The following is a 46,841-nucleotide window of genomic DNA, read 5'->3' as shown; positions in this document are numbered from 1 at the left end:
GGGAAAGATGATCTTCGTCATATTATTGATGACAGCATCTCTGTAAAACAAGCGAGAATTGGATTGCCGCGCGGAACCGTCGACGGGGATGCGGCTCTTCGTGGCCATACTCTTGCTGCCATATTTGAGTTTCCGTCAACCCGGACCCGGGTGTCATTTGATATGGCGATGCGCCAGCTTGGTGGCGATACGATTGTTCTGAATAGTACAGACATGCAGTTAGGACGCGGTGAAACCATTGCTGATACAGCGCGGGTATTGTCTCGCTATGTGGACGCCATTATGATTCGAACAGATGATCATGGAAAGCTTGAAGAGCTGGCAGAATATGCCACGGTTCCTGTGATCAATGGTCTGACCAATGATAGTCATCCTTGTCAACTTATGGCGGATGTGATGACGTTTGAGGAACATCTTGGGTCCATTAAAGATAAAATTGTCACCTGGAGTGGTGATGGCAACAATATGGTAACGTCGTGGATTCATGCTGCAGGACAGTTTGGTTTTGAATTTAGGGTGGCGTGCCCTGCGAATTTATCACCCGACCCCCGAGCCCTTGATTGGGCGAAAGAAGTGGGCGCGAATGTTCATGTAACACAGGACGCACGGGAGGCTGCGGCAGGCGCTCATTGTATTGTCGCTGATACCTGGGTTTCGATGGGTGACGATGCCGCCAACCGACATAATGCCCTGGCTCCCTTTCGAGTGGACGAGGCAATGATGTCTGAGGCTGCTGACGATGCCATATTTATGCACTGCCTGCCTGCTCATCGGGAAGAAGAAGCCACAACCGCTGTTATGGATGGCCCGCAATCCGTGATTTTCGATGAAGCGGAAAACCGTCTGCATGCGCAAAAAGCGGTTTTGCGCTGGTGCCTCGGCACCTCTTAATCAAATTTCACTTTTGAGAAAGGTTCCAGATGCCTGACGAGCTGGATCAGAAAATACTGACGGATAATGTTATTCAGCCCTTTCAGATGGCGAAGGCGGGTGTGCGCGGTCGGCTTGTGCGGCTGGGTGATGCCATTGACAGTATCCTCAATCGGCATGCTTATCCGGATAGTGTCGCGGCGTTTTTAGGGGAAGGATTGGTTTTGGCCGCTATGCTTGGTGGCGCCCTAAAATTTGAAGGTATTTTTACCGTCCAAACCAAAGGCGATGGGGCAATCACAATGATCGCCGCCGATATGACGACGCCTGGTAGTTTGCGAGGCTATGCCGGTTTTGATGAGGATAAGCTTGCGCTTGCCGAAGCGTCTGAAAGCGACGGGGATCGGGTGGAACGATTCTTGGGGAAAGGCTATGTTGCTTTTACTATTGACGCAGGCGTTGAACGTAATCGGTATCAGGGGATCGTCGATCTTGAAGGAGATAGTCTCGCAAAATGTATGGAGAACTATTTCGATAAATCTGAACAGTTGGATACGCTCCTTCGCATCGCGATCGACAAAGTCGATGGAAAATGGCGGGCGGGTGGATTGATGATCCAACGGCTGCCAGATGAAAGTTCCCTTGATTTCGTGAAGGACGAAGAAGAAGAAAATTGGCGAAACGCACAAGCTCTGGCCGCCACGGTTACGCCGGGTGAGTTGATCAATCCGATCCTCAAAGGCTCCGAGCTCCTTTACAACTTGTACCATGAAGATGGTGTGTGGCTATATGATCCGCAAGAACTGCTGGATCAATGCAGTTGCAGCGCGGGCCGTGTCCTGACAACTTTGAAGTCGTTCGGCGAAACTGATTTGAGTGATATGGCCGATGATGGTGTCATTACTGCTGATTGTCAGTTCTGCAACAGCAAGTATGAAATTAGTCTGGAAGAATTGAAAAACTGATTTGCATTTTATCTGAAAAAATCAGAGGGTTGATGTTACATTTTGGGCGGTAATAATGTATCCTATTCAACTCTTAGTACAGGTGAGGATAAAATGGTCGGTATGCGTCACGTAATCACAGCTTTGACTCTGATGGTAACGGTTATTCTCGTTGGGTGTGTAAAAGCGCCGCCGGTTCCCACCTATCCCGAGATTACCTTCCAGCACCTCAATCCCATTATGCTGAATGTGAGCGAGATAAAAATCGTCAACGAATTCAGACCGACGTTGAAAGCTCCAAATGTGGAGCATGAGTTGCCGGTGAAAATAGATCAATCTGTCCGAAATTGGGTTCGGGATCGATTGCGGGCATCGGGGAATAGTGGCGCAGTCGCCACCGTTACGATCAAGGATGCCAGTGCCGTCGAGGAGATTCTTGAAAAGCCAGTTGGCATCAAAAGTGTGGTGACTAAAAATCAGTCCGAACTTTATAAATTTCACGTCCTTGTGGAGGTAAAAGTCAGCGAGATTTCTGGTGCATCCGGCTTTGTTACGGCGGAAGCGGCGCGATCCAAGTCTGTTCCCGAAGGGATTACTCTCAATCAGCGAGAGCAGACATATTACGTTCAGGTCGAGGCTTTGATGCAGGGATTTGATGTGGAAATGGAAAAGAATATCCGTAGTTTTCTAGGAAACTATATCCGTTAGAAGATCTTCGAACGGCGGTATTTTCCTCCCGTACCATACTTAACCGTATGTCATTTTGATTTAAATTGTGATGGCGCTCACTTGAGTTGCGATGCATGATTTGCTATTATTTTTCTTTAGATCAAACGATTGACCTAATTATTATGAACAAAGAACATACATCTGCGGCAACCAGAATGATTGAAACAGCCGGTCCGCTATTCGCGGATCAGCCGTTTGATGCTGTTTCAACGCGCCAAATAGCCAAGGCCGCGGGGGTCAACCTGTCGGCAATTTCTTACTATTTTGAAAATAAGGAAGGTCTGTACCGGGCAGTTTTCGAAAAGATTATTGAAGACCTCAAACCCATTCGAGTTGGTTTTGGTCTTTATCTGAGTACGAACATGCAAGCCGCAGGTGATGATCGTCAGGCGCTGGCCAGTATCGTCATAAAGTTTGTGAACGATCTTCTGGACAGTGTGATGTCGCCTGAAAACCCGCGATGGCGCATGCGGTTGATTATACGGGAAATGCAAGCGCCAACGGAGTGCTTTGACCTGGTCCTCGAGGGGCATATCAATGTCATGCATGATTTGTTGGGAATGCTTGTTGCCAAAATTTCAGGAGAGCCTGAATCGAACCCCTCCGTAAAATTGACCACTCATTCCATCCTCATCATGTGCTTGCAATATGCGCTGAATGAGCCGTTGGTCACCGCCCGAATGGGTTGGAAAAAGATGGGGACCTCTGAAATTGATATTATTAAATCCTCGGTGACAAAATTGGTTCTTAGAACACTTGATCTTGGCGAATATGCCCCCGAAATGCGGGCGAGGTAACGGGTATATGCACATTTTCAAAACGGGACTGAAGGTACTCATCCCGCTCCTTATTCTGGGTCTTGGCGCTATAATTTTTGCCTATTTGGTGAAGACGAAACCGGTGATTGAACCGGAAGTTGCGGGAGAAAGAATTTGGCCGGTTGAAACGCTGGCCGCCCAACATAAAGATCAGTCGATAAATTTGTTGTTGTTCGGGACCTTGGTCGCCGCAAGAGATGTCGAATTGCGCTCGCTTGTTGGCGGTGAAGTCATTGAAGTCAGTCCGAATTTCCGGGAAGGCGGCATACTGAAGCAAGGCGAATTGCTGATCGCCGTTGATCCTTTTGATTTCCAAGCGAGTTTGGACGAAAACCAGGCCGGATTACTTGAAGCGAAATCCCGGCTGAATGAGTTGGTTGCGACGAAAAAATCGGAAAAAACAGCGCTCGTTCGCGATAGCGAAGTCTTGGAACGTGAAATTCGCAATGTCGTGAGATCTAATAGCCTGTCTAAGCGCGGAAATATCTCGGAGAAAGCCTTGGATGACGCGGAGTCCGCGCTGACGCGGCAGAAACAAACTGTTGAATTGCGTCAAGCCCAGTTGGATATCCTCGAAGCCCGCATCGGCCAGCAACAGGCTGTAATAGACCGTCTTGGCGTTGGCGTTCGCCGGGCTGAGAGAGACCTCACGAATACGAAATTACGAGCGCCCTTTCGCGGCTATCTGGCCGAAGTAAATGCAGAATACGGTAAAAACATTGATGCCAAAGACAAGGTTGCACGACTTATTGATGCGTCGCAACTTGAGGCGCGGTTTTTGCTGTCTGACAGTCAATACGGGTTACTGTTGGCCAATACGGCCGGCATTATCGGCCGCCCGATCACGGTGCGCTGGTCCTCCGGTGATACGGAAGTCTCGTATGTCGGTAAGGTTTCTCGATTAAGCTCTGAAATCAGTTTCAGTTCGGGGGGTGTCGAGGTCTACGCGGTGCTCGAGGGGGATGACAATCTTGATCTCCTGCGGCCCGGTGCATTTGTTGAAGTAATCTTGAAGGGCAATACTTACGACGATGTCATCAAGGTACCGGAATATAGTGTCTTCAACGATGATACGGTATATGTGGCAAAAGAGGGAAAAATTGAGCCCCGGGAAATTGTTGTGATCGCGAAGAACGGTGGTGACTATTTTATCCGCGGGGATCTGCTTGATGAAGAGCTTATTATCATAACGCGGTTCCCGGAAATCGGCCCCAACCTCAGGGTTGAGGTGCGATAATGGATTTACCCGGGCTCGTCAGGATATTTGTCCGCCACAGAAACGCTGCCAATTTGCTGATGATCATGATGATTGTCGTCGGAGTTGCGTCAATTTTTCGCCTCAACACGCAGTTTTTTCCAGATTTTGGCACGGAAGTCATTACGGCGACAATTGTTTGGCCAGGGGCGAGTGCCGATGATGTCGATACCAATATAACCACGGCAATCTTGCCGGAAGTTCGGTTTTTAAGCGGCGTAAAACGGGTAACGTCCTATTCCGTGGAAGGCAGCAGTACGGTTGTTGTGGAGTTCGAGCCGGGCGGCGACATGCAGGCGGCCCTTTCAGAAGTCGAACAAGGCATCACGCAGATTACGACGTTTCCAGAAACCTCGGAAACACCGATTGTCAAACGGGTCATCATTTATGATCCCATTGCACGGCTGTCGGTTTCCGGTCCGTATTCAGAAGCCGCGTTAAAACAAATTGCAAAAACCATGCGGGATGATCTTTTGGACCTCGGCATTGACAAGATTACCTTGTTTGGGGCGCGAGACGAAGAAATCTGGGTGGATGTAAACCGCCGTGAATTGCGGCGTATGAATATGTCTCTAAATGATGTTGCACAAGTCATTCAGTCGAATTCAAAAGATGTTCCCTTGGGTACGATCGCCGGTGGTTTTGAACGCCAACTGCGATCTTTGGAGCAAAAAAATGATGCCAAGTCGGTTGGCGAGCTGGAAATAAAATCTCTGGAAAATGGCCAGAAAATCTATTTACGCGATATCGCGGATGTTCAAGACCAGTTTACGGAAAAAGGGAAAACCGGGCTGCAAAAAGGTGGAACCCAGGCCGTCGAAATACAAATTCAACGGGCCCAGTCGACCGATGCCTTGCAAGCGGCAAAAATCGTCGATGATTATTTCACTCAAGAAAAGGATCGCTGGCCGGCAGATTTGCAGATTAAGAAATATGATGTTCAGGCAGGTTTGATTGAAGATCGGATCCGTTTGTTGATTACCAACGGGGCGAGCGGGTTGATATTGGTCCTGATCGTTCTGTTTGTCTTTTTGAACGTGCGGGTCGCTTTTTGGGTTGCTGCCGGTATTCCGGTAGCGATTTTTGCGACGGCAGGCGTCATGGTGGTGACCGGTCAATCCATAAACATGATCAGCTTGTTCGCGATCATAATGTCGCTCGGGATTATCGTGGATGACGCTATTGTCGTCGGCGAGCATGCATCGTATTTACGCTCTACTGGATTAAGTGCGGCCGATGCGGCGGAAAAAGGGGCGCTGCGGATGTTGGCGCCCGTTTTTGCTTCCAGTTTGACAACGATTGCGGCGTTTCTACCGATCTTTATGATCGGCGACATCATTGGTCAAATCATTGGTGCCATTCCGGCGGTTGTCGTCTCTGTTCTTGTTGCGAGCCTGATCGAGTGTTTTCTTATTCTGCCGGGGCATATGAAACAAGCCCTGCAGTATCAGGCAGGCAAAGACAGCCGGATGCGGCAATGGTTTGACGCAAAGTTTCATTATTTTCAAACCCATCTATTTAAACGTATCGTCAGTCTGGCTGTTGGTTGGCGATACGCCACTTTGGCGGCGGCGGTGGCAATGTTGATTATTTCCGTTGGATTCATGATGGGCGGCCGGCTTGCCTTTAACTTCTTCCCGACACCTGAAGCAGATGTCATCAATGCAAATGTGGTGTTTGCGCCTGGCATATCCAGAGACAGAACGGAAGCTATGGTCGCGGAATTGGACCGCGCATTATATGCAACTGAAGATACCTTAACGGACGGAAATGGCGGGCTGGTTGAAAATGCCATGGGGAAAATTGGTGTCAGTATTGGTGACGCCTTTAGCTCTGTCGCCGGGGATAATCGTGGTGGCATGACCGTAGAGCTTGTCTCGGCAGATTTTAGAGACATTCGGACGGCCGATTTTATTAAAGCCTGGCGCGAAGAAATTCGTGAGCTACCGGGATTACAGAGAATTGCCTTGACGGAGCGGGTCGGGGGCCCTCCGGGCCGGGAACTCGACATTCGCCTGAAGGGTGACAATGTAGATGGGCTAAAGGCCGCCTCTTTGGAAGTGAAATCGTTGTTGGCCAAGTATCGCGGGATCTCTGATATAGAAGACGATTTGCCCATTGGAAAACAGGAAATCATTCTAGAACTAACTCCCAGAGGCCGGGCACTCGGATTTACGACGGAAGATATCTCTTCGCAGGTCCGCGCCGGCTTTGAGGGGATAATTGCCAAGAGATTTGCTCGGGGGGATGAAGAAGTTACGGTAAGGGTGCAACTGCCGCGAGATCAGGTTTCGGTCAGTGCCCTGCAAAATTTTTATGTTAAGAGCCCCGGCGGTTTTGACGTTCCGTTATCTGAAGTCGTTGCAGAAAGAAGCCAGGTCGGATTTGCCCGTATCAAAAGAGAAGACGGTGTACGCGAAGTTGCGGTAACGGCTGAAGTAGATGAGAATACGACGTCTTCCGATCAGGTTTTGGACGTCATTGCGGCTGACGGACTGGAAGCGATCGCGCAAAAATATAGCTTAAAATATCGGTTTGCCGGCAAATCAGAGGAACAAGCAGACACTCTGGCCGATATGAAATTTGGCGCCATGATTGGACTGTCTGCGATCTATCTGGTGCTGGCCTGGGTGTTCTCGTCTTATTGGCGCCCGATTGTTGTCATGGCAATCATTCCCTTTGGTGTCGTTGGCGCAATATTTGGACATTATCTATTGGGCTTTAATCTGACCATTTTGTCGTTGATTGCGCTGCTCGGTCTTTCAGGAATACTGGTCAATAATTCGATCATTCTTGTCAGTATCATTGATGAGAGATTGAAAAATGGCGAACATTATAAGGATGCAGTGGTCAATGGTACCTGTGATCGATTGCGTGCCGTCCTATTGACGTCCCTCACGACAATTGGCGGGCTAACACCCTTATTGTTTGAAACCAGTCTGCAGGCCCAGTTCCTTATTCCAATGGCCATTACGTTGGTCTTCGGGTTGATGGCGTCGACGGTTCTGGTGTTGTTCGTCGTCCCATCACTCCTCATTATTCAACAGGATTTCGGTCGTATTTTTGGATGGCTTAAAAAGCTGTATTTTCCGGGCTCTAGCGCTGCCAGAAGCGACCAGAGAAGAGAACAAGAACCGTAAACAGCTCTAACCGTCCAAGCAGCATACCTAATGCCATGAGCCATTTTGCGGTATCGGGCAGGGTCTTGAACGATCCGGATGGCCCGACAATTTCTCCCAAGCCTGGCCCAACATTCGCTATAGATGTTCCGGCACTGGAAATGGCCGTTATGAAATCCAGTCCGGTCAGGCTTAAGCAAACCGTTAAAATCGCGAAAGTGAGCAGGAAAAGAAAAATGTAGCTCATGACAGCGCTTATGGCATCTTCAGCCAATGGCCGGCCATTATACCGCGGTTTGAAGATACCGTTGGGCCGGATCAATTGCATGAGTTGGCAGCGAACGGTTTCGATAAGTATTTGATAGCGAAATACTTTGATCCCGCAAGACGTGGACCCTGCGCAGCCACCAATAAACATAAAGAAGAAAAAGGCGGTAACGGCAAAGCCACCCCACGCATTATAATCCGTCGTCGCATAGCCTGTCCCGGTGATTACCGAGGTTACATTAAAGGTGGCATAGCGTAACGCGAGCCAAAATCCCAAATTTTCTTCGGTCATTTGCCACAGCACCATGGCTAATATTCCGATTAAAAGAATACTGAGAAACCAGCGAATTTGGCTGTCTTTGAGAAAGCTGCCCGGCTTTCCTTGTATCAGATGCATATACATCAGGAAGGGTAGCGCACCCATGATCATAAAGACGACGATTATGCTTTCAATAAGCGGGCTGTTGAAATAACCAATCGATCCGTCAGAGGTTGAAAACCCGGCGGTTGAAATGGTTGTCATGGTATGTGCAATTGCTTCAAAAACCGTCATGCCGGCAGCCCAAAGGCTGATTGCGCAAATGATGCTCAAGGCCAAATAGATGAAGGCAATCATTTTAACGATTTCAGTAAGCCGCGGCATGGCTTTTTCCGCCGAGACATCAGACGCTTCCATTCGAAAGAGCTGCATACCACCAATGCTGAGGAGCGGGAGAATGGCGATCGCCATCACGATGATGCCAATTCCACCAAGCCACTGCAGCAATGCGCGCCATAAAAGAATGCCGGGCGGGGCATTATCTAGCCCTGTCAAAATTGTCGATCCGGTGGTTGTCAGACCGGACATGGCCTCGAAAAAAGCGTCTGTATAAGAAATATCCAGCTCGCTGAATGTAAGCGGCAGCGCCGCAAAAGCCGGTATGGCAATCCAGGCGACCGTTGTGAGGATAAAAGCCTGCCGGATTCCAAACTCTCCCCCGGCACCACGGTTGGAAAGAAACAAACCGCCTCCGACGAAAAGAGCGACGGCGGCAGCGGCAAAGAAAACTTGCCAATCTCGATTTCCGACAGCTAGATCCACGACAACGGGGATCAGCATCGCAAGTCCTAAAATGACCAGCAAAAGTCCAATACTGGACAGGATAATGCGTATATTAATCACGGCGACTAAGGATTAGCTTTTACCTACAAAGGCGAGGAGTTCACGGCGTGTAATATCTGACTTTCGGAAAATTCCGAGCATGGTGCTGGTCACCATTGTCACGCCATCTTTATGGACACCTCTTGTCGTCATGCATTGATGTGCGCTTTCAATAATGACGGCAACACCTTTTGGGTTCAAAGTGCGGTCAATTGTTTCCGCGATCTGACGGGTCAGTTTTTCTTGAATTTGCAAGCGCTTGCTGTAGGCGTCCACCACCCGCGCCAATTTTGAGATGCCGACAACACGTTCGTTGGGCATGTACGCTACATGTGCAACCCCGATTATTGGAACCATATGATGTTCGCAGTAACTTTCGACACGAATGTCCTTAAGCACAACCATTTCATCATAGCCGTTTACTTCTTCAAAGGTACGCGCCAAATAGGCATCCGGATCTTCGTCGTATCCTGCAAAAAACTCGCGGTAAGACCGGGCGACGCGATCTGGTGTGCCGACTAAACCTTCGCGGTCAGGATCGTCTCCCGCCCAGCGAATGAGTGTCCGGATTGCTTCTTCAACTTCTTCCTTCTCAGGCTTTTCATCCTGTGATGCGGTAGGCTTGTAATGCTCATTCATTTTTTAACGCCGTCCTCATGCTCAGTGAACGCTGTAATTTAGTGGAGCGGAGAGGATTCATGCGGGCTGTCCAGCGAAAACGCCGGAATATCTACAGCGAACATGGTTCCTTCGTCAGATTCCATTTCATAGGACCCTACCATAATACCTGATGGCGTTGGAAGGGGGGTCCCGCTGGTGTATTCGTATGATTGTCCTGGGGCAAGAATTGGTTGTTCCCCGACAACACCTTCGCCGTCCACAACTTCCGTATTTCCCTCAGCGTCGGTAATTTTCCAGTGTCTGTTTCGAAGTGTAACAGTGCATATGCCGTTGTTTTCTATGCAAACTTTATACGCCCACACAAAAAAACCATCTTCGGGAACGGATCGATCAACCAGGTAAATGGGGACGACCGAAACCGCGATGTCCTTTGTTGTTTTAATATATGCGTTCGTTTTGTCCATGTGACACCCCTTGTCCGATTCCTAGGGCAATTCTTTGGTTTCAGCAACAATAAGTATGAATATTGCGACATCATACAAATTTGTCCAGTAATTCGAGTAGACAAGGGGCTTTAATAGGGCCTTTAAGTGCTTTGCTTACTTAGCGCATACCCAAGATCATCAATCAGGTCATCAACATCTTCAAGACCAACAGACAACCTAAGCAAGCTGTCCGTTATGCCAAGTTCTGATTTCGTCTCGTCATCAACACTGGAATGGGTGGTGGTCGAGGGATGCGTAATCAAGGACTTCGCATCACCGAGATTGTTGCTGATATCGATGATTGACAACCGATTGAGAACATCAAACGTTGCTTGTTGATCACCGTCAACCTCAACACTGATTAATGTGCTGCCACGTGACATCTGTAGTTTTGCCAGGGAGGATTGCGGATGATCCTCGCGTCCCGGATAAATAACGCGTTTTACACCAGGGTGATCGCCGAGAAAATCAGCTATTTTTTCTGCGTTGTCGCATTGACGTTCAACGCGCAATTCAAGGGTTTCAAGTCCCTTCAGCATATTCCAGGCATTAAAAGGACTGAGTGCCGGTCCCGTGTGTTTTAGGAATGGCGCCAAGGTGTCTTCTACAAATTCTTCTGAAGCAAGGACAATACCGCCCAGGCAACGCCCTTGTCCGTCGATATGTTTTGTCGCGGAATAGACAACGATATCAGCGCCTAATTCCAGCGGCTTTTGCAAAATTGGCGTGGCAAAAACATTATCGATAATGACCTTGGCACCGACAGAATGTGCAATATCCGAAACGGCAGCAATGTCGACAAGGTCAAGGGTTGGGTTGGACGGGGTTTCAAAGAAAACGCATGTCGTTTTATCGGTGACGGCATTCTTCCATTGATCAATATCGGTGCCGTCAACTAACGTCACGTCAATGCCAAAGCGCGGCAGGATATTCTCGACAATGTAGAGACAAGATCCAAACAGGGCTTTCGCTGCGACAACATGATCGCCGGTTTTCAATTGCGATAGTAACGCGGCATTGACGGCTGCCATACCACTTGCTGTGCCCCGTGCTGCTTCTGCGCCCTCTAGAAGAATCATGCGTTCTTCAAACATGGTGATCGTCGGGTTGGCGTAACGGGAGTAAATGTACCCATCATTTTCACCTTTAAACCGCCCAGCAGCTTGTTCGGCGCTGTCATAGACGAAGCCAGAATTCATGAAGATGGCTTCTGACGTTTCGTTGAAAAGAGATCTCTTTGTTCCGCCGCGCACAAGCTTTGTCGCTGTTCGGGCGTTCTCTATGCGATGTTTTCGCGTATCGCTCTGGTTTGTCATTTTGTCCTCGAGGCATAAAAAAACCCCGACCACCAGTCAGGGTTCCTACGAGCCCAGACCTTTTAGCGTTTCTTTTTACGTGGCCGCAAGCCGGTCGGCACAAATCACCACGGGTTGATCATTATCCCCATGGACACCCGCTGTCAATAGGGCGAAAACATTAATTAATAGATGATTTCGAACCGGGAATTGGCTAGTTTGGGCAAACGCGGGCGTAGCTCAATGGCAGAGCAGAAGCTTCCCAAGCTTACGACGAGGGTTCGATTCTCTTCGCCCGCTCCAAAACTTCCCCATAGATATAGTCTGTTTATTAGGCCGCTGTTTTTTTGGCAGGTCTTGACTCTCGCCATGTATCTGTTGTTCGACTTCGTCTTTTTTTGTATTTTAACTCGCCCATTTTGACTTATGTGGTGCTGTCCTCAGCGTGATCTGGGAAACGTGAAATGCTGGAAGGAGGTATTCCTCCTCCCAGCTTCGGTGAAATTACTGGTTCATTTCATTTTCGATCGAATCGAGCTGTTTGAGAGCTTTTTGCGCTAGATCGAGCGAATTTTGTTGGACACTCTTCACCTCTACATTTTGTGTCCTTGTATCATCTGCAATCAGTTTTTTGAGTGTTTCGATCTTTTCATTGGTCATCGCCAGGGCCATTGTAAGATACGCGCTGGTTTTCTGTTGCTTTTCATTAAAAGCCTGTTGGACCGTCTGGTTTTCATCGACAGAATCTAGAAGCGATTCTAGTCCTAAGGTTCGGTGCATATTGAGGACTATGTAATCGGCAATCGCCCACAAATGCTCGTATCTGTGCATAAAGCTACGAGTTTCCTTTTCGAGCCGATCATAAATTTCCTGAGCTTCCGGGTCCAGCCTATTCAGTACTCTTGCATCATTTATCCTCTGTTCAGCGGCAAAGAGCAATTCTTTGGTAATTTTCATGACAGCAAAGGAGTTCGCGGTCATGGTTAGATAGTTCTTGGCAGAACTAAGACTGAAAATATTGGTTTCCAACTTATCAGGCCCATCCAGTGAGAGCTCTATATAAAGGAAATTCTCGTATATAGATTCCCGCATTTCCTGAGACAGATCATACTGTTTCAAATCAGACAAAACACGCAGCAGGTCCTTTTGTTTGATGCCGCCGATATCACATCCTAATGCGAGAAGTATTTCGCAGGCGCGAGCCTGTCCAAGGAGTGCTATGTGAGCAAAGTAACCTCCAAGGCGCAATCCGTGATGGGGCTTTCTGCCTGTGGCGAAATACAATATTAGGGCGAGTAGTTTGGCATTCGGAATCTTGTGGGACACAATAGCGCCAGGTGTGCCATCACTCAGATAGTTGTCTTTTCCGTCTTTCGTGAAATTCATCAGATTAATAGCCTGGATAACCGGTTGTTTTTCAACGGGTAGTTCCTCGATGGGTAACTTGGTATCAAATTTGTAAAAATTATCTGGCGTAACCCCAGGTTCCATTTTGTCGAGTTCTTCCAGGGTCTCTGGAAAAACAATCTTAGGTCTGTTCATGGATTGAAATACCGCGGGATTGGTCACTTGTTCAGTCGGAATTTTAACAAGTTTGTTATCAACATATAAGTGGGTGGGCAAACCGATCTCAGCGCCAAAGTAGCCGTCTTCGCCCGTCAAGAGTTTGAATTTAACAACGGCGGAAGAATGCGGTGATTGGACATGAAGTATTTTTACTTCTTTTGACGTCATGTCTATTTTAAACTTCCTGATCGGCGCTGGCAAGATAGTATCCATGTAATCTGACACGTTTTTTTCGACAACGTCTTTAGTTGCCAGCTGTTCCGCATTAAGCGGGCTTTGCCCCTTAAACTTGAGTAGAAAATTCAAGTCGTTAAATTTTATCCCTGCACCGAAGCCGACATAATACTGCAATACCGAGCTAAACTCACCAGCTTCATCGGCAACTAGATTTTTAAGCGATTTCATAAAATCAAGATTTCTATAAACTTCGCTTTCAAGTGAATAGGTCAGTATATTTCTGATGATCCCGCCAACAAAGCCGAAGGGGTCTGAAAATTCCGGTGGCCAGGTGATTGAAGTTGGAGCGTCGGGGGACTGCCCGCCCACATTCTCAATAGGTGAAATAACGGGATACTTTATTGTGGGCCTTTTTACCTGTTCATTGATATCAATAATATCGTCAATTTCACCGCCGGCTTCTTCAATGCGCTTGCTAGTAAGGTTATCTTGTTCCGGCGTCATATCTAATTCTTTACATATACTTTTATAGTATTCTTCAAATTCCAGGGCCGGCATATTACACCCCAGCCGATCTCCTTTTAGACCTGAAAATTTCTTTTGTGTCATGTCATAGGCTGGAATAGTTGTTACTTTATAAGTTCGGGACTGATGGTTAAATAGGCGACCTAGGCCGGTAGTGGTTGTTAAGAACCGCTGCATTTTACTATTCAACGAGCTGTAGTTTGATGTTAAAAATCGTGATGACATCTGTATTTCCTTTTTTTCGCGCTTGCGATCTAAATTGAGTAAACATAATTTTTTAGATGAATTTTCCTTAGCCCTTTTCTCGAGCCACAAGTATTTCGTCAATCTGCCAGCCCGGTGACCTGACAGTTGGCTTCTTTCGGTTTTGTGCTTGAGTAAAAAAGGGTCGAACCTGGCTGCATTAGCCGTTTCGTATAACTAGGACGGGCTTTTTCATTGTTTGTGATATCTATTTGTGTCCTTCGTCAGCGATTGATGGACAGAATGTTGACATTTATTGATTAACCTGAAAATCAATTCGTTAGAAACCCAGTCAGGAAAAATAGCATCGTCCTCGAGGGCTCTTGGGGAAGGAAAACCCGACCCCGGCGATACCCTGGAAGGCCAAGTATTTATAAGATGCGAAGGTTTGTCTGTTTCAGATCCAGATTGGGAACCGGATCCAACCAGTTAACTTTTCCTTTGGCCGGAATGATACTTGTTTCACGTGAAACAATTACATCTAATATACCCGTATACAGAGCAATACAGAGAGATCGTGAAACTCGTTGAAAGCGATATTATTTATCAATGCCCGCTGATGAGGACAATTAGGCCGCCAACCATTCCGCTTTGTGGCCGCCGAGTGCGCAGGAGGGGCCACCCCAATTCGGCTGAGTTTCCGAGTAGCCGATGACGGGCCCCAAATGCCGAAGAGACCCGTAGCTTGTCTCACTCTGCATTTGCAATGGGGAGATTTCAGTGGCGTCCAGCCCCATGCCGTCGCGGGGATAATCGATCCGGCCCTGTCGTTGTAGAAGCATGGCCGACTGACATAGGGACACTTTCACATGATAGCTGCCGCCTTCTTCTGCCCGCCGTGCAAGGGCGAGTAAGGTGCCATAAGCCCCAAGATAACCGGTGGAATAATCGCAGATGTAAACTGGTAAGAGCTCTGGAAAATCTGCGTTTTCATGGCTCAAACCAGTAATGGTCTGGGCGATCTGTTCCCAGCCTCCCCGATCACTGAGCGGGCCACCTGACCCATAACAGTTTATGGAGGTGTATATGAGCCCCGGGCGATGGGCTGCAAGTTCTTCCGGACCGAAGCCACGGGCTTCCAAAACACCCGGTCGGTAGCCTTGCGAAAATACATCGCCTTCCCGGACCAATTGCTTAAGCTGAGCCGCCTCTTCCTTGTTGCCAATGTCAAGAAAGCAACTTCGTTTGCCATGGGACAAATCGATGACGAATTTCTTGATTTGAGGCGTATGGCGGGCGGCAACCATCAAGACATCCGCACCATATTCGCCGAGGGTGCGCGCGGCGACCGGTCCGGCAAGAATTCGGGTCAGATCCAGCACCCGAACACCGGCGAGTGGCGGTCCGGCTTGTGGGAAGGGTTCAGGGTCACTCTCGCCAATTTTTTCTATTTCCACGACCGCTTGTGCCGCCATGGCTTTTCCATGGGGATGGGCCATCCATTCATCTCGCGTCCGTACGATACCGCCGCAAGCGTTGGCGGCGGCAATGGTTTGATCCAACTCCTCCGCGTCCCATTTTGCCACAGCTTTGCAGATGGACTGCGTATCGAAATCGCAATCGAGAATACCGAGAACGGTTTCTTTAAGATGCTTTATTCCGAAATGCGGCATGAATAGCCGCCCATCTTTAGTGGGATACGGAATAATAGTACCGTAGGCTGCTTTTGCAGCGGGCGAGTCTTCCATCGCGTGGTAGGTCCCGTCCGGCTGTTGAAATTCGAGGTAATTGCTACTGCTGACAGCGGCGGCTGCGTGGCGGACATCGACGGAAACCTGCTGCCGTCGGCCGGTTTTCATTTGCCAGATATCGGAGACGGCGACACCGTTTGCGGCCAAAATAGAGGCGGCCATTTCTGCCACTTTGAAGCGGGTGGAGAAGACCGGATCATTTCCGGTGATCACAGCATTGGGGTCTTCAGATCTATCTCGGATCTGCATGAGTTCCTGGAAAGCATTGTTCATTATTTTTGGATCCAAGTTTATGAGTGTGCAATGTCATCCTACCGCATCGCACGCGTTGGGACAATAAGACGGCGGTGTATTATGACATTCCATAAACAATCAGTGCTTGTAGCCCCAGATATACCGCAAGGGCAATTAAAAATAAATTCAGGGTGCGGTCGGCCGCCTTGCCCATTTCCTTGAATTTTTTGGCAAATAATATCCTGGCAATGAATAGGACGATAAACGCAACGGAAAGTAACTTCAGGATCATTCTGCTATTTGGCCTTCTGGCTGGATACTAGATGTGTCGGCAAGAACGGGACTATCGATCACGGCAATATCGTCGCCACCGTTGGATTTGACAATATACATCTGATCATCCGCGAATTCGACTAATGTTTGCCAGTCATTTGAATTTGAGGATTGCATCTCGGCAATGCCATAGCTCGCCGTCAAAAAACTACCATCAGGGCGTTTTCCTAATCCAATATTGCGTAACCGGCGAACTGTTTTTAGGGCACCGGCAGCATTTGTATTTGGTAGAATAATCAAAAATTCTTCGCCGCCCCAGCGGATAAGGACGTCGGATCCGCGTCCATTTCGTGCAATATGTTTTGCTGCAGCGCGCAGGACTTTATCCCCCGATTCATGACCATATTTATCATTGATGGCTTTAAAATTGTCCAGATCCACAAAGACAACGGATAAACAGGCTGTCTCCCGCTGTGCTATTCGAAATTGGACATCGATAATTTCTTCACCGCTATTTCGGCTATAACATTGCGTCAGTGTATCTATGGAAGCCTGATCGACGAGAGAGGCCATATAGAGCAGTTGGCTAATCGCCGAAAAAGCACAGAGCACGCCAGCTGCAATGAGTGATAGGAGAATGCCGAGGCGCTGATGAGGGTCGCTATGCTCCGGCAGTATAATCAAGATCAGCATCTCGACGATATAGAACAAAACCAGCGTTAAAAAGGCTTCCTTGACTGTAAACGGGAAGACCCCGATGCAGACAACAATAAGGAACGGGAAGAGGACATAGCCCGCTGACGGGATGCCGGCGATAGCTGAGATATCCCGTAGATCCAGCAAGGGTTGATACATTGCTTGAAAAGTCAGGAGGATGGCAAAAAATATACCAACGGCTCTATAAGCATCGCGAAGGGTTTCACCATTTCCGATGCCGAAGAACAGCGCTAGAAATAAAAACGCTATGAGCGCCCGGCTTAAACCCAAGATAAGGAGCGTATCTCCGGTAAAGGCCAACAGATCCAGGACAAAACCAACTGGAAACGCAATAAAGCACAAAAGCGACAGCAGTCGGATGCGCGAAACGATAACCCGGGCGCGGCGTCGTTTTAAGAGCGGCGAATGCGATGTGCCATAAACAAGGCGGTCCAGCTCCGTAGTGGGTGATGACGTATCCGTATTATCGGATATGATATTTTGTACAAAACGCAGCAAGATTGCCGTCCCCCCGTCAGGCGATTCGCAAATTATGTTATTATATACATAGCAAGAAACTTCAACCAGAGGCAGGGATTTCGCGCTTTATCAATTCCAAAACATAAAATTAAATGTTGCGGTCCCGATTTATGAAGTTTTCCATCATGGTTTTTGGCTCGGTCGTGTCGTAAGAATGGGCAAAAGTTTCAATGCCGATCTGAATACTACTGGCCAGAGGGTTGTTTTCCCAATCATTGCAGAGCTGTTTTTGCAACGCGACGGCGTGCCGGCCACCGGCAAGAATTTCGTCAATGACTATTTGAATTTCGTCGTCAAGGCTGGTTGCTTTCGCCAAGCGTTGGACGAAGCCCGCCACATGGGCTTCTTCGGCCGACAACATTCTGCCCGTCATGACAAGGTCACGAGCGAGTCCCACTCCCAATATTTTGGGAAGAAGGGCGGCATCAATCACGGACGGTATACCAACCCTGACTTCCGGCATGGCAAACGCCGCATGCGGACAGGCAACAACCATATCGCATGCCGCCGCTATTTCCATACCGGCACCGAGAGCGAGGCCATTTACGCGCGCAATGACAGGCGCGTGAAGATATCGAATTTTGTGACAGACATGATGTAGGTTGGTGATAAAGGTACGAGCTGATTCTGTGTTCAGAGTCGACATTTCCTTTATATCGGCGCCGCCGATGAAGACCTTTTCGCCAGCTCCCGTTAAAATGACAAGGGCAATATCCGGGTTTGCATCGAGCTGACTTAGGGTTGCGTTAAATTCACCGATCGCCGCAGAATTGAGTGTGTTTGCCTTCCGCTGATTGTCGACTGTGATATGCGCAATGGTTCCGTTTGACGTCTCTTCTAATGTCGTGTGAATCAAATTCACCATTGTTTTCTCCAATATTATTATTAGTTTTACATCTGTGGGTCAGATCATCTATAGCCAGTCGTGACAAATTTTCTTTTCCAGGTCACGCTAAACAGAGAAATTAGATATGTTTATTCAAACGAAACCCGGCGAAACTGCAACAGAGTTGGAATTTTTCCCTGGCAAACCCGTGTTTGGAAATGGTCCGTTAGAAATTGATCGGGCAACGGCCGGGAAAACTTCTCCACTTGCGCAAAAAATATTTTCCATTGACGGTGTTTCTCAGGTGGTTTTGAATGCCGAAAGCGTAACAGTTTCAAAATCGTCTGACGCGGATTGGTCTTCGTTGAGAACCGAAATATTTGGCGCTATCGTCAATCATTTTGAAACAGGAGAGCCCGCAATGCTTGAAGCAGAAAATGAAGCAGGTGAGTTTGACGCGGAAATAATAGAGCAAGTTAAGGATCTTCTGACCACAAGAATTGTGCCTGCCGTAACCCAGTCTGGCGGAGATATCGCGTTCCATAGCTTCAAAAACGGAAATCTCTATTTGAAATTGCAAGGTTCTGCGTTTTCAATGCTGACCGGTATTCAGAACATGCTGCGCCATTATGTTCCCGAGATCCAGACCGTTCTCGATCACCGTGAAGCATTGCCACGCCCCGGTCTGGATAGCGCCGACGGCATTGCCATCAGAGATTTGCTTGAAGAAAAAATCAATCCATCCATCGCCGCACATGGGGGACGAATTTCACTCGTCGATCTAAAAGAAAACATAGCCTATGTCCGTCTGGATGGTGGATGTCAGGGCTGCGGCATGGCGGATGTCACATTGAAGCAAGGTGTCGCCGTCGAAATTCAGAAGCTGGTACCCCGGATAACGGAAATTCTGGATATTACGGAGCATGCTGACGGCAGTAATCCTTATTATCAGCCTGGAAAATAGGAAATCCGGATGACAGGAGACAAAACGCTTCTTCTGCTCATACCAACAACGTCTTACCAGACGCGAAATTTTATGCGGGCGGCAACAAAGTTGAGTGCCAATGTCGTCGTAGGCACGGATGCAGCCAACATTCTAAAATCACCGGATGATCATCTGCTGCAAATAGATTTGATGAATGTCGCCGCAAGCGTTTCCATAATTAAAGAAGCTGCCAGATCGCGACCTTTCCATGCCATCATCGGAGTGGATGATCTGACCACCTTAATAGCAGCGACTGCATCGCAGGAACTGGGTCTTTCTCATAATCCCGTTGAAGCCGTAAATACGTGCAACAATAAATACGATTTTCGGCGAAAATTAGAAGTCGGCAATTTGTGGTCAAAATCTTTCTATCGAATTGACCGCGATAAGGATTTGGCTTGGCAAGGTCGGAAGCTACCTTATCCAATGGTATTGAAGCCTCTCTCTTTGTCAGGAAGCCGGGGAGTTATTCGTGTAAATAACGATAACGAATATGGTGTTGCGATTGACCGAATTTGTAAGATTTTGGATAGAAAGGATATACCCGTCGCCGCTGATTTACGCAGATTTATTCTTGCAGAAGAATATATACCCGGAGAAGAAATAGCTGTTGAGGCGGTAATCGCCGACGATACTTTAAAAATTCTGGCTATTTTTGACAAGCCCGATCCGCTGGAAGGCCCGTATTTTGAAGAAACGATTTATGTAACGCCATCACATCATTCGCCGGCTATGATACAAGCTCTGCAGGAAGTCCTCACAGACATTGCTCGTGTCCTTGGTATTCGCCAAGGACCTATTCATGCAGAATTTCGGATCAATGAAACAGGCATTTATGTAATTGAAATTTCGCCGCGTTCCATCGGCGGTCTTTGCGGAAGGCTGCTTGAAACGGGCTTGGGTATGAACATAGAAGAGCTTATTGTTCGTCTTTCTTTGGATGAAAAGCAACCGGATCTACCTGTCGTCGATACAGCACAAGCGGTGATGATGATTCCTATTCCGGCGGCGGGCACTTTTCTGGGTTTAAACGGTGTGAGGGACGCTAAAGAAGTTGAATTTGTGACGGACGTGGTAATTTCTATACCCGTTGGCCAGGAAATCGTCCCGTTACCAGAGGGAAATCAGTATCTCGGATTTATTTTTGCAGAAGGATCCGATTTAACAACAGTTGAAACAGCCGTACGATCAGCACATCAAAAACTTCGATTTGATATTGGTGAGAAAAGAGATACGGCGCCTTAACCCAAATGATATATTTTGACGCTGTCAATCCGGCCTCTGAGATTATGATCGCCAATTTCTGAGGCCGTGAATTCTTTTCCGGCAGCGGTAAATGTTGCGTCCGTAATAAGCGTGAAAACTGTTTCAGACACATCTTTTGAGACAGTTTTTCCGAGTTGCTCCATACGCTGAGCAATATTGACCGTATCGCCAACAACCGTGTAATTCATTCGTCCTTTAGAACCGATGTTGCCAACGACTAACTGTCCTGTATGAATGCCAATGCGCATCCTGACCGGTTCGAGGCCGGCGTCTGTTCGATCTTTGTTGTCTGCTATAATAGCTTTGCGGATCTCAATTGCCGCGCGGCACGCGCGGGCCGCATGATCTTCCTGTTGCTCAGGTGCTCCCCAGAATGCCATAACCGCATCCCCGATAAATTTGTCAATCGTACCGCCTTCAGCTTCAATACACGAAGTGACGATTTTGAAATGATGATTGAGAAAATTTGCAACTTCATCAGAGTTCATGTTCTCTGCTTGCGGCGTGAAGCCGACAATGTCGGTAAACATGACAGTAATATCGCGTTGTTCAGAACGCGCCTCGCCAGTTTCCATCAGTTTTCTGACGAGGGATTTCGGCACGTAGGTTTCAAACCAAATTAAGCCGCGGATCATGGTGTTATAGGCATCACTCGCTTCATTCACTTCCTTGAAGCGGCTGCCGGCTAGAGTGCCGACATTATCAAATTCAAGTTTGGAGATTTTTTGCGACGCTGAAGAAAGCGCTAAAATTGGCTGGGCAATTTTGCGCCCTATAAAGAAGGCCATAAGCGCACTGAGGATCATAATAACTAATCCAACTAATCCTGCAATTGTCAATCGTTTGATTTCCGCAGCGGCTTCGTCGTCCGGTAACCAATAACCAACAATCAAATCCTTGTCCGAATATCCTTCCAAAGTACTGTGGAAAAACAAATAGCCTTCATTTGAAATATTGAGGTGATGTGCCTGATAGTTCATTTGATTGTTAATAAGAGATAAAGGCTCTTTTTCAGGTGACCAGATATACTTCAAAATGGGGTCATCTATTTCATCTAAAGTCGGGACAGCGCCGTCTTTGGAAATATGAGTTTGGCTGCGATTACCATCTTGCTGTATCAAAACGCGATCTCGACCGTAGAGCACAAATCGTGTTCCGCCTTTTGTAACTTCAACAGTTTGCAGTTTTTTATTTACCGCGGACACCGGGATTGTCGCAATAATCGCACCGATAAACTTACCGTCCTTGATGACGGGTTGCCGAAAATTCAGCACTGTGTCATCGAGTTGTGGAACATAGAATAAAGCCCCCCATTCGCCGACTTGCTTTTCTGATATTTCCCTGAATATTTTCTTGCCGACGGGATCACCTGAGGCATTCATATTGATAATCCGGCGGGCCTCGCGGCTGGCAGCCGTTACATCATAATTAGGTGCAATAAACGTCAGTGATGCAACTTGAGGCGTACCGGCTAGGGCTCCCAGCAAGAACTCAGAAAGTTCTTCATTATTTTCGACATCTATGTCGCCGGCATATATGAGGTCGGCAATATATCTGGCCTGCTCCTCGGCCGGATTCAGTAAATCCGTCAAGTCCCCCCGCGCGGCATCCATCGCGGCATTCGCTTTGTCGATCAGCAAGTCGCGCGTGTTGGCAAACCCGGATACTAAGCTGATCCCTAAAACGACTAGAACGGCGAAAACAACGAGGGAGCCAAAACTTAATGCGAGTGCGGAAGCAATTGGAATTGAGCGAAAAAATTTGCGAGATGACGCGGAAATGCTTGTTCTCCTTGAATTTTCTGCTTTCAGATAGCACGCGAAAGCCGAGTTTACAAAGATTTATCGACCTATTGGAAAAAAAGCGATAGAGCGATATACTATGAGCATGAACTCACTTGTTGCGTTTGAGGTCGTTTTGACGGCCAGTTGTATGATTTCACTTTACCTTGCCCGGCAGGCCTTTTTTCCGGTGAGCCTTTTTTGGGCTTTTGGGGCGGCAACTTTTGGCGTGACAGCAGCCTTGGGTGCTTTTAAATTTGCAGGGTTTGTGGAGGTCGAAACATATCACGCGACGGCCAAGTATTTTGCCGGCTCAGTTGGATTAATCTGTTTTGCTCTCGGGGCACTTGGCGGCTTGTTTTCAAATATTGTTATGCGATTTTGGTGGGGGATCATATTTGGATTAATCGTCGCCTTGACAATTGTTTTGTTGTTAGGGCACTGGCGGATCACACCGGATATGCAGAAGATTGTGGTTGGGGTAATCTTTTTAATCGGACTGATCCGGTTGATATCTTCAAGTGTTTTAGCCTTATACTTGATTATCGGATCGGCTTGTTTGGTTTTGTCTGCGGTTGCTGTCAAGTGGATCGCTCTCAACACTGGTCTTGACGCAACAAATATCTACCATATTCTAATATCATTTGCGGTCGTATCCTTTGGCGTTTCAGCCTCAAGAGATGATGGTGAGTGAGTCAACAGAATTTGCTTGGCTCAATTGCAACTCTCCAAATTTTTGCTATAACCTACCTTCTGAAATTACGCAGTGGATGATTGCATCTGTGGCGTTATGGAGATGAATTGCAATGGTAGAGAATACTTCAGTAAAATCAAAAAAGGATTTATTCGTCGTTTTCGGCGGTAAAGTTATGGACACCAGAGGAAAAGATTTTGCGGATACGGAGAATCTTGATGTTCGCGGATTTTACCAGAATTACGAAGATGCTCTCGCGTCCTGGCGTGCGGCAAGCCATTTGAATGTGGATGATGCGTTTACGAAATATGTCATCGTTCGTTTGTGGTAATAGCAATCGTTAGGTGATCACTAGAAATTTATGTTCATGCAGCAAAGTGATTTTGCATAGTATATGTTTGTCACGTATTGTTTGAATACAATCAAATAAAGAAAAGGATCCATCGTGCGTAATTTTTATGAAGCAGGTCGGTCAGTAACTTATGGTGTCAATGGCGCGGTTGCATCGTCAAGCACGCATTCTTCACAAGTTGCGTTATCAATATTGAAGTCGGGCGGAAATGCGATGGACGCCTCGATTGCTGCCTGCGCCGTCCAATGTGTTGTTGACCCAATGCAAACAGGTATTGGCGGCGATTGTTTCGCGCTGGTGTCGATGGGTGGAAATAGCGCAATTGAAGGACTGAATGGATCGGGAAAAGCGCCGGGGGCTCTCACGGCAGATTTCCTCATGGGGCAGGGGTTCACTAATATGGATCCAAACAGCCCTCATTCAGTTACCGTCCCTGGTGCTATTGATGCCTGGTCGCGGTTACATGAGAAGTTTGGAAGCATGGAGTTCGCGGACATACTCCAACCCGCCATCGATTTTGCTGAAAATGGCTTTGTTGTTACTCAGAGAACTTCTGTTGATTGGGAACTTGGAGTTTCCAAACTTCTCCAGAACCAAGCAGCCAGTGATATTTATCTGAAGAATGGTAAGGCACCGGCAGCAGGAACAATTTGGAAATTACCAAAACTCGCGGCAACGCTCAAAACAATTGCCAAAAAAGGACGGGCTGCCTTTTATGAAGGTGAACTGGCTGAGCAGATGGTTGCGAGTTTGAGAGCGGCGGGCGGCGTCCACCAAGAAGAAGATTTTTCATCGGTTTCTGCTGATTTTGTTGGATCGATTACCTCAGAGTATCAAGGAAACAAGATTCACCAAATTCCACCAAGTGGCCAGGGTATCATTGCCCTGATTATGCTGAATATTCTCAAGAAGTATGATTTGTCTGGACTAGATCCAAATGGATCGCAGCGCTTGCATCTGGAAGCAGAAGCGGCACGATTAGCTTATCTGGCACGTGATAAATTTGTTGCGGATCCAACGAAAGCGGATGTGCCACTGGATATGTTGCTTTCAGATGAATTTGCCGACCAGCTAAATTCGCATATTGATGTAGGTAAAGCAGGGGATCCCACCGGGGCCTATGCGATGGAACGGCATCGCGACACGATTTACGCGTCTGTCGTGGACGGAAACGGGAATGCTGTCTCCTTTATCAATTCCTTGTACATGGGATTTGGTTCTGGAATTGCGTGCCCGGACACCGGGGTTTTGTTCCAAAATCGCGGATTTGGTTTTGTTGTGGATCCAGATCATCCAAATTGCGTGGCACCGGGAAAACGCCCACTGCATACCATTATTCCCGGAATGGTAACGCGCGGGAATCAGGCCACGATATGCTATGGCGTCATGGGCGGCGGATACCAACCCGTCGGGCATTCTCACGTTCTTACAAATATTTGGGATTTCGGCATGGATCCGCAGGAGGCTATCGATAGCCCGCGCGCCTTCTACAATGCGGGTGTTTTGGAAGTTGAAGAAGGGATACCTGCCAGCGTTCGCCAAGAGTTGTCAGATATGGGGTATGAATTGCGGGACACGGCCATGCCACTTGGTGGCGGTCAAATTATAACGATAGATCCAGAAACCGGCGTCCTGTCTGCAGGTTCTGAATCTCGCAAAGACGGCTGTGCGTTAGCCTACTAACCGTCTTCACGTGAACCCAGGTTTCTATTCTGCGACCGACTTGCCTGCGGAGCCCAGTTCTTGGCAGGCTTGCTCGACGCGTTCCGCCATGGACACTTCGCATACTCTTAGCCATGCCCTAGGATCATAATGTTTCTTGAACGGTGTTCCGTTTTCCGGATCGATCTGATATTTGAAGGCTTTGGAGTGCTCTTCCAGATAAGGTCCTGCCGCTTTTGAAAACGCAAACTGTGTATCGGTATCCACGTTCATTTTGAACACCCCGTAACCGACGGCTTCTCGAATTTCTTCCGGGCTGGAACCAGACCCTCCATGGAAAACAAAATCCAGTGGCTTTGGATCCGTTCCGTAGGTTTCCTGAACATGAACTTGTGATTTGTCGAGAATTTCAGGTCGTAACTGAACATTTCCGGGTTTGTAAACACCGTGTACATTGCCAAAAGCCGCGGCAACGGAGAAGTGCCCTATTGGTGACAGACGCTGGTACGCCTGGAGAACTTCGGAGGGTTGTGTGTAGAGTTTGTTGTTGTCAACCAGATCAACATCTGTGCCGACCCCATCTTCTTCACCGCCCGTAACTCCGAGCTCGATTTCCAAGCTCATATCGATTTTTGCAAGCCGTTTAAGAATTCTTTCGCAATCATCCAGATTGTCTTCGACCGTTTCTTCGGAAAGGTCCAGCATGTGCGACGAAAACAAAGGGCGGCCAGTTGCTGCAAATTCTTCTTCACTGGCTTCAATCATGCCTTCAACCCAGGGAATAAGACCCTTGTTGGCATGGTCGGTATGTAAGATGACGCAAATACCATATTCCTTCGCCACTGTATGGACGTGCCGCGCGGCAGAGATTGCGCCGATAATTCGGGCCCGGTTTGTGTCTTTAATGCCCTTGCCGGCAAAGAACTGAGCGCCACCATTCGAAAGCTGAACAATCAGATCTGATTTACTGTTGGCAGCGCCTTCCATAGCGGCATTCACAGTATTCGTTCCGGTTATGTTAATCGCGGGCAAGGCATAGCCTTGGGTTTTGCAATTGCGAACGAGAGCGAGATAATCTTTTCCGGTTACGACACCTGCTTTTAATTTGGTGGTTTCCTGTTGCACGATTTTTTTCCTTCTTGGCTTCACCTATTTTGATCTTGAACGGTAATTTGATCAATAATGATTTACATATCTTTTACATTCGCTCGGGCACGTCAATCCCGAGTATATTCAGAACAAGCTCGATTTGACGCAGTGCAATGGTACATAACTTGAGGCGAGAAGCCCGTATTTCAGTATCCTGCTCTCCAAGCACATGGCAATCGTGATAAAATGCATTAAATTCCTGCGTTAGATTATATACATGATCGCATAAAATATTGGGCGCATTTTTCTCTGTGGCTGCTGTGACTGTCTCTTGTAGACCCGCGAGCGCTAACATCAAATTTCGTTCTGCATCAGCGGTCGCTATCAGGCGCCCATCGGAATATCCTTGCTCGGTCGCGCGCCGTAACATGGATTTAATGCGAACTGCGGCATACATCTGATAGGGGCCTGTGCGGCCTTCGAATTTTGTAAAACGCTCTAGATCGAAAACATAATTGGACATGCGCTGATTTGACAGGTCTGCGTATTTTATGGCGGCGAGTCCAACCTTCTGCGAAATATCATCGAGTTCAGCCTCATCAAACCGCTCTGACATGCCGGTTTCTGCGACCACTTTTCGAGCTTCACTAATTGCATCTTCGATGAGCGCGCGAAGTCGTACAACGCCGCCATCCCGTGTTTTAAGCGGCTTGCCATCTTTGCCGTTTACCGTACCAAAGCCGATATGTTCCAGATGGCACTCTGATCTGACGCTTTTACATTTTATCGCGGCGCGGAATACCTGCTCAAAATGAAGGCTCTGGCGTGCATCTACGACATAAAGGATTTGATCGGGATCTCGGTCCTCAACACGTTGTTCAATGGTCGCCAAATCAGTAGTGCCATACATCACGGCACCATCGGATTTTTGCAAGATTAATGGAGGCATTTCTTTTTTGTCTGTCTCTTTTTTGACCTGAACGACAATCGCACCCTCGGAAAGCTCCGAATAGCCTCCGGCTTGCAAACGCTCTAGCATCAGCGGAATATGTTCATTGGTATCCGCCTCTCCTTTCCATTCTGTGAAATGAGCACCAAGAAGATCAAAATCTTTTCTGGTCTCGGCGATGGAAATATTTCTCATATGCTGCCACAGGGCGCGATAACCAGCTCGGCCTTTTTGCAGTTCGAATGTTGCTTCCCGGGCGCTTTCAAGGAACGCAGGATCAGATTTGCTGCGGGCTGAGGCAGCAGGATATAAAACTTGAAGCTCTTCACCTGAAACAGGAGACTGTTCTGGGTAAGGACCAGAAAAAGCGGAATCGAAATAGATAAGACTCGGCTCAGTCTGTTCAATTTCCTTGATCAGCAACCCCATGGGCAGCCCCCAGTCGCCAAAATGAACGTCGCTGATAATTTCGTTGCCTAGAAATTCGTGTAGCCGCCGCAGGCTCTCGCCAATGATGGTTGCCCGTAAGTGACCTACATGCATGGCTTTCGCCACATTTGGTCCGCCGAAATCAATGATTACTTTTTGAGGGTCATGATTTTGTCGACATCCAAAGAAAGGGTCTTCCGCAAGTTCCGTAAGATGCCCAGTCAAGAAGTCGTCGTTTAAGCGCAAATTGATAAAACCGGGACCTGCGAGCGACAAATCCCTAAAAAGCCTAGTTTGTTCAAGCTGAGTGACAATTTGCTCCGCTATTTCTCGAGGGTTCCTTTTAGCCTGCTTGGCGGCGCCAAGCGCGCCATTACATTGAAATTGGCCCAATTCGCGTCGCTGTGAGACGACGACCTTACCAAAGGAGGGATCGAGATCAAGAGCCGTAAAGGCTTGCCCGGCAAGATCGCTAAGTTGCGTAAGTAGGGATGTCGTCACAGTCGTGTCAGCCTTTTTTTAGTTTGCATCTTGTATATACGTTGGGGCGCATCTATTTACGCAACGTATGCTGCGGCTCTGTCTAATGGAAAAAAGGATAACGGCCAAGGGATTTGGGACTTTTACTACGCAAAAATTGATTTAATCCAAAAATTTACATGCAACTCTTGACTCTTTCACACGCATTGCCTACATCCATATTGAATTTTGTTAGCACTCGTTAGATGTGAGTGCTAATGCAGTCGTAAACCCATTTATTATTCGAAACTTAGGGAGAAGCTTGATGACATTTCGTCCGTTGCACGATCGAGTATTGATCAAACGCATTGAAGCTGAAGAAAAAACAGCTGGCGGTATTATTCTAGTAGACAGTGCTCAGGAAAAGCCATCACAAGGCGAAGTTCTTGCAGTTGGTAATGGTTCTATTGCAGAAGACGGAACTGTACGCCCACTTGACGTTGGTGTTGGCGACACCGTTGTTTTCGGCAAATGGTCCGGAACAGAAATCAAGGTCGACGGCGAAGACGTCTTGATCATGAAAGAATCAGACATCATGGGCGTAATGGCCTAACCAATCCGAATAAATTGAGGAATTAAAAACATGGCAAAAGAAGTCAAGTTCAGTACAGACGCCCGCAATCGTATGCTGAAAGGCGTTAATATCCTGGCTGATGCTGTTAAAGTGACGCTCGGCCCAAAAGGTCGTAACGTTGTAATCGACAAATCTTTCGGCGCACCGCGCATCACAAAAGATGGTGTTACTGTTGCGAAGGAAATCGAACTCGAAGACAAGTTCGAAAACATGGGCGCGCAGATGGTTCGTGAAGTAGCGTCTAAAACAAACGACGTTGCCGGTGATGGTACGACGACGGCAACATTACTTGCACAGTCTATTGTTCAGGAAGGCCTGAAAGCTGTTGCTGCAACAATGAACCCAATGGATCTTAAGCGCGGTATCGATCTTGCTGTTGGTACAGCGATCGAAAGCATTAAAGCTTCTGCAAAACCAGTTGCTGGTCAGGAAGAAATTGCGCAGGTCGGTACGATCTCAGCAAATGGTGAAGTTGAAATTGGCAACATCATTTCTGAAGCTATGCAGCGTGTCGGCAACGAAGGCGTTATTACTGTTGAAGAAGCTAAAGGTCTTGATACAGAGCTGGACGTCGTCGAAGGTATGCAGTTCGATCGCGGATATCTGTCCCCTTACTTCGTGACAAATGCAGAAAAAATGGTTGCCGAAATGGACAACCCTTACATCCTGCTTCACGAAAAGAAATTGACCAACCTTCAGCCAATGTTGCCACTGCTGGAAGCTGTTGTTCAAGCCGGTAAGCCTCTGTTGATCATTGCTGAAGACATCGAAGGCGAAGCTCTTGCAACTTTGGTTGTCAACAAACTTCGCGGTGGTCTTAAGATTGCTGCTGTTAAAGCTCCTGGTTTTGGCGATCGTCGTAAAGCAATGCTTGAAGACATCGCGATCCTTACTGGTGGCCAGATGATTTCTGAAGAAATCGGTATCAAACTCGAAAATGTTGGTCTTGATATGCTTGGAACGGCGAAATCCGTTACAATCACGAAAGAAGAAACAACAATCGTTGACGGTGCTGGCGAGAAAGCTGACATCGAAGGCCGCTGTAACCAGATACGTGCGCAGTCCGAAGAAACTACTTCCGACTATGACCGTGAAAAACTTCAAGAACGCCTTGCCAAGCTTGCCGGCGGTGTTGCTGTCATCAAAGTTGGCGGCGCAACTGAAGTAGAAGTGAAAGAACGCAAAGATCGCGTTGATGATGCCCTGCATGCAACACGGGCTGCGGTTGAAGAAGGTATTGTTGCCGGTGGCGGTGTTGCTCTTCTTTACGCGACACGCGCTCTTGACGGTCTAGTGGGTGAAAACGAAGACCAGAATGTCGGTATTAAAATTATTCGCCGTGCGCTTGAGGCACCATGTCGCCAGATCGCTGAAAATGCGGGTTCTGACGGTGCGGTTGTTGTTGGAAAATTGCTTGAGCAAGACAGTAACTCGTTCGGTTTCAACGCGCAGTCCGGTAAGTACACAGACCTGACAGCGGACGGTGTTGTTGATCCGGCCAAAGTTGTTCGTCACGCACTGGAAGATGCAGCATCTATTGCCAGCCTGTTGATTACAACAGAAGCAATGATTGCGGACGCTCCTGCCAAAGATGGCGGCGGCGCACCTGCTATGCCTGACATGGGCGGCATGGGCGGCGGTATGGGTGGTATGGGCTTCTAAGCCAACCAACTTACTAAGTCAAAAAATTGGGCCATCCTTCCGGGTGGCCCTTTTTTTGCTTAAGGTTTATGAGGTTTTAAACTTTAACGTGGTCAGGGAATCGGATCTTCTACTTCCAATGGCCAAACTATTTCAAACTTTTCGAAAACGGTTTCCATATGGTCATGCATCTCGAAACCTTCAGCGTGGCATTGTAATGTAAAATACGCCCGATGGGTAGACAGCCAGAAATCCAAACTTCTGTCGCCTTCGCCTTCAGCCCAAGCGAAAATTTCGTCAACTTCATTAAATGGTTTCACAGTCACATCTGTCGTGCGCCAGATACAATTGGGGGCGCTGCTCCCGTCCAGCACAACAACATAGTCTCCCACTTTCGGTAGCGGCACGTCTTGGCCTGAATAATCTGTGAGTAGGGACGCCGTTGCTCGCTTCTTGCCTGATAGAACAAGTGCTAGCAGTGTTTCCGCCAGTGCCTTTGTGTTTCCAAAAGTGACAACGGCATAGTCATGGCCTTCGATGCCGGTCGCTGTAACAAAAGTTGACCAATACTTTTCTGTTAAATTTGATTTATTCTGATCCACGTTAAGCTGTCTCGCGCAAAATGATGCAATTGTTAAATATGGTCAAATATCTGAATAAAGTTATTTGCAGGCATAGGGATGGCTATCAGATGCGTCAGTCCGTTCTTTTTGGCTTCTGCAACGACGGCCCCCTGATCCCGAATACCATAATCAGCGTTTTCCGCCCGTAACCATACATCAAAGTCTTTATTTGTTGCTGCCGTATGTTGGCCTTCTACTTTAAAGGGACCATAGATAAACAGTCGCCCTCCTTTTTCAAGAGTACGTCCGGTTCCGGCCATTAGACCTTCACACACACGCCAAGGCGAAATATGAATCGTATTTACGTTGAAAACGGCTGTAACAGGCCTGGCTGGATAGCCCGCGGATTCTATCGGCCAGACAGAAGCTGTTGCGTCAAGTTTTAGTGGTGGGAGCAAATTTCCGGAGGGCAAATGGGCAATCCAGTCGATAACACTATCGAGCTGAGTATCCTCATAATTCGTTGCCTGCCAATTAAGGTTTGGAAACTGAGGGGCGAAATGAACAGCATGTTCACCTGACCCGCTGGCAATTTCCAAAACAGTTCCTGATGTTGGAAGATGTGTCTTTAACACGTCTAAAATTGGATCACGATTTCGCATGGCGGAAGCGGAATATTGGCGTCTATCCATCAGTTTGATTTATCCTTGCCCGGCTTCCTGTGCTTTTTATGCTTTTGAAAACCTTCGTTGAAGAATTTTGCTCGTTGATCTGCCGGCAAAGCGTTGGCGAATTCAAGCAATGAGACCCTCAGCATTTCTTCAATTTGCATACGTTTGGCAAGCATATCGCTATACGCCATATTTACGGCCTCTTCGTCCAAATTTTCTGCACCCAGCAATTCGGCGAGTTGCCGGCGGGATTGTCCATAATCCTTGAAATACGGACGTAAGGTTTCACGCCGAGCCTTCCAAATTTTCCGAACATTTTCTTGTGGTTCTTGTTCGAGTACAGACATGGCCGCGCGATGATTGAAAAGCGGTCCGCCGGATCGTGCATTAGTGGCGCCATACCCCAGCCATTGTGCCGTGATAAAACCACCAACAATGACGTTGACCGCCAACGAAACAATAAGAGCAATTGAAAGGATCTTTGGCCTAGATATTGCCATTTTCATACTCCAGGTCGAACAATGTGTCATTGAAAACGGGTTCATCAATTGGGGAATTACTATAGCCATTGAGCAGGTTTGGGCTCGCAACTCCCAGCATAACTCCAACGAAAGCAGCCATTGCCAAACCAGATGCCGGTTGCCAAATAGAACCAAAAGGCCAAAGCGTCTGAAAAATAGATCCGCGGTTCAGATTCTGTGCGTCGATCAAGACACGTGTTAGTAACGTTGAAGGCGCCTGAAGTGTTGGATCACTGGAAGCCAATGTAAGATCAAATTTTTCTTCTTGGCGCAACAAACTCCTGGCCACGTCTGACGTGAGAAGTAGTTTTTCCATCAAAGCAAGATCATTGTCGGGCCAACGTTGCCGGGCCGCGCCATACGTGTCCAACACAGATTTAAAATGATTAAGTTCTGCAGACTGTTTTTCTTTCATCACATAACTCCGTCTCTTAGCCTGCGTGCGGGCAGTAATAGATCTTTCAATTTACGCCTCCCTCGTGCCAACAACGATTCCAGGGCATCGACTGATAATTCCATTATGTCCGCAGCTTCTATATTTCCACATTCCTCAAAATATACCAAAGAAATAGCGATACGTTGTCGAGGCGGCAGTTTTTGAAGCGCTTCAGTTACTTTATCGTCGATTTGCTGTTGCTCCAACTTCTCAATTACTCCCAATGCAGGATCCGCAATATCCGGCACTTCATCGTCGCTAAATCTCTTCTGCTTTCGCAATTGGTCTACACATAAGTTGTGAGTAACCCGATGTAGCCACGTGCGTATTTGTGCCTTCGCCTGCCAATCTGGTGCTTGTTTCCAGAGCTTCATAAACGCTTCCTGCGCCATATCTTCGGCTAAACTGGTATCGCCAAGTATGCGAACGGCCAGTCGATAAGATATGCTCAAATAGGTATCCGCTACCTCGCGACAGGCCTTTTGATCGCCGGCAGCAACCGCCCGCATGAGAGCAGCATCTTTTTTAATCTCGTTCAGATTCTGCATCTTTACCTAACAGGCTGATCGGAAAACACCGGATTTGTCCTTCACAACTAGACATTATACGGACATATGCCCCGAAATCCGTCGAAATTTCAGGGCATATTTTCAAACTTAAAAAATGAAAGAAAATGGCGACTAGGCGGATGCCTTAGATGCTTCTCCGTTTTTGTGCGGTTCAGGTTTTTGTACGACATCCTTTTCAATATCGGCGAGAAGATTGGGCTGTTCTTTGCCGACTTTTTTCAAAGATCCGCCAATTTCTCCGCCTGGCTCAATTTCGATCTCGCCATAGCTTATATTTCCAGTGACATGACCGGTTTTGCGAATAATGAGCCGCTTGCGGGCCTTCATTGTTCCATCGAATTTGCCGGAAATATCGGCCGTATCAATATCGACTGTGCCAATAAACACGCCGCTTTTACTGATCTCGATTTCCTTACTATCCATTGAGGCTTCTACTTTTCCCTCAACAATTAACCGGTCGCAAGCCGTGATCTCGCCTTTTAGATGGATGTCGGCACCGACATGTAAGCGGCTGCCTTGCTTTTTTTCTTCAGGAGGTTGTCCGTAAACAGGTGTCTTTGGGCGAAGCGCATTGTCAACGCCATAGGTTCTGCCGCCTGCATTATTTGTCATCGGTTTCACTCTGCTTTCACTCGGGTTTTCTTGTGGAAGGGAAGCCTCGGCTTCAGTTTCGGGGGCGTCGGTGAGTTTTGTTTTTTTCTGAAACATGCTTGGCGTCCTATGTTGGATAAATATGATAGGTCAGTTTGGGCATAGAATAATGGCCGACATGCGAATTTTATTTGTCAAAAATGAGGCAATCGATCCAAAATTTACTTTTCAGCCGTATCGCCTTATAATTGGCCATTGAATGTTGTTATAAACCTTTCTCAACGGTAGTACATATGAATACTCGCAAAGCCGTCGGAATGGCGATCTTAATCTTTCTTTTGGTGATTTACTGTCTTGCTTGCATGCTGATTGCGGTGCAATTTTTACCGGATAGTAAAATAGCAGAACTGATCTATTACCCAATCGTTGGCGTTATCTGGATCTTCCCCGCGATGAAAATCGTTAAATGGATGCAGCCGCCGGAACCCCAATGAAAAAGCCGGATCGAGAGGGGGATCGATCCGGCTAAAATTGCTTTTCGTTGGGAGAGGGGGACTGTCCCAAAGATCAGCAAAAGTTTTGCGTCTGTACTAATCTATACACCCTATGTGGTGTCAAATTCGTTAATGTCCAGTGATCTCGATCACTCTTTTTCATCAACATTATGTTACTCTCACGAAAACTAGCGGATCAGTTCATAAACTATAATAATTTCAGTGTGTTAGGCGGATTTTTGGTGTGATACTCTCTTGCGGAGGAATTACACGGAAGCGCATAAACGTTCGGTTGCCAGGACCAGGCGGGTAATGTCGTCCGGTTCAGATAATCGATGATCCCCGTTCTTGACCAAGGACACTGTGACATCCTCGCTTTCCAAAGATTCCTGTATCTGTAACGCTGTTTTCCACGGCACGCTGTCATCTTTCATGCCTTGAAGCAGATGGACAGGACAGGTCACATCAATTTGTCCATTCATCACGAAATTGCGGGGGCCATCATCTATCAGTTTTTTGGTGATGATATACGGTTCCTCCGAATATTCTGACGGTTGCTCCCAAAAGCCCTTCGACAGAATGTCGGATTTACCCTCCTCCGGCATGTCGTCCCACATGCGCGTCGTGAAATCCGGTGCTGCAGCGATACCAATAAACCCGGCAATGCGTTCTGGACGAAGCAGCGCCACGCGCAAGCCGATCCAACCGCCCATGGATGAACCAACGATGATTTGAGGTCCTGCGGTACATTCATCTAGAATTGCGAGGGCGTCATCTGTCCAGCGACTTATGGTACCATCTGTGAAATGACCCGTTGATTGGCCATGTCCCAGATAATCAAATCGGGTATAACCTCTGCCAATGCCCGTCATGGCGTTTTCCAGGGCGACGGCTTTTGTCCCCTCCATATCAGACATAAAGCCAGAGCAAAACAGGACGCCGGGCGTTTCTCCGGCCCTATGATGAAAAGCGAGGGATTGACCATCCGGCCTGGAGAGCATACTTGGTGTGTTTGAGTTCGTCATTATGAGTTATAGAAGCCATTTATGAATAAGATTGATACCCAGCATAGCATTCCCTCCGCCGATGATGAAAGTCATGTTCGGACCGTCCTGCAGATTCTTCCGAGCCTGAACGGCGGCGGTGTGGAGCGCGGTACCATTGAAATAGCGGCGGCACTGAAAAACGAAGGATGGATCCCCATCGTTGTTTCAAGTGGCGGTATCATGGAACATGAACTGACGAGAATGGGCGTCCGGCATATCACCTTGCCCGTCGCTTCAAAGAATCCGTTGGTCATGCGGCGAAATGTGGCGCGTTTGCGAGAGGTCATCAAAGAGCACAAAGTTGATATTGTGCACGCCCGGAGCCGCGCACCTGCCTGGAGCGCCTTAAAAGCCGCGAAAAAAGAAAACTGTCATTTCGTGACCACTTTTCATGCAGCCTATACCCGCGGTGGATTCCTTAAAAACTACTATAATTCGGTAATGGCGAAAGGCGAAAAAGTCATCGCGATCTCGGATTTTCTGGCCCTTCATATCCAGGAGAATTATGAGGTTGCCGAGAATCAGGTCGTGACCATTCCGCGGGGCGTTGATTGCCGCAAGTTTAACCCGGCTGCCATTAGTGCGGAGCGCATTATTAAAATGGCGGGTGACTGGCAGTTACCGGACGGCGTTCCAGTTATTATGCTGCCCGGCCGCTTGACCCGTTTGAAAGGGCATACTGCCTTTATTGAAGCGCTGGCAAAGTTAGAGGACGACAATTTTCTGGCGTTGATGGTTGGTAGCACGGAAGGCCGAGAAGCCTATTGTGAAGAGCTCAGGACATTGATCAGGTCCAAAAATCTGGAAGGCAAGGTTCAGATTAAAGGACACTGCAACGATATGGCGGTCGCCCTCATGTTATCCGATGTCGTCGTCTCTGCGACAACGGTGCCGGAAGGTTTCGGGCGCGTTGCTGTGGAGGCGCAAGCCATGGGACGACCCGTTGTGGCGACGGCGCATGGCGGATCCATGGAAACCATTCTGGATGGCGAGACAGGCTGGTTGATCCCTGTAAATGATTCTGATGCCATCGCAGCCGCGTTGAACGCAGCCATAAGCATGACGTCGGAGCAACGAGAGGCCGTGGCAGCATTATCGCGCCAGCATGTCATGGACAAATTCGATATTGAGACCATGTGCTCTTCAACATTGAAGGTTTATACGGATCTTCTTTCCAACTAATTTGTTGGTACAAGGCAGATATTGGGCAAACTAAATACGCTCAAAAGGCAGTTAGCGATGCTCTTTACTTGACATGCCATGCCAGATTTCTACAGTCCCCCTCGTAAAGCTAAGATTCAGGGCAGGGTGTTGCTCGGAACCAGATACAGAATTGGCGGTAAAAAGTGAACAACGGTAAACTCAACATATCCCTTCCTGATGGAAGTATTCGATCATTTGAGGGGCCTATTTCAGGTGAAGAATTAGCGCTTGATATTGGCCCGGGATTGGCCAAAGCAGCCTTGGCATTGCGGATTAACGGTGAAGTCAAAGATCTCAAGACAACGTTGGACACGGATACAACCGTCGAAATTATAACCATTCGCGAAGAAGGCGATGACGTTCTTGAACTGTTGCGTCATGACGCGGCCCATGTGCTTGCTGAGGCGGCAAAGGAATTATATCCGGAAACGCAAGTGACCATTGGGCCTTCAATCGAGAATGGGTTTTATTACGACTTTGCCCGGGATGAACCATTTACTCCGACCGATCTTGAAAAAATCGAAAAGCGCATGCATGAAATCGTCGATCGCGACGAACAGATTGTCCGCGAAGAGTGGGATCGGGATACTGCCGTTGAATTTTTTAAAGGCATCGGCGAAGACTACAAAGCTGAAATTATTGCCAGTATTCCAGCGGATCAGCCCATTGGAATTTATCGGCAAGGTGAATTTCAGGATTTGTGCCGTGGCCCGCATTTACCGTCCACCAAAAAACTCGGCCATGCTTTTAAACTGATGAAGCTGGCCGGAGCCTATTGGCGTGGAGATTCCAACAATGAGATGCTTCAGAGGGTTTACGGGACTGCGTGGCGAAATGAAAAGGAACTGAAAGCCTATTTGCACCGTTTGGAAGAAGCGGAACGCCGCGACCATCGCAAGCTGGGTAAGGAAATGGATTTATTCCACCTTCAGGAAGAGGCCGTTGGCATGGTCTTTTGGCACGAAAAGGGCTGGACTTTATACCGTACACTGGAAAACTATATTCGCCATAAGCTGGAAGAGGCTGAGTATAAGGAAGTCAAAACGCCGCAGCTCGTTGATCGCAAGTTATGGGAAGCTTCCGGGCATTGGGAAAAATTCCGCGATGCCATGTACACCACGGAATCGGAAGACAAGACTTTTGCCTTGAAGCCGATGAACTGCCCATGCCATGTGCAAATTTTCAATCAGGGGATCACCAGCTATCGTGATCTTCCGCTGCGCATGGCGGAATTCGGATCCTGTCATCGCTATGAGCCGTCTGGCGCATTGCACGGTATTATGCGGGTGCGTGGATTTACCCAAGACGATGCCCATATTTTCTGTACCGAAGATCAGATTACCTCTGAAACTGAAGTCTTTTGCGCGTTGCTGTTGGATATCTACAAGGATTTCGGCTTCACCGACGTGAAAGTCAAATTTTCCGACCGCCCTGAAGTGCGGGCGGGGGAAGACGAGATTTGGGACAAGTCTGAAGGCTCTTTGCGCGACGCAATCGATGCAACCGGTCTCAGCTATTCCATGAACCCGGGGGAAGGTGCGTTCTACGGACCGAAACTGGAGTTTGTTTTGACCGATGCGATTGGCCGCGATTGGCAATGCGGGACTTTGCAAGTTGACTTCGTTTTACCGGAACGCCTTGGCGCGACTTATATCGGAGAAGATGGCGCAAAGCATCGACCGGTTATGTTGCATCGGGCGATCTTTGGATCCATGGAGCGTTTTATCGGTATTTTGATCGAAGAATATGCCGGGCGATTCCCGCTTTGGCTGTCGCCGGTTCAAGTCGTTGTCGCGACCATCACAGATGAAGCGGATAGTTATGCCGAGGAAGTGCTTGCGGCGCTGAAGGCGAAAGGCTTGCGGGCGACCCTTGATCTTCGAAATGAAAAGATCAATTACAAGGTCCGAGAACATAGCCTCGCCAAAGTCCCAGCCATGTTTGTCGCCGGTAAACGAGAAGCGGAAGAGAAAACAATTTCTGTCCGCCGTCTTGGCGAAAAACATCAAAAAGTACTGGATCTGGACGACGCAATTGCACAGCTTGTCGAAGAGGCAAAAGTGCCTGGAAGCTAATTTCGGGATCAAAAAAAAGAAGCGGTAGAAATAAAACGTTAAAATATATAGAATATATCAGTATTCCGCCTTATACGGACGGTACGGATACAAATAATGATTAAAGGAGAAAGTACATAGCTCGCCCACAAAGAAATACGGTTCCGACAAAAGACGGGCCACGCACGAATGAAGACATCCAGGCTTCAAGTGTTCGATTGATAAATGATGAAGGTGATAACATTGGATTGGTGATCATTGAGGCAGCCATGGGGCTGGCCGATGAAGCGGGACTTGATCTTGTGGAGGTTTCTCCGGGAGAATCACCGGTTTGTAAACTCATGGATCACGGCCGTGCGCGCTTTGAAGCGCAGAAAAAAGCATCGAAAGCTCGAAAGAAGCAGAAAACATTCGAGATCAAAGAAATTAAGATGCGGCCGAATATTGATCAGCACGATTATGATGTCAAAATGCGCTCCGTGAATAAGTTCTTGGGAACGGGCGACAAGGTGAAAGTAACCATGCGATTCCGCGGGCGTGAAATGGCCCATCAGGAGTTGGGCATGAATTTGCTTCACAAAGTACGTGACGAGACGGAAGAGGTCGCAAAAGTCGAGCAGCATCCAAAAATGGAAGGCCGGCAAATGACCATGGTGATTGCACCGATAAAATAAAGAACCGGATTCTTTAAAACCTGCGATTTCTTGAGGAATACGCAGGTTTTTTCGTGGTTATTCACTAGGGGGCTCACCATATACAGGACGTGAGTTTTTGAATTTTTTCTCCCGGGCGGACATGATCGCAATAGACCCGGTGATATTAACGAAAAAAAGCGGTTAGAGGGCTTGTGTTTGGGCCTTCACGCGGTTATAACCCTCGCTTCGTCGAGCATTCCGGCCATTTGGTGCTGCCGAGTTTGCTCTTTCGCTTCAACTTGTGATTTATAGGAAGCCCTAAAATGCCCAAGCTAAAAACTAAGAGCGGCGTGAAAAAGCGTTTCTCTCTTACCGCCTCCGGTAAGGTGCGCGCAAACCAGGCTGGTAAACAGCATGGAATGATTAAGCGGACCAACAAACAGATTCGGAATCTTCGGGGAACAACAGTTCTATCTGATCAGGATGCCCGGATCGTCAAAAAGTTTTTACCGTACGGTTAAGGAGAGAATACCATGGCACGTGTCAAACGGGGCGTCACTACGCATGCCCGTCATAGAAAAGTTATCAAGGCAGCCAAAGGTTATTATGGCCGCCGTAAAAATACCTTCCGCGTTGCAATTCAGGCCGTCGAGAAAGCCGGCCAATATGCATATCGCGATCGGCGCAACAAGAAGCGGAGCTTCCGTGCGCTGTGGATCCAACGTATTAATGCAGCTTCACGTGAGCTTGGCATGACTTACGGAAACTTTATGCACGGCCTCAAGCTGGCTGGCATTGAAGTAGACCGTAAAGTTCTTGCTGATATCGCCGTACGTGAGCCTGAGGCCTTCAAGGCATTGGTAGACGCTGCAGATCAAGCATCTAACAAAGCCTGATACACCGGGCCCTCGAAAACCTAGACTTTTTCGTAGACCACTTTATTAAAAGGGGGCCCTTCTAGTGGCCCCCTTTTTATTTGCGAGTAGTTATGCAGGATATTGAAAAGCTTGAATCAGAGTTGCTGGATCAAATCGGCAAGATAACGGAAATGGATGCGCTGGAAGCGCTGCGGATCTCTGCCCTTGGTAAAAAGGGAAGTGTCAGTCTGATGATGCGCGGCCTCGGCCAAATGGACCCCTCCGAACGTCAAACAGTTGCGCCGAAGTTAAATAAGCTGAAGTCGACCATCGGCGACGCCATTGACGGTGCAAAATCATCCCTTCATGCGGCTGAACTGACGAAGAAACTGGCGGCTGAAAGTATCGACGTGACCTTGCCGGTTCGTCCAGAAACAGTTGGACGTATTCATCCGATCAGTCAGGTCATGGATGAAATCACGGAAATATTCGCTGATATGGGATTTGATATTGCCGAAGGCCCGGATATTGAAGACGATTTTCACAATTTCACAGCGCTGAATATTCCACCAGAACATCCTGCGCGGCAAATGCATGATACCTTCTATTTGCCGGAAAAGGCGGATGGCTCGCGTCAACTTCTGCGAACCCATACGTCGACTGTTCAGATCAGGACCATGCAATCGAAGGAGCCGCCGCATCGTATTGTCGTGCCCGGACGGACTTTTCGCTGTGACTCCGATCAGACCCATACGCCAATGTTTCATCAGATCGAAGGATTGGTTATCGATAAGACCAGCCATATGGGGCATTTGAAAGGCGTTCTTGCTGAATTCTGCAAAGCCTTTTTCGAACTCGACGAAATTACCATGCGGTTTCGCCCGTCCTATTTCCCGTTCACGGAACCTTCCGCGGAAATGGACATCAAGTGCACCTTTGCGGGTGACCATGTGAAAGTCGGCGAAGGCGACGACTGGCTGGAAATTTTGGGCTGCGGTATGGTCAACCCACGGGTTCTGGCCCATTGCGGACTGGATCCGGATGAGTATCAAGGCTTTGCCTGGGGCATGGGCATTGACCGGATTGCCATGTTGAAATACGGCATTCCGGATTTACGCGCCTTTTTTGATGCGGATCTGCGCTGGCTGAAACATTACGGATTTGTACCTCTGGACGTCCCCACACTTGGTGGAGGGTTGTCTCGATGAAATTCACGATATCCTGGCTGAAAGAACATCTCGACTACACAGCGTCCCTCGACGAACTGTCTGAAAAACTGACAGCGCTGGGACTAGAGGTTGAAGAGATTACGGATCGCGCGAAAGAGCTGGAAGCCTTTCGGGTCGTTCACGTCGTCGAAGCCGTTCAGCATCCGGATGCGGACCGCTTGCGCGTGTGTAAAGTCGATACCGGTTCACAGATTGTTCAAGTCGTGTGCGGTGCCCCCAACGCCCGTACGGGCATGAAAGGGGTGTTCGCGCCGTCCGGTGTCTACGTGCCGGGTACGGACTTGTTGCTGAAACCTTCTAAAATTCGCGGCGTGGAAAGTAATGGCATGCTCGTGTCCGAACGGGAAATGGGAATTTCCGACGAACATGACGGTATCATCGAGATGCCGGAAGATACGGAAATCGGTGCTTCCTTTGCGGTTCTCACCGGATTGGATGATCCGGTCGTCGAAATTGCCATCACGCCAAATCATCAGGATGCGTTGGGGGTTTACGGCATTGCCCGTGATTTAGCCGCCAGCGGCTTTGGTCAGCTGAAGGCATTGGATGTGAACGCGGTGCCGGGCCAGTTTGAAAGCCCGATCCCTGTCCGCCTCAATTTTGGCCCTGCCGATCAGGATCCGTTACCTTGTTCCAAATTCGCGGGTCGTTATATCCGCGGTGTCAAAAACGGGCCCTCTCCAAAATGGCTACAGGATAAATTACTGGCGATCGGATTGCGCCCCATTTCGGCGCTTGTCGATATGACCAACTATGTCACCTATGATCTGGGCCGGCCGCTGCATGTTTTTGATGCCGATAAGGTCGATGGCGGCATTCAGGTACGTCTGGGTGAGCCTGTAGAAAAACTACTGGCTCTGGATGGCGAAGAATACGACATAGATGCCGATACCTGCGTGATTGCAGATGACAGTCGTGCTGTTGGCTTGGGCGGCATCATGGGCGGTGAGGAAACCGGTTGCACGGAAGAGACAACCAATGTCTTTATCGAAGCGGCCCTCTTTGATCCCATTCGCATCGCCACGAGCGGCCGCAAGCTGGGGATAGAATCAGATGCGCGCTATCGTTTTGAACGGGGTGTGGATCCGGCATTCGTTGAAAACGCCATGGAAATTGCCACACGGCTTGTGATGGATTTGTGTGGCGGTGAGCCCTCCAATGTTGTCGTTGCCGGGACCGGCCCGGACTGGCAGAAGGATGTGAGTTTACGCAAAAGCCGAGTGCAGGACTTGGGCGGTGTTGATGTCCCGGTCACCGAAATGATGGAAATTCTCGAGAAGCTCGGGTTTTCACCAAAGGAAAATGACGACCTCATTCAAGTATCCGTCCCGTCCTGGCGTATGGATGTGGACGGGGAAGCCGATCTTGTGGAAGAAATTTTGCGCGTCCATGGCTATGACAATATCCCGACGGCCGCTTTGCCAAGGGTCAATGCTGTGGCCAAGCCATCTGTGGATTTGCCGCAGCGGCGGGTCAGAATGGCAAAACGCGGATTGGCCGTTCGCGGCATGATGGAAGCAGTTACCTGGTCGTTCCTGCCGCGGGCCCATGCAGACCTGTTTGGCGGCGTCCCTGATGAGATCGTTCTGGTTAATCCGATCAGTGCGGATCTGGACGCCATGCGCCCGTCGTTATTGCCGAACTTGATTGCGGCTGCTGGGCGTAACCATGCCCGTGGCTTCGCCGATGTCTCCCTGTTCGAAGTTGGATCTGAGTATCATTCGGATCAACCAGACGGCCAAAAAATGGTTGCAGGTGGTATTCGATCCGGTCAAACCTCTGAGCGACACTGGGCCGGCAACGGCAAGAATTTTGACGCTTATGATGCGAAAGCCGATGCGCTTGCGGTTCTGGAAGCCGTTGGCGGACCGGCCGCTAACGCTCAAGTCGTCACGGGCGCGCCGGACTGGTATCATCCCGGTCGTTCCGGCGTTCTTCAGCTGGGCCCAAAAAACCGGCTCGCAGCCTTTGGTGAAATCCATCCTGCTGTTCTGGAGGCAATGAAGGTCAAAGGGCCGCTTGTCGGATTTGAGGTCTATCTTGATAATGTGCCGATGCCACGCGGAAAAAACGCGACGGCGCGTCCGCCCTTATCGGTTTCTGATTTCCAATCTGTCGAAAGAGATTTTGCCTTTGAAATGGATGCCGATGTTTCTGCTGATAAAATTATCCGGGCGGCGCAGGGCAGCGACAAAAAATTGATTACCGGCGTTTCCATCTTTGATGTGTATCAAGGGGAGCATGTGGCCGAAGGCAAAAAATCCGTGGCACTGTCAGTCCGGCTGCAACCGACGGAGAAAACGCTGACGGAAGAGGAAATTGACGCCGTCGCCGCGAAAGTGATCGCCAATGTCGAAAAAGCCAGTGGCGGTCATCTGCGGCACTAGAGTTAAAGGGCCAATTAATGGAGGGGAGCTTTGGAGCTCCCCTTGTTCTGTTTGTGGAGACTAAAAATGAAGAATAATATTCCAGACGGATTTAAAGTCTTCGAAGGGAATGTCGGGTTTGTCGGATTGACAGGCACCCTGATGATCAAGCCCGTGGAAATGGATGCCTATCTGGGACTTCGGATCGAAGACAAGCATTGTAATATAGCCAATATTTGTCACGGTGGCATGTTGATGACATTTGCCGATATGCAATTGGGCGTTGGCGGTCAGGCAATTACCGGTATCCGAAAATTTCTGCCGACTATTCAGATGTCGTGCGATTTTGTCTCCCCAGTACCCAACGGCACCTGGCTTGAAGGCCGGACACAGGTGATAAAACAGACACGAACCCTGCTTTTCGCCACGTGCATTTTAACGGCAGATGACAAGACCGTTTTTAGCTCTTCTGGCATTATGAAAATCCCATCTGACCAGGGAACATATGGCGACATATCGTTGCCCGGGCAAGATTAGGAACACGCCTGTTGTAATTACCCAGAAACCTGTTACTTGGATAAGCGTCAGAGATTAGAAAATAGGCAGATGACTGAATTAAGTAAAATTCGTAATTTTTCGATCATTGCTCATATTGATCACGGAAAATCGACGCTTGCGGACCGCCTTATCCAAATGTGCGGAGGGCTGGATGCGCGTGAGATGCAGCAACAAGTGCTCGACAGCATGGATATCGAGCGCGAACGCGGTATTACCATCAAGGCGCAGACGGTACGCCTTTTGTATAAAGCGAGAGATGGCGACACTTATACGCTGAACCTGATCGATACACCGGGCCATGTTGATTTTGCCTACGAGGTCAACCGGTCTCTCGCGGCTTGTGAAGGATCGTTGCTGGTCGTTGATGCCAGTCAGGGCGTTGAAGCGCAAACCCTTGCCAATGTCTATCAGGCCATCGAAGTTAACCACGAAATACTGCCAGTCTTGAACAAAGTTGATTTACCCGCTGCGGACGTGGATCGCGTCGTCGAGCAGATTGAAGAAGTTATCGGTATTGACGCCAGCAATGCCTTACCCGTGTCAGCTAAAACCGGCGTTGGGGTCGATGAAGTTCTGGAAGCCGTAATCAAGTATATTCCGCCGCCAAAAGGCGATAAAAAGGCACCGCTTCAAGCTTTGCTGATTGATAGTTGGTATGATGCCTATCTTGGCGTCGTCGTGTTGTTCCGGGTCCGGGCCGGGTCCATCAAGAAAGGCCAGAAGGTCCGGATGATGGAAACGGGCGCCAGTTATCTGGTCGATCGGGTTGGTGTATTTACGCCGAAAGGCCTTATGGTTGACGAGCTGGGCCCGGGTGAAATTGGCTTTATGACCGCGGCCATCAAACAAGTGGCCGATACCAAAGTCGGTGATACGATCACGGACGACCGTAAACCGGCCCTGGAGCCGCTCCCCGGGTTTAAGCCAAACCAACCCGTGGTGTTTTGCGGATTGTTTCCCGTTGATGCCGCCGATTTTTCGGAATTGAAATCCAGCCTTGGTAGATTGCGGTTGAATGATGCCAGCTTTTCTTTTGAAGCGGAAACCTCTGCCGCCCTTGGCTTCGGCTTTCGTTGCGGATTTTTGGGGTTGCTGCATCTGGAAATTATCCAGGAACGGCTGGAGCGGGAATTCGATCTTGATTTGATTACCACGGCGCCGTCCGTTGTTTATCGTCTATATATGCGCAATGGCGACATGGTTGAAATGCATAACCCGGCGGATATGCCCGATGTCATGCAAATTGATCACATCGAAGAGCCCTGGATCAAGGCGACTATTCTGGTGCCAGATGAGTATCTGGGACAGGTGCTGAAGCTCTGCGAAGACAAGCGCGGTGTGCAGACGGATCTGACCTATGCGGGCAACCGGGCGATGGTCGTCTACAAACTTCCGCTCAATGAGGTGGTGTTTGACTTTTACGATCGCCTGAAATCAGTGACCCGGGGATATGCCAGTTTCGATTATGAACTGGATAGCTATATCGAAAGTGATCTTGTGAAACTGTCCATTCTGGTCAATTCAGAGCCCGTGGACGCGTTGGCGATGATTGCCCATCGGGATCAGGCGGAAGGGCGCGGACGGCAGCTCTGTGAGCGTCTGAAAGACCTGATACCGCGTCAGTTGTTCAAGATTGCCTTGCAGGCGGCGATCGGCGGAAAAGTCGTGGCGCGGGAAACCATCAGCGCCCTTCGTAAAGATGTCACCGCGAAATGTTATGGCGGCGATCTTACCCGGAAAAAGAAGCTGTTGGAAAAGCAGAAAAAAGGCAAGAAGCGGATGCGGTCTGTGGGGAACGTGGATATTCCGCAAGAGGCATTTCTGGCGGCCCTCAAAATGGGAGACGACTAGACTGATCGGTGTCTAGCGGTCTCTCTTGCGGTTCTTTCTTTTTCGAAACAGGAGTATCAGGACCACTCCGGGGACGAAAAAATCAAACCACGCGGGCCATAGTAAAAACGTGAGGATGACCGGGTCCCAAAGACTTGGGAACAGATAGCGCTGAACAATGGCCTGCGCCAGGTTCAGCGCTTCGGGAAACAGGTTGTACCAAAGCTCTCCCAGCAAGATAAATTGCAGCTCACCTGTGCTCAGATATTGCAGAAGGTCATGCCCTAGCACCATAAATGCGAGGGCGATGAGCACCCATCCAACGAGACGACCAATAATCACGTTTCAAATCTTTCTGTTATTCAATGGCGGCATGGTATCGCTAAATGCGCCGGAACTCAAAGCCCGTTTGAAGTTATTTTTTCATAAAACTGGGCCATCCGTCATTAATTCCCGCAATCGGCTTTTGACCTCTTGCATTCTCTGGCTTCTGAAGTATATTCCCCGCTCGTCTGCGGTTTCACGCGGACGTCTGCGGAGGGGTGGCCGAGTGGCTGAAGGCGCACGCTTGGAAAGCGTGTATACGGGTAACCGTATCGAGGGTTCGAATCCCTCTCCCTCCGCCACTATACCCTTTTTCCCAGTTTTAGAAAACGCGTTTAAGTAATGAAAACCCCTAATTTATGGGGATTTTGAGCTTTTTACATTCATCTCGATTTTTCTCGCATTGTCTGATACTCTTTCATTGTGTGGTATGAAAGGTGGTATTTTTCAAATGGCGATCTTGAATGGAAAGCTCACGAAGAAGTTGGTCGATAATTTGGGCGCAGGACGGCATGGAGACGGCAACGGGCTTTATCTTGTTGTTGATCCTTCGGGCGCCCGGCGCTGGATAGTGCGTGTGACGGTAAAAGGTCAGAGAAACCGTAAAGGTGCTCCTTTGAGAACTGACTTTGGTTTGG

At 48.5% G+C, this 46,841-nt stretch carries 44 protein-coding genes, 2 tRNA genes and 1 riboswitch; of the genes, 26 read left to right on the top strand and 20 right to left on the bottom strand.

Annotated elements, in window-relative coordinates:
• The 6 genes from argF to V7723_RS16455 all read left to right on the top strand — a co-directional run.
• Positions 1 to 891 (top strand): ornithine carbamoyltransferase (argF, locus tag V7723_RS16480; protein ID WP_335685585.1); only part of this gene is annotated, 891 nt, incomplete at its 5' end.
• 29 nt (positions 892 to 920) lie between these two features.
• Positions 921 to 1,835 (top strand): Hsp33 family molecular chaperone HslO, encoded by a 915-nt coding sequence (hslO, locus tag V7723_RS16475; protein WP_335685584.1) that lies wholly within the window; start codon positions 921 to 923, stop codon positions 1,833 to 1,835.
• 93 nt (positions 1,836 to 1,928) lie between these two features.
• On the top strand, positions 1,929 to 2,522 hold the full coding sequence (locus V7723_RS16470; protein ID WP_335685583.1) for a hypothetical protein: 594 nt from the start codon (positions 1,929 to 1,931) through the stop codon (positions 2,520 to 2,522).
• A gap of 176 nt (positions 2,523 to 2,698) precedes the next feature.
• A complete protein-coding gene (locus V7723_RS16465; protein WP_335685582.1) occupies positions 2,699 to 3,340 on the top strand; it encodes a CerR family C-terminal domain-containing protein in 642 nt (213 codons plus the stop codon).
• Positions 3,341 to 3,347: 7 nt separating this feature from the next.
• Positions 3,348 to 4,598 carry an efflux RND transporter periplasmic adaptor subunit gene (locus V7723_RS16460; protein ID WP_335685581.1) on the top strand — a complete coding sequence of 417 codons (1,251 nt, stop codon included), beginning with the start codon at positions 3,348 to 3,350 and terminating at the stop codon, positions 4,596 to 4,598.
• Positions 4,598 to 7,756 carry an efflux RND transporter permease subunit gene (locus tag V7723_RS16455; RefSeq protein WP_335685580.1) on the top strand — a complete coding sequence of 1,053 codons (3,159 nt, stop codon included), beginning with the start codon at positions 4,598 to 4,600 and terminating at the stop codon, positions 7,754 to 7,756. The genes V7723_RS16460 and V7723_RS16455 overlap by 1 nt, the downstream gene beginning before the upstream one ends.
• Here V7723_RS16455 and V7723_RS16450 read toward each other — a convergent pair.
• From V7723_RS16450 to metZ, 4 genes are all read right to left on the bottom strand, one after another.
• Positions 7,713 to 9,164, bottom strand: a complete 1,452-nt coding sequence (locus tag V7723_RS16450; protein ID WP_335685579.1) for a TrkH family potassium uptake protein — start codon at positions 9,162 to 9,164, stop codon at positions 7,713 to 7,715. The genes V7723_RS16455 and V7723_RS16450 overlap by 44 nt on opposite strands.
• Before the next feature lie 12 nt (positions 9,165 to 9,176).
• Positions 9,177 to 9,782 carry a GTP cyclohydrolase I FolE gene (gene folE / locus V7723_RS16445; protein WP_335685578.1) on the bottom strand — a complete coding sequence of 202 codons (606 nt, stop codon included), beginning with the start codon at positions 9,780 to 9,782 and terminating at the stop codon, positions 9,177 to 9,179.
• A 38-nt stretch (positions 9,783 to 9,820) separates the two neighbouring features.
• Positions 9,821 to 10,228: a Co2+/Mg2+ efflux protein ApaG gene (apaG, locus tag V7723_RS16440; protein ID WP_335685577.1), complete on the bottom strand. Its 408-nt coding sequence runs from the start codon at positions 10,226 to 10,228 to the stop codon at positions 9,821 to 9,823.
• A 122-nt stretch (positions 10,229 to 10,350) separates the two neighbouring features.
• A complete protein-coding gene (gene metZ, locus V7723_RS16435; protein WP_335685576.1) occupies positions 10,351 to 11,565 on the bottom strand; it encodes an O-succinylhomoserine sulfhydrylase in 1,215 nt (404 codons plus the stop codon).
• A 42-nt stretch (positions 11,566 to 11,607) separates the two neighbouring features.
• A riboswitch (SAM riboswitch) is annotated at positions 11,608 to 11,686 on the bottom strand.
• A gap of 87 nt (positions 11,687 to 11,773) precedes the next feature.
• On the opposite strand from metZ, the gene V7723_RS16430 reads away from it, so the two are divergent.
• Positions 11,774 to 11,847: transfer RNA gene (locus V7723_RS16430), tRNA-Gly, on the top strand.
• A gap of 201 nt (positions 11,848 to 12,048) precedes the next feature.
• Here V7723_RS16430 and V7723_RS16425 read toward each other — a convergent pair.
• The 5 genes from V7723_RS16425 to V7723_RS16405 form a co-directional block, all read right to left on the bottom strand.
• Complete coding sequence (locus V7723_RS16425; RefSeq protein ID WP_335685575.1) at positions 12,049 to 14,037, bottom strand: hypothetical protein; 1,989 nt, start codon at positions 14,035 to 14,037, stop codon at positions 12,049 to 12,051.
• 587 nt (positions 14,038 to 14,624) lie between these two features.
• Entirely contained in the window at positions 14,625 to 16,019 is a 1,395-nt protein-coding gene (locus V7723_RS16420; protein WP_335685574.1) for a CoA transferase, read from the bottom strand.
• 79 nt (positions 16,020 to 16,098) lie between these two features.
• On the bottom strand, positions 16,099 to 16,272 hold the full coding sequence (locus V7723_RS16415; protein WP_335685573.1) for a hypothetical protein: 174 nt from the start codon (positions 16,270 to 16,272) through the stop codon (positions 16,099 to 16,101).
• A complete protein-coding gene (locus tag V7723_RS16410) occupies positions 16,269 to 17,468 on the bottom strand; it encodes a GGDEF domain-containing protein (RefSeq protein ID WP_335685572.1) in 1,200 nt (399 codons plus the stop codon). The genes V7723_RS16415 and V7723_RS16410 overlap by 4 nt, the downstream gene beginning before the upstream one ends.
• A 109-nt stretch (positions 17,469 to 17,577) precedes the next feature.
• Positions 17,578 to 18,354 (bottom strand): enoyl-CoA hydratase-related protein, encoded by a 777-nt coding sequence (locus tag V7723_RS16405; RefSeq protein WP_335685571.1) that lies wholly within the window; start codon positions 18,352 to 18,354, stop codon positions 17,578 to 17,580.
• A 106-nt stretch (positions 18,355 to 18,460) separates the two neighbouring features.
• On the opposite strand from V7723_RS16405, the gene V7723_RS16400 reads away from it, so the two are divergent.
• Entirely contained in the window at positions 18,461 to 19,279 is an 819-nt protein-coding gene (locus V7723_RS16400) for a NifU family protein (RefSeq protein ID WP_335685570.1), read from the top strand.
• A gap of 9 nt (positions 19,280 to 19,288) precedes the next feature.
• Positions 19,289 to 20,545: an ATP-grasp domain-containing protein gene (locus V7723_RS16395; protein ID WP_335685569.1), complete on the top strand. Its 1,257-nt coding sequence runs from the start codon at positions 19,289 to 19,291 to the stop codon at positions 20,543 to 20,545.
• On the opposite strand, the gene V7723_RS16390 is transcribed toward V7723_RS16395, so the two are convergent.
• Complete coding sequence (locus tag V7723_RS16390) at positions 20,542 to 22,206, bottom strand: adenylate/guanylate cyclase domain-containing protein (protein ID WP_335685568.1); 1,665 nt, start codon at positions 22,204 to 22,206, stop codon at positions 20,542 to 20,544. The genes V7723_RS16395 and V7723_RS16390 overlap by 4 nt on opposite strands.
• A 241-nt stretch (positions 22,207 to 22,447) precedes the next feature.
• Between V7723_RS16390 and V7723_RS16385 the strand changes: the two genes are divergently transcribed.
• The 3 genes from V7723_RS16385 (at position 22,448) to ggt (ending at position 25,076) form a co-directional block, all read left to right on the top strand.
• Entirely contained in the window at positions 22,448 to 23,041 is a 594-nt protein-coding gene (locus V7723_RS16385; RefSeq protein ID WP_335685567.1) for a hypothetical protein, read from the top strand.
• 112 nt (positions 23,042 to 23,153) lie between these two features.
• Positions 23,154 to 23,372 (top strand): DUF4170 domain-containing protein, encoded by a 219-nt coding sequence (locus V7723_RS16380; protein WP_335685566.1) that lies wholly within the window; start codon positions 23,154 to 23,156, stop codon positions 23,370 to 23,372.
• Between the two features lie 114 nt (positions 23,373 to 23,486).
• Positions 23,487 to 25,076, top strand: coding sequence for a gamma-glutamyltransferase (gene ggt / locus V7723_RS16375; RefSeq protein WP_335685565.1), 1,590 nt, complete (start codon positions 23,487 to 23,489; stop codon positions 25,074 to 25,076).
• A gap of 24 nt (positions 25,077 to 25,100) precedes the next feature.
• Here the strand turns inward: ggt and fbaA are convergent, their stop codons facing one another.
• Together fbaA and argS are read right to left on the bottom strand one after the other, a co-directional pair.
• Positions 25,101 to 26,180, bottom strand: coding sequence for a class II fructose-bisphosphate aldolase (gene fbaA / locus V7723_RS16370; protein WP_335685564.1), 1,080 nt, complete (start codon positions 26,178 to 26,180; stop codon positions 25,101 to 25,103).
• 73 nt (positions 26,181 to 26,253) lie between these two features.
• Positions 26,254 to 28,023 (bottom strand): arginine--tRNA ligase, encoded by a 1,770-nt coding sequence (gene argS / locus V7723_RS16365; RefSeq protein WP_335685563.1) that lies wholly within the window; start codon positions 28,021 to 28,023, stop codon positions 26,254 to 26,256.
• A 283-nt stretch (positions 28,024 to 28,306) separates the two neighbouring features.
• Between argS and V7723_RS16360 the strand changes: the two genes are divergently transcribed.
• Complete coding sequence (locus V7723_RS16360; RefSeq protein WP_335685562.1) at positions 28,307 to 28,594, top strand: co-chaperone GroES; 288 nt, start codon at positions 28,307 to 28,309, stop codon at positions 28,592 to 28,594.
• Positions 28,595 to 28,624: 30 nt separating this feature from the next.
• Positions 28,625 to 30,277: a chaperonin GroEL gene (gene groL / locus V7723_RS16355; RefSeq protein ID WP_335685561.1), complete on the top strand. Its 1,653-nt coding sequence runs from the start codon at positions 28,625 to 28,627 to the stop codon at positions 30,275 to 30,277.
• Between the two features lie 92 nt (positions 30,278 to 30,369).
• Here groL and V7723_RS16350 read toward each other — a convergent pair whose 3' ends face one another.
• The 6 genes from V7723_RS16350 to V7723_RS16325 form a co-directional block, all read right to left on the bottom strand.
• On the bottom strand, positions 30,370 to 30,858 hold the full coding sequence (locus V7723_RS16350) for an ASCH domain-containing protein (RefSeq protein ID WP_335685560.1): 489 nt from the start codon (positions 30,856 to 30,858) through the stop codon (positions 30,370 to 30,372).
• A gap of 32 nt (positions 30,859 to 30,890) precedes the next feature.
• Entirely contained in the window at positions 30,891 to 31,511 is a 621-nt protein-coding gene (locus tag V7723_RS16345) for a DUF938 domain-containing protein (protein ID WP_335685559.1), read from the bottom strand.
• The gene (locus tag V7723_RS16340) at positions 31,511 to 31,990 is read right to left on the bottom strand and encodes a periplasmic heavy metal sensor (RefSeq protein ID WP_335685558.1); all 480 of its coding nucleotides are present in this window, start codon (positions 31,988 to 31,990) and stop codon (positions 31,511 to 31,513) included. Before V7723_RS16340 ends, V7723_RS16345 begins: the two co-directional genes overlap by 1 nt.
• Positions 31,977 to 32,426, bottom strand: a complete 450-nt coding sequence (locus V7723_RS16335; RefSeq protein ID WP_335685557.1) for a hypothetical protein — start codon at positions 32,424 to 32,426, stop codon at positions 31,977 to 31,979. Before V7723_RS16335 ends, V7723_RS16340 begins: the two co-directional genes overlap by 14 nt.
• Positions 32,426 to 32,995, bottom strand: a complete 570-nt coding sequence (locus tag V7723_RS16330) for an RNA polymerase sigma factor (protein ID WP_335685556.1) — start codon at positions 32,993 to 32,995, stop codon at positions 32,426 to 32,428. Before V7723_RS16330 ends, V7723_RS16335 begins: the two co-directional genes overlap by 1 nt.
• A 132-nt stretch (positions 32,996 to 33,127) precedes the next feature.
• Complete coding sequence (locus V7723_RS16325) at positions 33,128 to 33,724, bottom strand: bactofilin family protein (protein WP_335685555.1); 597 nt, start codon at positions 33,722 to 33,724, stop codon at positions 33,128 to 33,130.
• A gap of 176 nt (positions 33,725 to 33,900) precedes the next feature.
• Between V7723_RS16325 and V7723_RS16320 the strand changes: the two genes are divergently transcribed.
• A complete protein-coding gene (locus V7723_RS16320) occupies positions 33,901 to 34,101 on the top strand; it encodes a DUF2842 domain-containing protein (RefSeq protein WP_335685554.1) in 201 nt (66 codons plus the stop codon).
• A gap of 266 nt (positions 34,102 to 34,367) precedes the next feature.
• Here the strand turns inward: V7723_RS16320 and V7723_RS16315 are convergent, their stop codons facing one another.
• Complete coding sequence (locus V7723_RS16315; RefSeq protein ID WP_335685553.1) at positions 34,368 to 35,126, bottom strand: alpha/beta fold hydrolase; 759 nt, start codon at positions 35,124 to 35,126, stop codon at positions 34,368 to 34,370.
• Between the two features lie 21 nt (positions 35,127 to 35,147).
• Here V7723_RS16315 and V7723_RS16310 point away from each other — a divergent pair, with 21 nt between their 5' ends.
• From V7723_RS16310 to lepA, 9 genes are all read left to right on the top strand, one after another.
• A complete protein-coding gene (locus V7723_RS16310; protein ID WP_335685552.1) occupies positions 35,148 to 36,329 on the top strand; it encodes a glycosyltransferase family 4 protein in 1,182 nt (393 codons plus the stop codon).
• Between the two features lie 164 nt (positions 36,330 to 36,493).
• Positions 36,494 to 38,425 carry a threonine--tRNA ligase gene (gene thrS / locus V7723_RS16305; protein WP_335685551.1) on the top strand — a complete coding sequence of 644 codons (1,932 nt, stop codon included), beginning with the start codon at positions 36,494 to 36,496 and terminating at the stop codon, positions 38,423 to 38,425.
• Positions 38,426 to 38,541: 116 nt separating this feature from the next.
• Positions 38,542 to 39,078, top strand: a complete 537-nt coding sequence (gene infC, locus V7723_RS16300; protein WP_335685586.1) for a translation initiation factor IF-3 — start codon at positions 38,542 to 38,544, stop codon at positions 39,076 to 39,078.
• Positions 39,079 to 39,362: 284 nt separating this feature from the next.
• Positions 39,363 to 39,560 (top strand): 50S ribosomal protein L35, encoded by a 198-nt coding sequence (gene rpmI / locus V7723_RS16295; protein WP_335685550.1) that lies wholly within the window; start codon positions 39,363 to 39,365, stop codon positions 39,558 to 39,560.
• 12 nt (positions 39,561 to 39,572) lie between these two features.
• Positions 39,573 to 39,935, top strand: coding sequence for a 50S ribosomal protein L20 (gene rplT / locus V7723_RS16290; protein WP_335685549.1), 363 nt, complete (start codon positions 39,573 to 39,575; stop codon positions 39,933 to 39,935).
• Between the two features lie 92 nt (positions 39,936 to 40,027).
• Positions 40,028 to 41,104, top strand: a complete 1,077-nt coding sequence (gene pheS, locus V7723_RS16285; RefSeq protein WP_335685548.1) for a phenylalanine--tRNA ligase subunit alpha — start codon at positions 40,028 to 40,030, stop codon at positions 41,102 to 41,104.
• Positions 41,101 to 43,512 carry a phenylalanine--tRNA ligase subunit beta gene (pheT, locus tag V7723_RS16280; RefSeq protein ID WP_335685547.1) on the top strand — a complete coding sequence of 804 codons (2,412 nt, stop codon included), beginning with the start codon at positions 41,101 to 41,103 and terminating at the stop codon, positions 43,510 to 43,512. The genes pheS and pheT overlap by 4 nt, the downstream gene beginning before the upstream one ends.
• A gap of 66 nt (positions 43,513 to 43,578) precedes the next feature.
• Positions 43,579 to 44,028 (top strand): PaaI family thioesterase, encoded by a 450-nt coding sequence (locus V7723_RS16275; RefSeq protein WP_335685546.1) that lies wholly within the window; start codon positions 43,579 to 43,581, stop codon positions 44,026 to 44,028.
• Between the two features lie 69 nt (positions 44,029 to 44,097).
• Entirely contained in the window at positions 44,098 to 45,900 is a 1,803-nt protein-coding gene (lepA, locus tag V7723_RS16270) for a translation elongation factor 4 (RefSeq protein ID WP_335685545.1), read from the top strand.
• 12 nt (positions 45,901 to 45,912) lie between these two features.
• Here lepA and V7723_RS16265 read toward each other — a convergent pair whose 3' ends face one another.
• The gene (locus tag V7723_RS16265; RefSeq protein ID WP_335685544.1) at positions 45,913 to 46,221 is read right to left on the bottom strand and encodes a hypothetical protein; all 309 of its coding nucleotides are present in this window, start codon (positions 46,219 to 46,221) and stop codon (positions 45,913 to 45,915) included.
• A gap of 194 nt (positions 46,222 to 46,415) precedes the next feature.
• On the opposite strand from V7723_RS16265, the gene V7723_RS16260 reads away from it, so the two are divergent.
• Positions 46,416 to 46,505: transfer RNA gene (locus tag V7723_RS16260), tRNA-Ser, on the top strand.
• A 149-nt stretch (positions 46,506 to 46,654) separates the two neighbouring features.
• A partial coding sequence (locus V7723_RS16255) for an Arm DNA-binding domain-containing protein (RefSeq protein WP_335685543.1) occupies positions 46,655 to 46,841 on the top strand: 187 nt, incomplete at its 3' end.

Origin of the sequence: Sneathiella sp., from assembly GCF_036960985.1 — a bacterium.
Lineage (GTDB): Bacteria > Pseudomonadota > Alphaproteobacteria > Sneathiellales > Sneathiellaceae > Sneathiella.
The sequence above is the reverse complement of the archived record's forward strand: the minus strand, read 5'-3'. Positions and strand labels throughout refer to the sequence as shown.

What these genes read in the sequence shown, in the direction of transcription:
- hslO (WP_335685584.1), top strand. Translation starts at nt 921, where the DNA reads ATGCCTGACGAGCTGGATCAGAAAATACTGACGGATAATGTTATTCAG.
- V7723_RS16470 (WP_335685583.1), top strand. Translation starts at nt 1,929, where the DNA reads ATGGTCGGTATGCGTCACGTAATCACAGCTTTGACTCTGATGGTAACG.
- V7723_RS16465 (WP_335685582.1), top strand. Translation starts at nt 2,699, where the DNA reads ATGATTGAAACAGCCGGTCCGCTATTCGCGGATCAGCCGTTTGATGCT.
- V7723_RS16460 (WP_335685581.1), top strand. Translation starts at nt 3,348, where the DNA reads ATGCACATTTTCAAAACGGGACTGAAGGTACTCATCCCGCTCCTTATT.
- V7723_RS16455 (WP_335685580.1), top strand. Translation starts at nt 4,598, where the DNA reads ATGGATTTACCCGGGCTCGTCAGGATATTTGTCCGCCACAGAAACGCT.
- folE (WP_335685578.1), bottom strand. Translation starts at nt 9,782, where the DNA reads ATGAATGAGCATTACAAGCCTACCGCATCACAGGATGAAAAGCCTGAG.
- apaG (WP_335685577.1), bottom strand. Translation starts at nt 10,228, where the DNA reads ATGGACAAAACGAACGCATATATTAAAACAACAAAGGACATCGCGGTT.
- metZ (WP_335685576.1), bottom strand. Translation starts at nt 11,565, where the DNA reads ATGACAAACCAGAGCGATACGCGAAAACATCGCATAGAGAACGCCCGA.
- V7723_RS16425 (WP_335685575.1), bottom strand. Translation starts at nt 14,037, where the DNA reads ATGTCATCACGATTTTTAACATCAAACTACAGCTCGTTGAATAGTAAA.
- V7723_RS16420 (WP_335685574.1), bottom strand. Translation starts at nt 16,019, where the DNA reads ATGAACAATGCTTTCCAGGAACTCATGCAGATCCGAGATAGATCTGAA.
- V7723_RS16415 (WP_335685573.1), bottom strand. Translation starts at nt 16,272, where the DNA reads ATGATCCTGAAGTTACTTTCCGTTGCGTTTATCGTCCTATTCATTGCC.
- V7723_RS16405 (WP_335685571.1), bottom strand. Translation starts at nt 18,354, where the DNA reads ATGGTGAATTTGATTCACACGACATTAGAAGAGACGTCAAACGGAACC.
- V7723_RS16400 (WP_335685570.1), top strand. Translation starts at nt 18,461, where the DNA reads ATGTTTATTCAAACGAAACCCGGCGAAACTGCAACAGAGTTGGAATTT.
- V7723_RS16395 (WP_335685569.1), top strand. Translation starts at nt 19,289, where the DNA reads ATGACAGGAGACAAAACGCTTCTTCTGCTCATACCAACAACGTCTTAC.
- V7723_RS16385 (WP_335685567.1), top strand. Translation starts at nt 22,448, where the DNA reads ATGAGCATGAACTCACTTGTTGCGTTTGAGGTCGTTTTGACGGCCAGT.
- V7723_RS16380 (WP_335685566.1), top strand. Translation starts at nt 23,154, where the DNA reads ATGGTAGAGAATACTTCAGTAAAATCAAAAAAGGATTTATTCGTCGTT.
- V7723_RS16360 (WP_335685562.1), top strand. Translation starts at nt 28,307, where the DNA reads ATGACATTTCGTCCGTTGCACGATCGAGTATTGATCAAACGCATTGAA.
- groL (WP_335685561.1), top strand. Translation starts at nt 28,625, where the DNA reads ATGGCAAAAGAAGTCAAGTTCAGTACAGACGCCCGCAATCGTATGCTG.
- V7723_RS16345 (WP_335685559.1), bottom strand. Translation starts at nt 31,511, where the DNA reads ATGGATAGACGCCAATATTCCGCTTCCGCCATGCGAAATCGTGATCCA.
- V7723_RS16340 (WP_335685558.1), bottom strand. Translation starts at nt 31,990, where the DNA reads ATGGCAATATCTAGGCCAAAGATCCTTTCAATTGCTCTTATTGTTTCG.
- V7723_RS16335 (WP_335685557.1), bottom strand. Translation starts at nt 32,426, where the DNA reads ATGAAAGAAAAACAGTCTGCAGAACTTAATCATTTTAAATCTGTGTTG.
- V7723_RS16330 (WP_335685556.1), bottom strand. Translation starts at nt 32,995, where the DNA reads ATGCAGAATCTGAACGAGATTAAAAAAGATGCTGCTCTCATGCGGGCG.
- V7723_RS16325 (WP_335685555.1), bottom strand. Translation starts at nt 33,724, where the DNA reads ATGTTTCAGAAAAAAACAAAACTCACCGACGCCCCCGAAACTGAAGCC.
- V7723_RS16320 (WP_335685554.1), top strand. Translation starts at nt 33,901, where the DNA reads ATGAATACTCGCAAAGCCGTCGGAATGGCGATCTTAATCTTTCTTTTG.
- V7723_RS16315 (WP_335685553.1), bottom strand. Translation starts at nt 35,126, where the DNA reads ATGACGAACTCAAACACACCAAGTATGCTCTCCAGGCCGGATGGTCAA.
- V7723_RS16310 (WP_335685552.1), top strand. Translation starts at nt 35,148, where the DNA reads ATGAATAAGATTGATACCCAGCATAGCATTCCCTCCGCCGATGATGAA.
- rpmI (WP_335685550.1), top strand. Translation starts at nt 39,363, where the DNA reads ATGCCCAAGCTAAAAACTAAGAGCGGCGTGAAAAAGCGTTTCTCTCTT.
- rplT (WP_335685549.1), top strand. Translation starts at nt 39,573, where the DNA reads ATGGCACGTGTCAAACGGGGCGTCACTACGCATGCCCGTCATAGAAAA.
- pheS (WP_335685548.1), top strand. Translation starts at nt 40,028, where the DNA reads ATGCAGGATATTGAAAAGCTTGAATCAGAGTTGCTGGATCAAATCGGC.
- pheT (WP_335685547.1), top strand. Translation starts at nt 41,101, where the DNA reads ATGAAATTCACGATATCCTGGCTGAAAGAACATCTCGACTACACAGCG.
- V7723_RS16275 (WP_335685546.1), top strand. Translation starts at nt 43,579, where the DNA reads ATGAAGAATAATATTCCAGACGGATTTAAAGTCTTCGAAGGGAATGTC.
- lepA (WP_335685545.1), top strand. Translation starts at nt 44,098, where the DNA reads ATGACTGAATTAAGTAAAATTCGTAATTTTTCGATCATTGCTCATATT.